This is a genomic window from Paenibacillus kobensis NBRC 15729, from assembly GCF_004000825.1.
GTDB lineage: Bacteria > Bacillota > Bacilli > Paenibacillales > Paenibacillaceae > Paenibacillus_T > Paenibacillus_T kobensis.
In genome coordinates this window covers 1-51,929 of the sequence record NZ_BILZ01000043.1, presented here as the reverse complement: position 1 = coordinate 51,929, position 51,929 = coordinate 1, and the positions used below count along the sequence as shown (strand labels likewise).

At 50.6% G+C, this 51,929-nt stretch carries 42 protein-coding genes and 6 tRNA genes; 36 read left to right on the top strand and 12 right to left on the bottom strand.

Going from position 1 to position 51,929, the window contains the following annotated elements:
- The first annotated feature begins 7 nt into the window (after nt 1-7).
- From PKO01S_RS20900 to PKO01S_RS20875, 6 genes are all read left to right on the top strand, one after another.
- Nucleotides 8-81, top strand: a tRNA-Trp gene (locus tag PKO01S_RS20900).
- A 17-nt stretch (nt 82-98) separates the two neighbouring features.
- Nucleotides 99-174 (top strand) — tRNA-His (locus PKO01S_RS20895).
- A 7-nt stretch (nt 175-181) separates the two neighbouring features.
- A tRNA-Gln gene (locus tag PKO01S_RS20890) sits at nt 182-256 on the top strand.
- A 7-nt stretch (nt 257-263) separates the two neighbouring features.
- Nucleotides 264-338 (top strand) — tRNA-Gly (locus PKO01S_RS20885).
- Nucleotides 339-342: 4 nt separating this feature from the next.
- A tRNA-Cys gene (locus tag PKO01S_RS20880) sits at nt 343-416 on the top strand.
- 44 nt (nt 417-460) lie between these two features.
- Nucleotides 461-542: transfer RNA gene (locus PKO01S_RS20875), tRNA-Leu, on the top strand.
- A gap of 267 nt (nt 543-809) precedes the next feature.
- Here PKO01S_RS20875 and PKO01S_RS20870 read toward each other — a convergent pair.
- The gene (locus tag PKO01S_RS20870; RefSeq protein ID WP_127533382.1) at nt 810-1,937 is read right to left on the bottom strand and encodes a peptidylprolyl isomerase; all 1,128 of its coding nucleotides are present in this window, start codon (nt 1,935-1,937) and stop codon (nt 810-812) included.
- A gap of 169 nt (nt 1,938-2,106) precedes the next feature.
- On the opposite strand from PKO01S_RS20870, the gene PKO01S_RS20865 reads away from it, so the two are divergent.
- The 11 genes from PKO01S_RS20865 to PKO01S_RS20815 all read left to right on the top strand — a co-directional run bounded on the left by PKO01S_RS20865 (nt 2,107) and on the right by PKO01S_RS20815 (nt 13,571).
- The gene (locus PKO01S_RS20865; protein WP_127533381.1) at nt 2,107-3,861 is read left to right on the top strand and encodes a sensor histidine kinase; all 1,755 of its coding nucleotides are present in this window, start codon (nt 2,107-2,109) and stop codon (nt 3,859-3,861) included.
- Between the two features lie 54 nt (nt 3,862-3,915).
- Nucleotides 3,916-5,535 carry a response regulator transcription factor gene (locus PKO01S_RS20860; RefSeq protein ID WP_127533380.1) on the top strand — a complete coding sequence of 540 codons (1,620 nt, stop codon included), beginning with the start codon at nt 3,916-3,918 and terminating at the stop codon, nt 5,533-5,535.
- Nucleotides 5,536-5,670: 135 nt separating this feature from the next.
- On the top strand, nt 5,671-6,600 hold the full coding sequence (locus PKO01S_RS20855) for an ABC transporter permease (protein WP_127533379.1): 930 nt from the start codon (nt 5,671-5,673) through the stop codon (nt 6,598-6,600).
- 44 nt (nt 6,601-6,644) lie between these two features.
- Nucleotides 6,645-7,565 carry a carbohydrate ABC transporter permease gene (locus PKO01S_RS20850; RefSeq protein ID WP_127533378.1) on the top strand — a complete coding sequence of 307 codons (921 nt, stop codon included), beginning with the start codon at nt 6,645-6,647 and terminating at the stop codon, nt 7,563-7,565.
- 124 nt (nt 7,566-7,689) lie between these two features.
- Entirely contained in the window at nt 7,690-9,264 is a 1,575-nt protein-coding gene (locus PKO01S_RS20845; RefSeq protein WP_127533377.1) for an ABC transporter substrate-binding protein, read from the top strand.
- Between the two features lie 339 nt (nt 9,265-9,603).
- Nucleotides 9,604-9,894: a LiaF transmembrane domain-containing protein gene (locus PKO01S_RS20840; RefSeq protein WP_127533376.1), complete on the top strand. Its 291-nt coding sequence runs from the start codon at nt 9,604-9,606 to the stop codon at nt 9,892-9,894.
- Between the two features lie 42 nt (nt 9,895-9,936).
- Entirely contained in the window at nt 9,937-10,617 is a 681-nt protein-coding gene (locus tag PKO01S_RS20835) for a PspA/IM30 family protein (RefSeq protein ID WP_127533375.1), read from the top strand.
- The gene (locus tag PKO01S_RS20830) at nt 10,614-11,111 is read left to right on the top strand and encodes a PspC domain-containing protein (protein ID WP_127533374.1); all 498 of its coding nucleotides are present in this window, start codon (nt 10,614-10,616) and stop codon (nt 11,109-11,111) included. Before PKO01S_RS20835 ends, PKO01S_RS20830 begins: the two co-directional genes overlap by 4 nt.
- 1 nt (nt 11,112) lies before the next feature.
- Nucleotides 11,113-11,799 (top strand): PspA/IM30 family protein, encoded by a 687-nt coding sequence (locus PKO01S_RS20825; protein ID WP_127533373.1) that lies wholly within the window; start codon nt 11,113-11,115, stop codon nt 11,797-11,799.
- Between the two features lie 89 nt (nt 11,800-11,888).
- Nucleotides 11,889-12,875, top strand: a complete 987-nt coding sequence (locus PKO01S_RS20820; RefSeq protein WP_127533372.1) for a sensor histidine kinase — start codon at nt 11,889-11,891, stop codon at nt 12,873-12,875.
- Nucleotides 12,876-12,890: 15 nt separating this feature from the next.
- Nucleotides 12,891-13,571: a response regulator gene (locus PKO01S_RS20815; RefSeq protein ID WP_127533371.1), complete on the top strand. Its 681-nt coding sequence runs from the start codon at nt 12,891-12,893 to the stop codon at nt 13,569-13,571.
- A 31-nt stretch (nt 13,572-13,602) separates the two neighbouring features.
- On the opposite strand, the gene mobB is transcribed toward PKO01S_RS20815, so the two are convergent.
- Nucleotides 13,603-14,166, bottom strand: a complete 564-nt coding sequence (gene mobB, locus PKO01S_RS20810) for a molybdopterin-guanine dinucleotide biosynthesis protein B (RefSeq protein ID WP_127533370.1) — start codon at nt 14,164-14,166, stop codon at nt 13,603-13,605.
- Nucleotides 14,167-14,324: 158 nt separating this feature from the next.
- Between mobB and PKO01S_RS20805 the strand changes: the two genes are divergently transcribed.
- Nucleotides 14,325-15,734, top strand: a complete 1,410-nt coding sequence (locus PKO01S_RS20805; protein ID WP_127533369.1) for a molybdopterin molybdotransferase MoeA — start codon at nt 14,325-14,327, stop codon at nt 15,732-15,734.
- Between the two features lie 21 nt (nt 15,735-15,755).
- Here PKO01S_RS20805 and PKO01S_RS20800 read toward each other — a convergent pair whose 3' ends face one another.
- The gene (locus PKO01S_RS20800; RefSeq protein ID WP_127533368.1) at nt 15,756-16,460 is read right to left on the bottom strand and encodes a hypothetical protein; all 705 of its coding nucleotides are present in this window, start codon (nt 16,458-16,460) and stop codon (nt 15,756-15,758) included.
- A 124-nt stretch (nt 16,461-16,584) separates the two neighbouring features.
- Entirely contained in the window at nt 16,585-16,941 is a 357-nt protein-coding gene (locus PKO01S_RS20795; protein ID WP_127533367.1) for a hypothetical protein, read from the bottom strand.
- Between the two features lie 166 nt (nt 16,942-17,107).
- Between PKO01S_RS20795 and PKO01S_RS20790 the strand changes: the two genes are divergently transcribed.
- From PKO01S_RS20790 to PKO01S_RS20775, 4 genes are all read left to right on the top strand, one after another.
- Entirely contained in the window at nt 17,108-18,010 is a 903-nt protein-coding gene (locus PKO01S_RS20790) for a YwmB family TATA-box binding protein (protein WP_127533366.1), read from the top strand.
- Between the two features lie 136 nt (nt 18,011-18,146).
- A complete protein-coding gene (gene zwf, locus PKO01S_RS20785; protein WP_127533365.1) occupies nt 18,147-19,703 on the top strand; it encodes a glucose-6-phosphate dehydrogenase in 1,557 nt (518 codons plus the stop codon).
- 151 nt (nt 19,704-19,854) lie between these two features.
- Nucleotides 19,855-20,487, top strand: a complete 633-nt coding sequence (locus PKO01S_RS20780; protein ID WP_127533364.1) for a cyclase family protein — start codon at nt 19,855-19,857, stop codon at nt 20,485-20,487.
- A 21-nt stretch (nt 20,488-20,508) separates the two neighbouring features.
- Nucleotides 20,509-22,092 carry a peptide chain release factor 3 gene (locus PKO01S_RS20775; protein WP_127533363.1) on the top strand — a complete coding sequence of 528 codons (1,584 nt, stop codon included), beginning with the start codon at nt 20,509-20,511 and terminating at the stop codon, nt 22,090-22,092.
- A gap of 59 nt (nt 22,093-22,151) precedes the next feature.
- On the opposite strand, the gene PKO01S_RS20770 is transcribed toward PKO01S_RS20775, so the two are convergent.
- Nucleotides 22,152-22,931: a WD40/YVTN/BNR-like repeat-containing protein gene (locus PKO01S_RS20770; RefSeq protein ID WP_127533362.1), complete on the bottom strand. Its 780-nt coding sequence runs from the start codon at nt 22,929-22,931 to the stop codon at nt 22,152-22,154.
- A gap of 268 nt (nt 22,932-23,199) precedes the next feature.
- Here PKO01S_RS20770 and PKO01S_RS20765 point away from each other — a divergent pair, with 268 nt between their 5' ends.
- The 4 genes from PKO01S_RS20765 (at nt 23,200) to PKO01S_RS20750 (ending at nt 27,255) form a co-directional block, all read left to right on the top strand.
- Entirely contained in the window at nt 23,200-24,243 is a 1,044-nt protein-coding gene (locus PKO01S_RS20765) for a LacI family DNA-binding transcriptional regulator (protein ID WP_127533361.1), read from the top strand.
- 95 nt (nt 24,244-24,338) lie between these two features.
- Complete coding sequence (locus PKO01S_RS20760) at nt 24,339-25,505, top strand: Gfo/Idh/MocA family protein (RefSeq protein ID WP_174818601.1); 1,167 nt, start codon at nt 24,339-24,341, stop codon at nt 25,503-25,505.
- A 6-nt stretch (nt 25,506-25,511) separates the two neighbouring features.
- Nucleotides 25,512-26,147 (top strand): ThuA domain-containing protein, encoded by a 636-nt coding sequence (locus PKO01S_RS20755; protein ID WP_127533359.1) that lies wholly within the window; start codon nt 25,512-25,514, stop codon nt 26,145-26,147.
- A 25-nt stretch (nt 26,148-26,172) separates the two neighbouring features.
- Nucleotides 26,173-27,255: a Gfo/Idh/MocA family protein gene (locus PKO01S_RS20750; RefSeq protein WP_127533358.1), complete on the top strand. Its 1,083-nt coding sequence runs from the start codon at nt 26,173-26,175 to the stop codon at nt 27,253-27,255.
- A 143-nt stretch (nt 27,256-27,398) separates the two neighbouring features.
- Here the strand turns inward: PKO01S_RS20750 and PKO01S_RS20745 are convergent, their stop codons facing one another.
- The gene (locus tag PKO01S_RS20745) at nt 27,399-27,602 is read right to left on the bottom strand and encodes a hypothetical protein (protein WP_127533357.1); all 204 of its coding nucleotides are present in this window, start codon (nt 27,600-27,602) and stop codon (nt 27,399-27,401) included.
- A 165-nt stretch (nt 27,603-27,767) separates the two neighbouring features.
- Complete coding sequence (sspI, locus tag PKO01S_RS20740; RefSeq protein WP_307719845.1) at nt 27,768-28,010, bottom strand: small acid-soluble spore protein SspI; 243 nt, start codon at nt 28,008-28,010, stop codon at nt 27,768-27,770.
- Nucleotides 28,011-28,165: 155 nt separating this feature from the next.
- Between sspI and PKO01S_RS20735 the strand changes: the two genes are divergently transcribed.
- The 4 genes from PKO01S_RS20735 (at nt 28,166) to PKO01S_RS20720 (ending at nt 34,009) form a co-directional block, all read left to right on the top strand.
- Nucleotides 28,166-28,840 carry a potassium channel family protein gene (locus tag PKO01S_RS20735; RefSeq protein WP_127533355.1) on the top strand — a complete coding sequence of 225 codons (675 nt, stop codon included), beginning with the start codon at nt 28,166-28,168 and terminating at the stop codon, nt 28,838-28,840.
- A 69-nt stretch (nt 28,841-28,909) separates the two neighbouring features.
- Complete coding sequence (locus tag PKO01S_RS20730) at nt 28,910-29,689, top strand: TrmH family RNA methyltransferase (protein WP_164779696.1); 780 nt, start codon at nt 28,910-28,912, stop codon at nt 29,687-29,689.
- A 576-nt stretch (nt 29,690-30,265) separates the two neighbouring features.
- Complete coding sequence (locus PKO01S_RS20725; RefSeq protein WP_127533353.1) at nt 30,266-32,752, top strand: nSTAND3 domain-containing NTPase; 2,487 nt, start codon at nt 30,266-30,268, stop codon at nt 32,750-32,752.
- Between the two features lie 168 nt (nt 32,753-32,920).
- Nucleotides 32,921-34,009, top strand: coding sequence for a hypothetical protein (locus PKO01S_RS20720; protein ID WP_127533352.1), 1,089 nt, complete (start codon nt 32,921-32,923; stop codon nt 34,007-34,009).
- 661 nt (nt 34,010-34,670) lie between these two features.
- Here the strand turns inward: PKO01S_RS20720 and PKO01S_RS20715 are convergent.
- Both PKO01S_RS20715 and PKO01S_RS20710 read right to left on the bottom strand, forming a co-directional pair.
- Nucleotides 34,671-35,117 carry a DUF3237 domain-containing protein gene (locus PKO01S_RS20715; protein WP_127533351.1) on the bottom strand — a complete coding sequence of 149 codons (447 nt, stop codon included), beginning with the start codon at nt 35,115-35,117 and terminating at the stop codon, nt 34,671-34,673.
- Nucleotides 35,117-36,379, bottom strand: coding sequence for a flavin-dependent oxidoreductase (locus tag PKO01S_RS20710; protein ID WP_127533350.1), 1,263 nt, complete (start codon nt 36,377-36,379; stop codon nt 35,117-35,119). Before PKO01S_RS20710 ends, PKO01S_RS20715 begins: the two co-directional genes overlap by 1 nt.
- Before the next feature lie 177 nt (nt 36,380-36,556).
- Here PKO01S_RS20710 and PKO01S_RS20705 point away from each other — a divergent pair, with 177 nt between their 5' ends.
- Together PKO01S_RS20705 and PKO01S_RS20700 are read left to right on the top strand one after the other, a co-directional pair.
- Nucleotides 36,557-37,171 carry a hypothetical protein gene (locus tag PKO01S_RS20705; protein WP_127533349.1) on the top strand — a complete coding sequence of 205 codons (615 nt, stop codon included), beginning with the start codon at nt 36,557-36,559 and terminating at the stop codon, nt 37,169-37,171.
- Between the two features lie 293 nt (nt 37,172-37,464).
- The gene (locus tag PKO01S_RS20700) at nt 37,465-38,754 is read left to right on the top strand and encodes an ABC transporter substrate-binding protein (RefSeq protein ID WP_127533348.1); all 1,290 of its coding nucleotides are present in this window, start codon (nt 37,465-37,467) and stop codon (nt 38,752-38,754) included.
- Between the two features lie 465 nt (nt 38,755-39,219).
- Here PKO01S_RS20700 and PKO01S_RS20695 read toward each other — a convergent pair whose 3' ends face one another.
- The 3 genes from PKO01S_RS20695 to PKO01S_RS20685 form a co-directional block, all read right to left on the bottom strand.
- Nucleotides 39,220-40,398, bottom strand: coding sequence for a glycoside hydrolase family 130 protein (locus tag PKO01S_RS20695; RefSeq protein ID WP_127533347.1), 1,179 nt, complete (start codon nt 40,396-40,398; stop codon nt 39,220-39,222).
- Between the two features lie 63 nt (nt 40,399-40,461).
- Nucleotides 40,462-41,667, bottom strand: a complete 1,206-nt coding sequence (locus PKO01S_RS20690) for an AGE family epimerase/isomerase (RefSeq protein ID WP_127533346.1) — start codon at nt 41,665-41,667, stop codon at nt 40,462-40,464.
- Complete coding sequence (locus PKO01S_RS20685) at nt 41,664-42,632, bottom strand: glycoside hydrolase family 113 (RefSeq protein WP_127533345.1); 969 nt, start codon at nt 42,630-42,632, stop codon at nt 41,664-41,666. Before PKO01S_RS20685 ends, PKO01S_RS20690 begins: the two co-directional genes overlap by 4 nt.
- A 350-nt stretch (nt 42,633-42,982) precedes the next feature.
- On the opposite strand from PKO01S_RS20685, the gene PKO01S_RS20680 reads away from it, so the two are divergent.
- The 4 genes from PKO01S_RS20680 (at nt 42,983) to PKO01S_RS20665 (ending at nt 51,213) form a co-directional block, all read left to right on the top strand.
- Entirely contained in the window at nt 42,983-44,296 is a 1,314-nt protein-coding gene (locus tag PKO01S_RS20680) for an ABC transporter substrate-binding protein (protein WP_127533344.1), read from the top strand.
- 121 nt (nt 44,297-44,417) lie between these two features.
- Complete coding sequence (locus PKO01S_RS20675) at nt 44,418-45,299, top strand: carbohydrate ABC transporter permease (protein WP_127533343.1); 882 nt, start codon at nt 44,418-44,420, stop codon at nt 45,297-45,299.
- A 2-nt stretch (nt 45,300-45,301) separates the two neighbouring features.
- On the top strand, nt 45,302-46,132 hold the full coding sequence (locus PKO01S_RS20670; protein ID WP_127533342.1) for a carbohydrate ABC transporter permease: 831 nt from the start codon (nt 45,302-45,304) through the stop codon (nt 46,130-46,132).
- 161 nt (nt 46,133-46,293) lie between these two features.
- Nucleotides 46,294-51,213, top strand: coding sequence for a glycosyl hydrolase (locus PKO01S_RS20665; RefSeq protein ID WP_127533341.1), 4,920 nt, complete (start codon nt 46,294-46,296; stop codon nt 51,211-51,213).
- Nucleotides 51,214-51,929: the final 716 nt, after the last annotated feature.

Here is a 51,929-nt window from a genome sequence, read left to right as displayed (position 1 = left end):
TTTACATAGGGGCATAGTTTAAAGGTAGAACAAAGGTCTCCAAAACCTTTGGTGTGGGTTCAATTCCTGCTGCCCCTGCCAATTTCTTTTGTATCATGGCGGTCGTGGCGAAGTGGTTAACGCATCGGATTGTGATTCCGACATTCGGGGGTTCAATTCCCCTCGATCGCCCCATGAATGTTGGGGATTAGCCAAGCGGTAAGGCAACGGACTTTGACTCCGTCATTCCCAGGTTCGATCCCTGGATCCCCAGCCATTTAAATGCGGAAGTGGCTCAGCGGTAGAGCATCGCCTTGCCAAGGCGAGGGTCGCGGGTTCGATTCCCGTCTTCCGCTCCATTACGGCGCCATAGCCAAGCGGTAAGGCAAAGCTCTGCAAAAGCTTTACCCCCAGTTCGAATCTGGGTGGCGCCTCCATCTTTTTCCTTAGATTAATCTAAGGAAGAACAAAATAATGATTAGCCGGTGTGGCGGAATGGCAGACGCGCGCGACTCAAAATCGTGAGGGAAACCGTGGAGGTTCGAGTCCTCTCACCGGCACCATTACTTAGAATGATTGAACTCTTGTGTACCTAGTACATAAGAGTTTTTTGCTATTTATCAGCTGAAATATTGATAGGCGGGTCTGGGTTTGGAAATATACAATGCAGTTGAGATCGTAAAGTGAACCGCGACAATGTATGGTAAACGAATATCTTTGATCGTGTTGCTTTAATGACCTCACGGCATAAATAAGGGCATATACGCTGAGCATCGAATGATGTCAGGTCGTATATGCCCTTATTTATTTTGTAATAAAGAGGTAACGACTTATTGAGTCTTTTCTGTACCTGCTTCACCAGCTGCCGCTTCTTCTGTATCTTTCGTCAGATAGTTCTCGATCTTAGCTTGCGAATGGAGATCCGACAAGAGCGTTTGGGACAACTGATAAATTTGCTGCGTCGTCAACGTATCTTTAATTTCTGCTTGTTTGTCTTCAAACGTAGGTGTAACCGCATCCTTATGATCAGTTACTTTGATGATGTGATAACCATAAGACGTTTGAATCGGTTGGCTTGTTTCGCCGACTTTAAGCTTGAATGCAGCATCTTCGAATGCCGCTTCCATCTGGCCGCGGCCGAAGTAGTTCAAGTCGCCGCCGTTGTCTTTGTTGCTTGTATCGAGCGATTTCTCTTTCGCGATGGTTGCGAAGTCGCCGCCTTCGTTCAGTTGCTTGAGGACGGCTTCTGCTTCTTCTTTCGTGCCTACCAGGATATGCGATGCACGAACTTGCTCAGGCGTTGCGAACGAAGCTTTGTTCTGCTCGTAGTAATTTTTAATGTCTTCGTCCGTTACTTTGACCTTAGGCGCGAGCAATTTGCGGTATTGTGCTTGTTGACGAAGATCTGGCCCCAAATCTTCAACCGTCATGTTGTATTGCTGCAGCGCTTGATTGAACGCGTCTTCGCCGCCCATGTTCTTCTTAAGTCCTTCAAGCTCATGGTCCATATCTTCTTGCGTGATCTTAATGCCGTTCTTCTCGGCTTCTTGATTAATTAGTTCGTAGTTAATCAGGTTGTCGAGCGCTTTCTGGCCATTGCCGCCAGGCAGGAGAGCTTCATACAGCTGGTTCTGTGTGATTTCTACTCCGTTAACATCAGCGACTGCTTCCGTACCGCCTTCGCCGCCCGTCGAGAATGCTTTGATTGCAACAATGATGAATGCAACGAGAAGAATAGCTGCCGCGATCCAGCCGCCGGCACCAGAGCGCTTAGGCGCGTTGTCGCTGCTAGCGATCGATCGGTTCGATCGGTCGGCTGCTGCCTCATCATCAATTGCTTCTTCTTCGTCTTGCCCGGACAGCTCGAAGCTTGTCCCATTCGTATCGTAAATGTCAGTCTGTTCCTGTGCTTGCTCGTCCGGCTGCGACAGATCGCGCCGTTTGTTGTCTTCCGTCATAATTGCTTGTTGCTCCTCTCTAATGTTTAAAAATGGGTGACCCCTTCTTAATACTATACCAGAATCTATAGGCTCTAACCTTAATCACAAATAAAAATCGTAAGAGGAAATGAATCGATTGGGTCGAATACATAAAAATGCAGAAAGTACAAAGAAATGGAGAGCTACTATGGCATTAGTACAGTCGCTAAAGGTTAAGCTTCTGCTCAGCTTCGTTGCTGTCATCGTTCCGTTGGTGTTGTTTATGATCGTTAATACGCTCTATGCCAAAGAGGTTGTCCGTGACAAAGTGTCCGAGACGTACCGGAACACGCTGGACATGTATGTGAAGCAGACGGATATCAACTTGAAACAGGTAAGTGATTATTTGATGAAAATGGCCGTTCTGGATAGTGAAGTCGGTCTGCTCAGCTCTTATGAATACGGTTCAGACAATTATGTACTAACGAAGGTCAGCATCTACAATAAGCTTAACCGGGACGTAGGCTTTTATGATTTGATCGATACGTTCTTCTTATACAGCAACAAAGACGTGATCATCGGAACGAGAAGCAATAATTATGAGATGATGAAAAGCTTGCTTCGCAGACATGTGCCGAGTATTATTGCAAACGATTCCAACAATCCGGCCCAGGTCAAATGGCAGGTCGCCAAGGATGAGAATATTCCAGGCAATTATATTATTATTAAAGCCATTCATGTTACGGACAGCCTATATGTCGGTGCAATCATCCGAGCCAAGGATATAGCCGATAAGCTTGCCGAGCAGCAAGGCGAGAATACGTTCAGCCAGCTGTATACGCTGCAGAACAATCGAATGTCGATACCGCTTAGTGAAGTGCATTTGCCGGTTCAGCTGAACGGGATGGAAGTGAACGTCCGCGATCCCTACATGACGATAAAGGGCGAGGACGATAAATATTTGGTTATGGCGAAAGTGAGCGAAGCGGTTGAACTTGCCTTTTCAGTGATGCTGCCGGAGAAGTCGATTTTGCAGAACCTTCCGTTCTTTCAGATGGCGGTGTTTTTCCTGCCGGTAGGGATTTTCATTATATTGATGCTGTATCTCATATTCGTTCAGAAAATTATGTTCAAGCCTCTAGGCGAGCTGATTCTAGGAATGAAGAAGATCTCGCTCGGGATGCTGGACGTTCGTCTTCAATCGGATAAGACAGTCGAGTTCGTCTTCTTAGCCAATACGTTCAATACGATGGCAGAGCAGATTAAGACGCTAAAGATCGGCATGTATGAGGAGCAGCTTCGAGTAAAGCAGGGGGAATTGAAGCAGCTGCAAGCTCAGATCAATCCGCATTTCTATATGAACACCCTTAATATCATCTATAACTTCGCCGCTTTGAAGGATCATGAATCGGTCAAAAAAATGTCGCTTCATCTGGCCGACTATTTCCGCTTTATTATGCGGGCGAACCGGGACACGATCACCCTTGATGAAGAACTGCGGCATATCGATAATTACATTACGATTCAAGAGCTTCGTTTTCCGAACAAACTGGTCATTACATACGATATCCCTGAGCCGCTTAAGAGTTATCCGATTCCAGCGTTAACGGTACAGCCGTTCGTAGAAAACTCGATTATTCATGGTTTCAAAAACCGCAAGCAGCTGTTCGTCATCCATATTTCGGTCGTACAAGATACGGAACAAGGCGGCGGCGGGTTCCTGCTGTCGATTTCTGACAACGGTGTCGGGTTTCCGGTCGAGGTGCTGGAGAAATTGCGGGACGGCATACCGCTTCCGGAGGGAGAATCCAGCAGGCTTGGCATTATGAATGTGGCGCACCGGCTTAACCTTCATTATGGAGAGGGTGCGACGATCAAGTTCGCTAACCGGGAAGACGGTATGGGATCTGTCATTACGATCAAGTTTCCGAATATGACCGATCGGCAAGCTGCCGCTATATAGAGCCGTATTAAAACGGAATAGACTCTCTGAGTCGATAGAGGGGGCGTGAATCATATGGGATACAATTTGCTTATCGTAGACGATGAGGAAATTGCGATCAAAGGAATCGTGCACGGGCTGGACTGGAGCTCGATGCCGATCGCAAATATTTATACCGCTTGCGATGCGGAGGAAGCGCAAAATTATTTTCGAGAGCATACCATTCATGTCCTGTTATCCGATATCGATATGCCGAATCAAACCGGTATCGAGCTGCTTAGCTGGGTTAATGTACATTCAGCGATGACGAAGACGATCCTATTGACGGGCCATGCCGACTTCAAATACGCGCAGCAGGCGCTGCAGCTCGACGGATTTGATTATTTGCTTAAGCCAGTCGACCACAGTCATCTGCAGAACACGCTGCTGCAAGCTTTTGATAAAGTTCGGATTCAGGAGGAGCACGACGCTTTTCATCGCACTTACGAGCTGTATTACCAGCAGTGGCAGAAGCAGCTTCCTGTCATGGCGGAGCGTTTGTGGCAGGATGTCATTCATTGGCGGCAGTCTGTCGCGCCTCAACAGTTGAACCCGCAGTTGAAGCTGTATGGCATCCCGCTGCAAGCGGACTCTCCGATCATGGTCATCCTAATAAGCATTGAGCAGTGGCAGGAAGAATGGTCGGCGCGTGATGAAGAAATTATGACCTATGGCGTGAAGAATGCAGCGGAAGAAATTATATTGATGAACGCGCGCGGCGAAGTCATTCAAGATGCCAGCGGCGCATTGCTCGTGCTGCTCTATGAGCCGGATGCTGTCGCGAAGGCCGAGCTCGATGCACGGTGCCGTCAATATATCGATCAGTGCAGCGCGTATTTGCACTGCCGATTGTCCTGCTATGTAGGCGTTCCGGCACCGGTCACATCGCTGCGTGAAGTGGTTCAGCATCTGAATGAGCTGGAGAAACGCAATCTGACCGATACATGCACAGTCGTTCATGTTCAGGAGAGAGACCGTTCGAAGCAGCAAGCGATGTCGGCATCGCATCCTCCGCTGGCGGATTGGGCGGTCTTATTGGAATCGGGCAAGCGGACGGAACTGGCCGCGAAGATCGATGAGTTTTTTAATCAGCTGCTGGAGGAACAAGAAGGTATTGATTACGCGCATATCGTGTCGATCTATTTCGGCATCGTGCACACGATTTTCCAGACGTTCCAACGCAAGTCGCTTGCTGTAGACAAAGCGTACCCTCATCGGGAATGGGAGGACGGCGGGCAGGCGCTGAAATCACTTCAAGGACTCAAAGCGTGGGCGTTAACGGTGTGCATGCAGGCAGCTGAATATATGCGGCAGAACGGCAAAGACGTCTCCAATATGGTTCGGAAGGCACAGCAATATATCGAGGAGCATCTCGATGAAGATATAAGCAGAGAGAGGCTGGCCGATTATGTCTATCTCAACCCGGCTTACTTATCCCGCCTGTTCCGGAAGGAAACCGGACAGTCGATTACAGATTACACGACGGACCGCAAAATCGTGAGAGCGAAGGCGGAGCTGGAGAACGGCAACAACCGCATCAGCGATATCGCTGTGTCGGTCGGATACAGCAATTTTTCACACTTCTCCAAACTTTTCAAGAAAGCAACGGGCTTAACGCCTCAGGAATATCGACGAATATTCCAGCATGTCGACTAAAATAATCAAATAAGTCACAACAACGTTAATAAGGTCACGGTGCGAATAGAGCTCCGTGGCTATTTTTTTTACAATGAAATAGACGAAAGAGGAAGACCCGGATAGGGCACTAGGAAAGAAGCAGGAGGAAATTGGATGGCAATCAGGAGTAATTTACGGAAATACGGGATGTTTTACTTAATGATGTTGCCCGGCTTTTTGATTTTGCTTGTGAACAACTACCTCCCGATGGCTGGTATCGTAATCGCCTTCAAGAGTATGACGTACCAGCATTCCAACATACTGTTGAACTTTGTCGACAGTGAGTGGGTCGGGCTCGAGAACTTCAAGTATTTGTTCAAAACAAGCGACGCATGGATCATTACAAGAAATACCTTGCTCTACAACTCATTGTTTATTGTGCTGAACTTAATTATCCCTGTTATCTTCGCGATAATGCTGAATGAGCTTCGGAGTAAGTTTCTGGCACGGTTTCACCAATCGATTATTTTCTTGCCTTACATCTTGTCTTGGATCGTAGTTTCGTACCTGGTATACGGCTTGCTTCATGACAAGAACGGCTTCGTCAATACGACGATATTACCAGCGTTTGGCGTAGATCCGGTTCAATGGTATTTCAAAGTAGAAGCATGGCCGTACATTATGCCTCTGGTCAATACGGTGAAGAATGTCGGTTATTATATGGTTATCTACATGGCAGCGATTATCGGAATTGATGATGAATATTACGAAGCAGCGACGATTGACGGCGCGAACAAATGGCAGCAAATTATGAAGATTACGATACCACTGCTTATCCCGGTCATGATTATTATGACGCTGTTGCAGATCGGCCGTATCTTCTACGCCGATTTCGGATTGTTCTATCAGGTACCGAAAGAATCTGGTCCTTTGTTCCCGGTCACGAACGTCATCGACACTTACGTATATCGAACGTTCATTGCAATGGGCGATTCCGGATTATCATCAGCAGCAGGTTTGTATCAGTCAACTGTCGGATTTATACTCGTCTTCCTATCGAACTGGTTCGTAAGACGAATCGACAAAGACAGCGCTTTGTTCTAAATTAGCTGTTACACAGGCCAATGCAAATTTTTAGGAGGTAGCACATGGAAGCCCCTGTTGAACGCGCTCCCTCTAAACCGGTCAATTCGTTGTCGCCGGTAGGAGATTGGACGATCAAAATCATATTCTTTATATACTCTGCTCTCTGTATATTCCCGATACTTCTGCTAGTGATGGTATCCCTTTCGAACGAGTCAGATGTCATCGTGCACGGCTATAAATTTATTCCCACTAAGATTGATCTAAGTGCCTACAAGTTTGTCTTTTCTGACTGGGAAAGCATAGCGCGCGCATACGGCGTATCCGCGTTCGTCACAGTCGTTGGTACGGCATTAAGCTTGATCGTAATGGCTTTATATGCATATCCGATCAGCCGGCCGGACTTCCCGCAGCGCAAATTCTTCACTTTCTTCGTGTTCTTCACGATGTTGTTCAATGGCGGTCTCGTGCCATGGTACCTCATATATGTAAGATTCCTGCATCTGAAGGACAGCATATGGTCGCTTATATTACCGCTAGTGATGTCGGCATTCTTCGTCTTGATCATCCGTACGTTCTTCAGTACAACGATACCGGCGGCCATTATCGAGTCCGCTAAGATTGACGGTGCTGGCGAAATGCGTATCTTCTTCAGGATTGTACTGCCGCTGTCAACACCGGTGCTCGCTACCGTTGCTCTGTTCAGCACATTGAACTACTGGAACGACTGGTTTCTCAGCTTAGTCTTCATAACGACGGAAAAGAACTACAGCTTGCAGTATGTCATGTATAAGACGCTGACGAACATCCAGTATTTGACGCAGCACAGCGATGCAATCGCACACATTGGCGGAGCAACGAAATTCCCGAGCGAAACCGTTCGGATGGCGATGGCAGTTGTCGGTATCGGTCCGATCATATTCGCCTATCCATTCTTCCAGAAATATTTCGTAAAAGGACTTACGGTAGGCGCTGTCAAAGGATAATGCTGTTAAAATCAAATGAAGAGAAGAGGGCGGCCAAGCCGCCGTCCTCTAACCGCTGGCTGTAACCGGTTACAACAATCCGGTTTAGCATATATATCCATTACCAATGGGAGGTCAATTGAAAATGGTTAAGGCAAAGAAAAGTGCATTGGTACTCCTGATGCTTGCCCTTGCGCTCACGCTGGCATTGTCCGCGTGCGGCAAGAGCGATGACAAAGAGGAGACGAAGAAAGAAGAGACAACAACAGCTTCGACAGACGAGACGAAGGCAGAAGATACAACGAAGACTGAGCCTGCTCCTGCTGAGAACGCTGCAGCGAACCTGAAAGAGTATAAACTCGTATTTACTTACCCAGGTACGCCGCAAAAGGACGAAGCGGTTATTGAAGAAGCAGCTAATAAAATTTTGAAAGAAAAAATTAACGCAACGATCGACCTGCAGCCGATCGACTGGACGGCGTGGGAAGATAAAGTAAACCTGCTGATCGCTTCCCGTGAGAAGGTAGATATTTTCTTCACGGCTCAATGGAGCAAATATGCGGTTAACGTAGGCAAAAATGCCTTCTTGGATCTGAAACCGCTGTTGGAGCAATACGGCAAAGATATCACGAGCACGCTTGATCCGGTATTCCTGGATGGCTCCAAAATCAACGGTATTAACTACGGAGTACCGACGGACAAAGAGCTCGCAGCACAAGGCGGTATCGTGTATCGTAAAGATATCGCAGATGAACTTGGAATCGACATGAGCAAAGTGAAAACGATCGCAGATCTGGACGCAGTATTCGCTACGGTAAAAGCTAAACGTCCTGAGTTGACGCCGCTGTACCTGCTGAAAGGCGAAACGTTCGATTCGCACTACCTCGGTAACTTTGACGCTCTTGGTGATACGGCTGTACCTGGTGTTATTCTTAAAGACTCGACAGATACGACGGTTAAAGCAAGCTACGACCAACAACGTTATGTTGATACGCTGAAACTTACGCGTGACTTCTTCACGAAAGGCTACATCAACAGCGACGCTGCAACGACGACGACGATGAATACGGAGGCACTCAAAGCAGGCAACGTATTCGCAATTACGCAATCCCTCAAACCTGGTAAAGCGAAAGAACTCGAAACGTCCCTCGGTCTTGGCGGCAAATTGGAACAAATCGAATTGAATGAGAAAACGGTTTCGACGGGCGAGACGGCTGGTTCGATGCTTGCGATCTCGACGACGTCCAAAGACCCTGCACGTGCAATGATGTTCATCAACCTGCTGCACTCGGACAAAGAGCTCAACAACTTGTTGAACTTTGGTATCGAAGGCACGCACTATACGCGTGAAGGCGAGATTATTACGCCTGCTGCTAAAGCAGCAGACTATTCCCCAGGCGCAGCTTGGATGTTCGGTAACCAATTCCTGAACTATGTGTTCAATAATGAAGCACCTGACAAATGGGATCAATTCCGTAAGTTCAACGAAGGTCCTAAAGTATCGCCAGGACTCGGCTTCGTCTTCAACAGCGACCCTGTGAAAGCGGAAGTAAGCGCAATCGTTAACATCGACCGTCAATATCAAACGGCTCTGGAAACGGGCTCGGTTGATGTAGACAAAGTGCTTCCGGAGTACAAGGACAAATTGATCAAAGCCGGCGTTGAGAAAATCGTCGCTGAGAAGCAAAAGCAGTTGAACGAATACTTGGCTGCGAAGTAAGCAACTTATTGGTTGTTAACCGTTATGCAGTAAGTAGCTGACGGTAGCAATAGCATGACGCAGTAAATGGCAGCACCTTGGATTTATCGTATTTCGTAATTCCCCCTCACCCAATTGATGCACCCTCCCTGACATGGGAGGGTGCCTTTTCTATAATTAGAGCCTATTCCGCAATGAATTCCATTGGTCTGAGTGTCGCTTAAGCCTATAGTTTGGACGGTCCCCCGACCTAGGTCCAGTCACAAAAACAGCCGTGGGTCTGTTTTGAACCAATGCGTTATCACCTAGAATAAGGACATAAGGTTCACACAAGAACAACGAAAGGCGGTGAAGATAGAAATGAATATGAATTCGACAAAAGGAATCGTATTAATCGTCATCGGCGCAATCATCGCGCTGCCACTTCTGGGTATCGCATTAGGCGGGATTATCAAGTTTTTGTTCCCATTCATTCTACTCGGTCTTGGGGTGGTCGGCTGGCGTAACGGAAACAAAGTAATTGGCGGATTGCTGGTCGGCTTCGGCGGATTGTTGGTACTGAGCAAATTCAGCCACCTGATTATGTTGCTGATTGCAATCGCACTTGTCGTGTACGGTGTGTCGCTCGTGAAAAGCAAACGTAATTACTAAACATAAGCAATATCCATTGTGATAGAAGGAGGGGCGGAGCCGATGAGTATCATGAGAAGGGTACGCGATATAACGGTAGCAACGCTGAACGAACGATTAGAGAGTGCGGAAGATCCGGTTAAGATGATCGATCAGTTTCTATGGTCGACACGAGAAGAGATCATTCAGTGCGAGAAGCTGTATCAGCAATATGCAGGACATAACAACCATTTGAAAGCGCAATGGCTGCAAGCGGAACAAACGAAAGAGAAGCGGGAACAGCAAGCGATGACGGCGCTTAAGGCGGGAGAAGAGAACCTGGCCCGCATCGCATTGCTCGAGAAGCAGTCCGCGGAAGAACGTTCGGTTCAATACCGCGAGCTGTATGAGCAATCGAACCAGAACGTACTGGATCTGGAAGAGCAGCTGCGGGAACTTCGGAATGAGTATCAGAGCGTCTATGACAAACGTGAATACTATGCAGCTCGAATGGAATCGCTGCGGTTGCAGCAACGAATGAACGCACGTTATGGTGCGCAGGGCCAAGAGCCGGTGAGCATGTTCCGGCGGTTGGAAGACCGGATCAACGACATGGAGCTTGAGGCGAAGAGCTTGCGGGATCTCCGCCGGATCGGCACCGAGTTTCTTACGGAAACGGGCCAACGCGTACAATCCGTTGTCGAGCGTGAGCTCGAGCAATTGAAACGGAAACTGGAGAAAGAAGGGTGGTCGTCCTCCTCATGAGTAAGATGTATCGGTCAAGTCGGGATAAGAAGCTGTTCGGACTATGCGGCGGATTAGCAGAATGGATGGGCGTAGACGCTACACTGATCCGAATTCTGATGATCGTGCTGGCCGTGTTCTCCGGAGGAACCATCATTCCGATTTATATATTGGCTGCATTCGTCGTACCGAAAGATCCGTATTACACGAATCCGAATTACGGATACGGCGGCTATGGATACGGTCAAGGCAACCGTCCTTTCGACGGCGGCTATGGCCAAGCAGGCGGATCGCAAGGACACAACGGCTTCAACAACGGACCGCATTATGGCGGACCGGGTCAACAAGCTGGCGGTCCATACACGAATCCCCCGCAGCAACCGCCATTTGGCAGCAGCAAACCGGCGTCGAGCCAGTTGGACTCGATGATGGAAGATTTGGAGCGCAAGGCGCTTCGCAAAGAATTGGATGAATTGAAAGCTAAACTCGCAAAGTATGAGAAGGGAGAGTTTTAAGATGGGTATCTTTAAACGCATGAAAGATTTGACGAAGGCTTCGGTGAATGAGTTATTGGATAAAGTGGAAGATCCGGTTATTATGCTGAATCAATATCTCCGCGACATGGAGGAAGAAATTCGCCAAGCGGAAGTAACGGTAGCGAAACAATTGACGAACGAACGCCGTATGAAACAACGTCTGGAGGAAGCGGTCAGCACTTCGGCAGCTCTTGAGACGAAGGCAGAAGCGGCACTGCGTGCCGGTGCAGAAGAACAAGCGCGCAAGCTGCTGGAAGACAAAATCGCTTACGAACAGAAAATTCCGGAATATACGGAGCTTCACGCTCAAGCGAAAGTGCAAGCTGATGAGCTTATGCAGCAACTGCACGGCATGAAGGAACAATTCTACCAGCTCCGCAACAAACGTAATGAGCTGGCGGCCCGCGCTCAACTGGCGAAGGCAAAGAAACAAATGGCAGAGCTGTCGTCTACGCAGCAATCGATCGGCCACGGCAGCGCGGCGCGCGGCTTTAACCGGATGGAAGAGAAGATTATGCAGCTCGAGGCTGAAGCAGAAGTACTTCGTACGCCGCATGGATTCCATGGCGGAGCTATCGGAACGACGATCGACTTCGAGAAGCGTGTGAAAGTCGACGAGCAGCTTGAAGCGTTGAAGAAGAAATTGAACAGCGGCGCCGAGCAATAACGGCCAGCTGATCGATAAGGGCGGACCGCTATGAGCGGACCGCCTTTCGGCTTGTCTAATTGCTTAGGGTAGAAGGAGTACGGTTGCCCATGTCCGATAAGAAGAAAGAGCCGCAAGCCCAATCGAAGCGCAAAAGCCAGGCCGCAGAGTCCATTATTTGGATGCTGATCGTGATCGGATTGCTGCTGATTGTGCTTCAAGGGATCGGCTACTTGGAAGTGTTCACGCTGCAAGGGCGCGGCGCTATCATCGCGCTTGCAATTATCGCGGTTGCGCTTGCGGCTGCGGCGTTAAACAGCTACTTACAGGGGCTAAGGCTGAAGGAGGCGCTTAGTCGTCTCGCGGACCGTCAGCACCGCCGTCTGCCGCTCGTGACGCTTGACCGGGCAGAAGACGAGGAGTCCCGCAACATCGACGACGTGGAAGCGGACGTGATGTGGGAAGAGAAGGTCAAATTCTCGGCTGTCATCGAGGAGAGACAGAGGCTTGCACGGGAGCTTCATGATGCGGTTAGCCAACAGCTGTTCGCGATTTCGATGACGGCTACGGCTGTCGGACGGACGATCGAGAAGGATTGGGAGCGGGCCAAGCGCCAAGTTGAGCTGATTGAGGAAATGGCTGCGGTGGCGCAATCCGAAATGCGCGCGCTGCTGCTTCATTTGCGTCCGGTGCATCTAGATGGTAAAAATTTAGGTGAGGCGCTGCAGGTGCTTGTTGCGGAGCTTCAACAGAAAACGTCGATGACGATCCATCTGGTGGTGGAAGGCGAGATGATGCTCGACACGCAATCGGAGGACCATCTGTTCCGAATTGCGCAGGAGGCGATCTCCAATACACTCCGCCATTCGAAAGCGCAATCCATGACGATACGGCTGACGGGCTATGGCAGGCAGGTTCAGTTGACGTTCTCGGACGATGGAGTTGGATTCGATGTCGAAGAGAGAAAACATTCTTCGTACGGCTTGCTGACGATGGAGGAGCGGGTGCTCGAAATGGGCGGGTCGCTGGAGATCGAGAGCAAGGTGGGGGCGGGGACGATGATCGATATATGGATTCCGGCGAGAGCGGCGGAATAAGAGGAGACGAGGAAGATGGAAACGGTCGGACATAGAAACGAGACGGAAATCGGGCAATCGATTAAAGTGCTGTTGGTTGACGATCATGAGATGGTGCGGATCGGCCTGGCAGCGGTATTGGATACGGAGGACGGAATCGAGGTCGTTGGGGAAGCTAGCAATGGGTTCGACGGCATCCGATTGGCACAAGCCTATAAACCTGATGTCGTGCTGATGGACCTTGTGATGGACGGAATGGACGGGGTCGAGACAACCCGTAAAATTTTGGAGCTGTATCCGGACTGTAAAGTGATCGTCTTGACCAGTTATTTGGATGACAGCAAGCTGTATCCGGTCATCGAAGCAGGAGCGTTCAGCTACTTGCTCAAGACGTCCCGGGCGAACGAAATCGCGGATGCGATTAGAGCGGCTGCCCGAGGACAATCCGTATTGGAGTCGCAAGTAGCGGCGAAGATGATGAACCGGTTCCGTCAGCCGCAGCAGACGGCTGCCAAAGCGCATGAGCAGCTGACAGAGCGCGAGATGGATGTGCTGAAGCTTGTCGCGCAGGGCAAGTCGAATCAGGAGGTTGCAGACGAGTTGTTCATCGGCATTAAGACGGTGAAGTTCCACGTCACGAACATTTTCTCCAAGCTCGGTGTTGACGACCGTACGCAAGCGGCGATCTACGCTCACAAGCACGGATTGGCGGAATAGGCGATACGTTTGCGTTACATACACCTCAAGCTCATAAGGGACTAGGTTGATTAGAGGCTTCGTCTCGTATGTGTTGAAGGATGCGGAGTATCTGATCCGTATCGTTCAGACCGATGACCGGAAGCTTGTCTGGCCGGTCATGAAGCGAGGCAGTGACCGTTTCGGGCGTGTCCGGCCAGACAATTACGGCGGCGGGGTTGCTTAGGCTGCCCGCCAGACCTGCGTCTTCGATGGACCGGACGATAATTAGCTTCGGATAGTCCGCTGTTTTGAACCCTTCCGCCAATATCCAGTCGACATGGCTGCAGCGTTCGGCCAGCTGTTCAAGCGAGAACGGCTCACGCTGCAGCATGGCCGTCCGATGGGGCGAAGTAATGATCGTCATGTCCGCGCCGGCTAGCGTATGTTTCCATGTGTCGGTTCCTTCGTGATCGATATCGAAATCGTGCGCGTCGTGCTTAATCGTTGCGACTGTATATCCGCTTTGTTTTAGACTCTCCGTTAACCGGCAGACGATCGTCGTCTTGCCGGTATTTTTGTATCCGACGACTTGGACGACGACGGGGCGTTTCCCCGAATGGCTGTTGACCGTCATAGAATGCCTCCTGGACGTGGCTTAGCCCGCGATTAGGCCTGTAATACGTCGATTGTAGCACCTTGCGCTTCCGGCTGAAAGTATGGGGATGAGGTAGAGCCGGCGTCCGTCATTTGATACAATAACAATTAGTGGAATATGAAGGCGGTGACTCGGATATGGGAGCAAACGGAACGGAACTTCAGGACAAGCTTGGCAGCCGGTTTCGCCGGCGGTCGGTTAAAGTGGCAGAAGCCCAGTCGCGGATTATGGAAACGGTTGAGGCATGGATGGAGAGGAAGGCAAGAATGGACATGGTGCCGCTTCATCGAAGCGGAGGCAGACGAGCGGCACGAAGGATGCATGCGACATGCGATTGGCCGCCGTTCGATCGCTCAGGCGTAGACGGCTTCGCCGTCAGAGCCGAGGAAGTGGCCGGCGCGGCGCCTGATTGTCCAGCCGTGCTCCGCATTGCCGGAACGGTTGCGGCAGGCGATGCACCGGAGGCGCTTATGCCTGGCACAGCGATGCGGATTATGACCGGAGCGATGATTCCGGAGCAGGCTGATGCGGTTGTTATGCTGGAGCAGACGGTCGACGCGGAGGCTGGCGCGGCGTCCGGCATCGAATTCAGCAGACGAGCGGGATCTGCAGATGACGGATACGTCCGGATCAAGCAACCGGCGCAGACCGGCCAGCATATTGCTCCCCGCGGTGAAGAGCTGCAGAAGGGTGCACCGCTCATCGAACGGGGCGAGCTTATTCGGCCGGGCCATGTGGCATTGCTTGGCACATTCGGTTATACCGAAGTGCCGGTCTGCGCGCGTCCACGCATCGCAATATTCGCGACGGGGAGCGAATTGCTGCCGGTCGGACAGCCGCTGCGTCCCGGACAAATCCGAGACAGCAACAGCGCGATGCTGGCGGCTATGGTGGAACAGAGCGGCGGAGAAGCGGAGATGTACGGGAGCTTGCCGGACGAGCTGCCGGCTGTTCGGGAAGCGTTGCGCGAGGCGTGGGACACCGCGGATATCATCGTAACGACAGGCGGCGTATCGGTGGGCGATTACGATGTAATGGCCGAGCTGATGCGTTCCGTTCTGAGACGGGACACCGCTCGCGGCCTGCGTGAGAGCGGCGGAGATGAGGAGTTGCACCGCATCGACGCCGCGGATGGTGAGGATGAGCTGCTGTTCAATCGTGTATCGATGCGTCCGGGCAGTCCGACATCGGCCGCCCGGATAGGAGGCAAGCTGCTGTTCGCTTTATCCGGCAACCCCGGTGCTTGCTTCGTCGGCTTCGAACTGTTCGTTAGACCGGCGCTGCTCGCTCTGCAAGGCGAATCGAAGCCTCTTCCCAGAGTTGTCCAGGCGCGGCTGGCCTCCGGCTTTGACAAGGGGAGTCCGCATGACCGGTATGTACGAGTTAGTCTGCGTGATAGCCAAGGTTACAGGATTGCGGAACCTCTTGGCTTCGCGAAGTCCAGCATGATGGTTTCGATTCCGGCAGCGGACGGGCTGGCGCTTATTCCTTCGGGATCGGCAGGCGCGGCAGCAGGGGAGACCGTAGATATATTGCTGATCCCGTAGCAGGGGGGAAGGGGAGGGCGCCTAGCCTTTTACGCTGAGCAGCAAGCTTACTCGTTGCAATGCCTGCATACGCATGAACGGGGAATAGACCGTGCCCACCGTGCTGTGCAATTGCGTAAGGACATCTGAATCTAACAAGGCAGAAGCGGGCGAGCGCTCAAGGCTCTCGATGACGAGCCTCAGTGCCGAGGCAGCGCCATGACGTCCGAAGACAGCATTCATCACTTCTTGCCCGCCTCGTTCGCGTTTCGACAGACGGTTGTCCCGACGGTTGGAATGCGTGTCCGATGATTCATAAACGAGGAAGTGCTCGTCGAGGACAATCCCGCACTGTTGAATGTGCGGGGGAGTGAACGGCTCGATTAACGCTTGCCGCCAGCTCCGGCGAAGAGCAGGATGTTCATCGAATACGAGCAAACAATCATTCAGCTTATCGATGAGCGGATGGATGCAGCGGTGTTCGGCTTCAGAGCTGGATAGCTCATTACGTCTAAATGCAATGGCGCCTCGTTCTAAAGCTCCTTTCAATCCAGCGATCCGCAGCATGAGTACCGCAACGGATTGGGCCGCATCAACAGCGGCAGAATGCCGCCGCTGCTCATCCGCACCGGAATGAACGAGCGGGTCATGCTCGTCCAGAAGACGGTAATCGGCGTAAGGCCTGGAACGCTGTACGCGAGTGATGGCCGGTGTAGGGGTTGAACGGGCAGACGGGTAGATTCTCATCTTCAATCACCTCCTCCTCCTACAATAGCGGACCTTCGCTGCAGAAGGTGGCGGTTGGTGTCGGAAGGCGCGGAGCTTTCGGCTGCGCGCCTGTCCGACTGACTGCAGGCTGCTCCTGCTTGAATTATAATAGGAGGAACAGGAAGGCTATAAGCGCAAGATCAACGGCGAATGCAGCTCCCCATGGATTGTAGCCGTAGCCGTCGTAATAGGACTGAGTCTGAGCCTTCGGCAACTCATCTTGGAGAGGCTGTTCTTTTTCTTTCTTCTTCGACTTCGTTTTCTTGTTCTTGCTGGCTGAATCCGATGTATGTTGATCGATGTACGCTTGGCCGGAAGACTGGCCGTTCAGCATGACGCGTCCATTGCGGCAGTGCGTCAATATGCCGACATGACGGCGGCCGTCATGAGTAACGATACATACCGGAAGCCCGCAGAAACGAGATATATATTCTTCATTTAATGGATAGATCGGTTCCATTTCGTTATGCACCTCCTAGTTCTAAGCCCATCTTATGCAGGCGCAGGCTTCTGCGCATAGTCAAGTACCTAGACGGCTTCGTCTATTGAACGCCCATTTATTCCCCTCTGCCTATGCATGGTTATCCGGTTATTCGCCCGAATCGGACAAAAGGAGCTGATCTTCGGTGAAACGCCAGTCGGCGGCTCGCAAGCCGAGCCAGAGTCTTATCCCCGTTCTAATCGCGGCAGCAGTCTTAGTCGCAGGCGCAATCTTCGCGACGAATCTTCGAACGGACAAACCGGAAGGATCCGCGGCAAGCGATCTTTCGTTCATATGGAAGCTGTCTTCACAGCTTGTCCCGCAGGGGGCGGCAGACGACCGCAGTTGGCTTGTTCGATTCGATGCTGAAGAGATGAGGGACGGTGATGTGCTGCGTGCCGCCGGTCTGCTTGGTTTGCACCGCAGCGAAGGAGAAAGCACAGGAGATCAGGAGACGGAGCCCGACAATGCACAATCTAAGCCGGAACAGGGGCAGGAACCGGAGCAGAGGCTGGCTTACGAGGGCGAGCTCGTTCTGAAGCGTGCTGCGCAGGAAGGTGGGGCGCACTCGAAAGTTCCCTCCGTACAAGCCGACTCGGTTACCGTACCGGTTGCCATGTATAGGAGCGGCGGCGCAAGCGATGCGGTCGTTATCTTACAACCGTCCGCACCGCTTGCGGCGGATGAACTGGAAGATGCAGCCCGTCTAGTGGAAGAAGCGCTGCAGAGGGTTGGAGGCAAGTACAGCTGCAGCTTTCGAGTAACCGGATCCGCAACTATTCAGGATATTCATGATACGTCAGCAATGACTCGCTTGATGTCCGGCGTAATCGAAGAAGCAGATGCTAAGCTCGTGGAGCGGTACGAAGACGATGAGGGCGCCTCCATTAGCGAAACGTATATGTCGCCTCATATCCATGCTTCGATTGAGACGAAAGGGAAGCGGGCAAACTTGCAGTTGTCCGTTCATCGCGACAGCGAGTCGGATGCGGCGGACTGGGTCATCGGGGTGCCAGTCATTACGGGGGATTATACGCTTGCGAAGTAAGTCCATCGATTATCTTTATTTAGGGGTACCATCAGTTTTTTTTATGATACCCTGAATGGCGCAATATGGCTGAATATGCTACACTAGATTTTACATGATAGGAGTATGAGAGTAGAGAAAGGGAAGAAAAAGGACCATGACGAGCAATGTAAAATTGGAGCAACAGGCCGCTGAGGGCGCGGTTTATTATCTGTTCGGTGCAACAGGAGACCTTGCGAAGCGCAAGCTGTTCCCGGCGCTGTTCAGCCTATATAAAGAAGGCAAGCTGGCTGACAATTTTGCCGTTGTCGGTCTTGCCCGCCGTCCGCGTACGAACGATCAATTCCGTACGGACGTCTACGAGTCGATCGTTGAATTTTGCCGCTATAAAGCGGATGATGCAGCATTGTGGAACAAATTCGCTGAGCATTTCGTCTACATGTCCCTTGATATTAACAACGTAGACGGTTTCCGCGAGCTCGACAAGCTGTCGTCTGAGCTGGATAAGAAGTTTGATATTCCAGGCAACCGCTTGTTCTATCTTGCACTGGCGCCGGAACTGTTCGGTCCGGTATCGTTCAACCTGCGCGACGGAGGACTTCTGGATACGCATGGCTGGAAGCGTCTCGTTATCGAGAAGCCGTTCGGCTACGATCTGGAATCGGCCCGCAAGCTGAACGCTCAATTGAGCCAAGTGTTCAAGGAAGAGGAAATTTACCGCATCGACCACTATCTCGGCAAAGAGATGGTACAGAACATCGAAGTAATCCGGTTCGCGAACGCGTTCTTCGAACCGCTCTGGAACAACAAACATATCGCCAACGTACAGATTACGCTGTCCGAGACGGTCGGCGTCGAAGACCGCGGCGGCTATTACGATAAATCCGGCGCTTTGCGCGACATGATGCAGAACCATATGCTTCAAATGCTGACGATGATCGCGATGGAGCCGCCAAGCCGTCTGCAGCCCGAAGATATCCGCGACGAGAAGGTGAAGGTGCTTCGTTCCCTTCGTCCTTATAAGTCCGGCGACGACGTTCGTGCGAACGTCATCCGCGGGCAATACTCGGAAGGCTCGTTGAACAACAAGCCGCTTGTCGGTTACCGCCAGGAAGATTCCGTTAATCCGGAATCGGTCACGGAAACCTACTTCGGAGCGCGTGTATTCGTGGACAACTTCCGCTGGGCTGGCGTTCCGTTCTATATCCGTACGGGCAAACGCATGCCGGTGAAGACGACTGAAGTCGTCGTTGAGTTCAAGAATGTACCGGAGAACGTACTGTTCGGTTCGCGCGAGGACGTAGGTCCGAACCTGCTCGTCATCCGCGTTAACCCAATGGAAGGCATCTACATTAAGATCAACGCGAAGCGTCCGGGCTCGGACAACGACGTGCAGCCGGTAGCGATGGAATTCTGCCAATCGTGCCAAGTCGGCATCAACACGCCGGAAGCTTACGAGCGCCTGATCTTCGATGCAGCGCGCGGCGAATCGACGCGCTTCACTCGTTGGGACGAAGTTGCACAAGCATGGACGTTCGTCGATCCGATTGCCAAGGCATGGAGCGAGAGCAAATCCGACCTCGCATTCTACTCGGCAGGCTCGTGGGGACCGAAAGAGATGACGGACATTCTGGAGCAAGACGGCTTCCGTTGGTGGCCGGTCAGTGGCCAGGAAGAAGACAATGTCATCTGGATTTCGGGCAGCCGCAAGTAATTCAATTACACGGTAACGGGTATCATTAAACATAAGCAACGGTCGCAATCCGGCCGGTCGACGAGACTTGTTTCGTCGGCCGGCCTTCGGACTGTTTCAGAACATCATGCGTTAGCCGGGTACGCACCGGCGGCGGAGAGGACGGCACATCGTGTTCAAAATATACGATATTTCGATGACGGTTCATGAAGGCATGCAAGTATGGGGCAATTCTCCCGGTAAACAACCAATCGTTCAGAACGTATCGAGCTTCGACGATGGCGGAGTGTATGAATCGCAATTGACGTTGAACGTACATACCGGCACGCATGTCGATGCGCCTCTGCATATGCTGGAGGACGGCGCTACCATCGAATCGATCGGGTTAGAAGAGCTGGTCGGGCAAGCTCGCGTGCTTGATCTTACGCATGTAGAGGATTCGGTCTCGAAGGCTGATCTGGAAAAGTACGGCATTCAGAAGGGTGAATGGATTCTGCTGAAGACGCGGAACTCGTTAAACGAGAGCATGACGTTCGACGACCATTTTGTCTATGTGAATGAGGAAGCAGCCCGTTATTTGATCGAATGCGGCGTACGAGGAATCGGAGTCGACGGGCTTGGAATCGAGCGGTCCCAGGAAGGCTATCCGACGCACCGCCAGCTGTTTCGCAACAACATTGTAATCGTCGAAGGATTGCGGCTTAAAGCGGTTCAGCCGGGCAACTACTTTCTCGTCGTAGCCCCGCTCAAGCTGACTGGAGTCGAAGCGGCACCAGCAAGGGCCGTGCTGATCGGCGGCATTTAGTATAATCGAAAGGACGTCATTATGAGCGTATCGTTGAAGGAAGAAATATCGCAGGAAGTGGAGAAAAGGCGCACGTTCGCCATCATCTCTCACCCGGACGCCGGCAAGACGACGCTGACGGAGAAGCTGCTGCTGTTCGGCGGCGCGATCCGTGAAGCGGGATCGGTCAAGGCGCGCAAAGCAAGCCGCCACGCAACGTCCGACTGGATGGAGATCGAGAAGCAGCGGGGGATCTCCGTTACGTCTTCGGTCATGCAGTTCGACTATAATGGGCACCGGATTAACATACTGGACACGCCTGGCCACCAAGACTTCAGTGAGGACACGTACCGGACGCTGACGGCAGCGGACAGCGCAGTTATGCTTATCGACGTCGCGAAAGGTGTCGAGCCGCAGACGATTAAGCTGTTCCAGGTGTGCAGCAAGCGCGGCATTCCAATCTTCACGTTCATCAACAAGCTGGACCGTGAAGGGCAAAGTCCGTTCGATCTGATGGAAGAGATCGAGCGCGTACTGGGCATCCGTTCGGTGCCAATGAACTGGCCGATCGGGATGGGACGCGATCTGTGCGGCGTATATGACCGGATGAAGAATCAGGTCGAGCTGTTCAACGGCAAAGACCATTCGACGATCGAGGTTCGCAAAGTCGATGACTATAACGATCCGATCATCCGCGAGATGGCCGGAGATTTCATGACGGATCAGCTGATCGCTGATCTGGAGCTGCTCGACGTTGCAGGTGACCAGTTCGACTTCGAGAAAGTAAGCAAAGGCGAGCTGACGCCAGTCTTCTTCGGCAGTGCGGTTAACAACTTCGGCGTGCAGACGTTCCTGGAGAACTTCCTGCAGCTGGCGCCGAAGCCGGCTTCACGTCAGACGACAGATGGTATCATCGAACCGACGAACGAGAAGTTTACAGGCTACGTCTTCAAAATCCAAGCGAACATGAACCCGGCTCACCGCGACCGGATCGCGTTCCTCCGGATCTGCTCTGGCCGGTTCGACCGCGGCATGAGCGTCAAGCATGTGCGTGCAGGCAAGGATATTAAGCTGTCCCAGCCGCAGCAGTTCTTGGCGCAGGACCGGGATATTGTTGAATCGGCATATCCTGGCGACATTATCGGTCTGTTCGATCCGGGCATTTTCCGGATTGGCGATTCGCTGGCACAAGGCGGCAACGTCGAGTTCAACGAACTGCCGACGTTCTCGCCGGAAATTTTCGCTAAGGTGACCGTTAAGAACGCGCTGAAGCATAAACAGTACCAGAAGGGCATCGACCAGCTGACGGAGGAAGGCACGATTCAAGTGTTCCGTACGACGAGCTTCGAGGATACGATTCTCGGCGTTGTCGGCCAGCTGCAGTTCGAGGTGTTCGAATACCGGATGCGCGCGGAGTATGGTGTTGAAATTCAGCTGCACCGGATGACTTATCAATTCGCACGCTGGATTATCGACGACAAGATCGATCCTTCGAAATTCCGTATCAACTCAACGCTCGTGAAGGACAAGAAGGACAATTATGTCGTTCTGTTCGAGAACGAGTACGCAATGCGGACCGCAATGGAGAAAAATCCGACGGCGAAGTTCTTGGAGACAGCGCCTTAAATACAAAAAGGGTGGAGCTAGACGTTGACCGTCTGCCCCACCCTTTTACTATGACCGCATTAAATCTGCCCCCACGTTCCGTCCCCGGAAGTATGAAGAATCCACTTCTCATGATTCATAACAATCGTGTACAGGCCATCGTCGGACAGCGCCCATGAAATCTCGTTATGGCTGCCTTGCTGCTCGTCAATAATCGGTGTCCAATGAGCCCCTCCGTCATCCGTTATGTAGAGCAATGAAGATGCCGCTACCGGGCGAATGATGAGAATGCCTTCATCGGCGGATGCGAACTTAGGCGGGTAGACATACAATTGAGTCGATTGCAGCGTCTCGGGCACGGTTACCGCTTCCTCCTGCCAGGTGCTCCCGCCGTCATGGGTTGTGTATAGGCCGACTCTTCCGTCCCATGGAGCATTCGTCGTCATCCAGCCATCCGATTCGCTCGTAAATACGATGCCAGATTTCATTCCTCCGGGCAAGGTGCTGTCTTCTTTGTTAGAGCTAGCGATCTCGGTCCAAGTCTGTCCGCCATCGGTTGTTCGGTACAATACCGTATCTTCACGGAACATCCCGTATGCGCTATAAGACGCTTTCCAGCCGACTTGATCGTTAAGGAAATAGGATTCTTCCCGTACTTTGACCACACCGGTTTCCTGCGAATCGGATTCAGAAGATGCCGAACCTGCATTTTCTTGCTGCTCGATCTTGCTGCTGCTGGCTGTAATAGTGGACTTGCTTACAGGGGCTTGTTCAGCAGCCTCCTTATGATTTAACGAGCAGCCTGATAGCAGAGCTGCGGTAAGCGTGCAGAGAACGATAAAAGGTAATGTTCGCCTCAATGAAGGAGCCCTCCATCTTATCCGTGATCTTCCAGCGTAATATTGGACGCGGCGAACCGCTATTTTGTTTCACATAAAAACCGCCGCGTTTGGGACTTGGAAATGCTCTATAATGGCTCGATTGGTACGGATTAGTCAGGAACAACGGTGTTATCTGAAAAGACGCATGTTCTCGCATGTTCTCACTTGACATGGAACCGTTAACATGACAAAATGTACGCGTGTACATTAATCATAATCATGATATTCAGCAAGGGGCGTAATACATGTGAGACAACAAGTAGCGAAGCTGGCCGGCGTGTCGGAGGCCACGGTATCCCGTGTACTGAACGGCGTCGGTCCGGTAAAAGAAGAGACGAAGCAGCGGGTGTTGGCGGCTGCGGCGGAACTTGGCTACGTACCGAGTGCGCTGGCGCAGCGATTCGCTCGTAAGAAGAGCGGCAATCTCGGCGTCGTGCTGCCTTATATGGCGAAGGTATCGTTGTTCTCGACGTATTACTTCTCGGAGATGCTAGGCGGCATAGGCTCGGAAGCGCAAGCGAGGGGCAACGATCTGCTGCTGCTGTTCCGGGAGACGGATCAGCCGAGAGATTATACGGCATTGTTCCAATCCCAGAAGGTCGACGCACTTATCATTCTGGGAGCCCGAGACATGCCGCTCGACCGGCAATCGTTCGAAGAGCTGGCCCGGGAAGGTTATCCGTTCTGCGTATTGAACCAGCGCTACGGTGAACGCGGAGAGGTTCCTCCGTTCCCGACGATCGATGCCGACCATTGGTCGGGCAGCCGGGAGGCTGTCCGGCATCTGATCGATATCGGCTGCAAGCAGATTGCGTTCATCAACGGACCGGCTGACTATTCGAACAGTACGGACCGGCGGGACGGATACTTGAGCATCATGGAGCAATCGGGACTGCCGGTGCAGGAGCGGCTTATGCTTACGGGCAATTACAGCCGGAAGAGCGGGTATGAACTGGCGCCGCACTTGGCGGATCTGATCGCTTCGGGTCAAGCCGATGCGATCTTCGCGGCGAACGACCGTATGGCGATCGGCGCGATGCAAGGGCTGCGTGAACGCGGGCTTGAAGCGGGCCGGGATTACGCGCTGTGCGGGTATGACGATGCGGATGCCGCACGCATGGCTTGTCCGCAGCTGACGAGCGTCGCGGTTCCTTTTCACGAGATGGGACGGGCTGCTGCCGAGCAACTGCTCGCCGGAGAAGGCGAAGAGCGCGCAGCCGCATTGTCGTCGGAGCTTCCGGTGCGGCTCATTGTCCGGGAGTCGACGGGACAGTACAAGCCTCAATCTTAAGCAGGCATGAATGGCATGGATCAATAAAACAACGCAGAGTGGCATCGAATCGGGCTGCGGCCACGATCATTCGGATAGGAGCGGTATTCATGGCATTGGATCAAGTACGGGTAGGAATGGTTGGTTACAAATTTATGGGTAAGGCGCATAGCAACGCATATCGTGCGGCGCCGATGTTTTTCCCGGATGCGCCGAAGCCGGTTATGCAAGCGATTTGCGGCCGTGATCCGCAAGGCGTCGAGCAAGCGAGAAGCCAATTCGGCTGGCAGTCGGTAGAGACCGATTGGCGCAAGCTCGTGGCGCGCGACGATATCGATCTGATCGACATCAATGCACCAAGTGACGCTCACAAAGAAATTGCACTTGCTGCCGCAGCGGCAGGCAAGCATCTGTTCTGCGAGAAGCCGCTTGCGCTGACGTTGGCGGATTCTCGCGAAATGCTGGCGGCGGCGGAGAAAGCCGGCGTTACGCATATGGTCGGCTTTAACTACCGCTTCGCGCCTGCGGTGCAGCTGGCGAAGAAGCTGATTGAAGAAGGCCGTCTCGGCAAAATCTATCACTTCCGCGCCTGGTTCTTGCAGGACTGGATCATCGATCCGTCGTTCCCGCTCGTATGGCGGCTGCAGAAGGAAATCGCGGGCTCGGGTTCGCACGGCGACCTCGGCGCTCATCTGATCGATATGGCGCGTTTCCTGGTCGGCGAATTCAGCGAAGTGGTCGGTATGAGCGAGACGTTCATCAAGCAGCGTCCGCTGCCGACGGCAATGACGGGACTGAGCGCGAAGGGCTCGGCAGACGCACCGCTCGGCGATGTAACGGTCGACGATGCGACGCTGTTCATGACGCGGTTCGCGAACGGTGCGCTGGGCAGCTTCGAGGCGACTCGCTTCGCGGCCGGCCACCGCTGCACGAATTCATTCGAAATTAACGGCAGCAAGGGCAGCGTGAAGTTCGACTTCGAGAGGCTCAACGAGCTGCAGGTTTATTTTACAGACGATGCTGAGGATGTACAGGGCTTCCGCCGGGTGCTGGCGACGGATGCGGCGCACGCTTATATGGACGCTTGGTGGCCTGCAGGTCATACGATCGGCTATGAGCATACGTTCACGCATGAGGTTGTCGAACTGATGCGCGCGATGGAAGAGGGCCGTCAGCCGGTTCCGAACTTCGTGGACGGCGTGAAGTGCCAAGAGGTGCTGGAAGCGGTCGAGCGTTCAGTTGCAGAGCGCCGGTGGGTATCGATAGACGAAATGAAGGAGTAGAGACAAATGAGAAAAGCACTGATCGTATGGGGCGGCTGGGACGGACACCAGCCGAAGGAAGTGGCGGAAATTTTCGCGGACGTATTGCGTAAGGAAGATTTCGAAGTTGTCGTATCGGATACGCTGGAAAGCTATGCCGATGAGGAACTGATGAACTCGCTCGATCTGATCGTACCGGTATGGACGATGGGAACGATTGAGAAGCATCAGCTCGAGCCGCTCCTTCGCGCTGTCGAGCGCGGCGTCGGCATTGCTGGCTGCCACGGCGGCATGGCGGATTCGTTCCGCAACGAAGTCGAGTATCAATACATGGTCGGCGGCCAATGGGTAGCGCATCCGGGCAATGACGGAGTGACGTACACGGTGCGGATGACGGGTTCGAACGATCCGCTTACGGAAGGCATCGGCGACTTCGAAGTATGCTCGGAGAAATATTATATGCACGTCGATCCAGCAGTCAAAGTGCATGCGACAACGGACTTCGGCGACGTGCTGATGCCGGTCGTATGGACGAAGAAGTGGGGAGAAGGCAACGTGTACTACTGTACGCTTGGACACCAGGCGAACATTGTCGCGATGCCGGAGACGACAGAACTGATGCGCCGCGGCTTCTTGTGGGCTGCGCGTCCGGCTCAAGGCTAAGCAGACGAGAGGAGAACGAAACCTCATGACAAAAGCACGCATTGGTATTATCGGCTGTGGCAACATCAGCAATATTTACTTGAAAAACTTGACCAGCTATGAGCAAGTGGAAGTCATCGCCTGCGCGGATGCCGACCTGTCCCGTGCGAAAGAGCGGGCAGAGCAATACGGCTTGCCGCATGCTTATTCCGTTGACGAGCTGCTCGCGGATCCCAATATCGATATCGTCGTTAACTTGACCATTCCAAAGGCTCACGCCGAGATCAGCATTCGTGCGCTGGAGGCCGGCAAGCATGTATATGGCGAGAAGCCGCTGGCTGTTACGATGGAAGAAGGCGCACGCGTGTTGGAGTTGGCCGAAGCCAAAGGGCTGCGCGTCGCTTGCGCGCCGGAAACGTTCCTCGGCGGCGGCATTCAGACATGCCGCAAGCTGATCGACGAAGGCGCAATCGGAACGCCGGTAGCAGCATCAGGCTTCATGCTGAGCGGGGGGCATGAAAGCTGGCATCCGGATCCAGGCTTCTATTACGAAGCTGGCGGCGGACCGATGTTCGATATGGGACCGTACTATTTGACGGCTCTCGTTACGCTGCTCGGACCGATTCGCCGCGTAACGGGCTCGGCTGTTATCACGCACCCAGAGCGTACGATTACGAGCGAGCCGAAACGCGGCCAGAAGATTAAAGTCGAGACGCCTACGCATATCGCGGGCGTGATGGACTTCGCTTCGGGCGCGGTCGGAACGCTTATTACGAGCTTCGACACGGCAGGCGGATCGAATCTGCCGAATATCGAAATTTACGGAAGCGCTGGAACGCTGCGCGTTCCGGATCCGAACCATTTTGGCGGCGAGGTGCTGTTGCGAAGAGCGGGTTCGCACGAGTGGGAGAGCATTCCGCTTACACATGGCAATACGGACAACAACCGCGGTATCGGTGTCGTCGATATGGCTGAGGCGATTGCCGAAGGACGTCCGCACCGTGCAAACGGCGCGATGGCCTATCATGTGCTGGAAGCGATGCACGGCTTCCATATCGCTTCGAGCGAGAGCGTCCATTACCAAATGACGAGCTCCTGTGAACGTCCGGCGCCGATGAAGGCGGAATAACCGACTCGACTCGAGCCATGTTGAAGCAAGCAAGAAGAAGTCCATTTCCTTCGGGAAATTGGACTTCTTTTATATTTAAGGGAAATGGTTACTGAAAAGGTGGAAGAAGAGCCGGAGGGCGGCAAAAAGCTAGCCTGGCCTCTTTACGAGGGCTTGGTTCGCTTAATTCGATGACGGCGGGAATTCGTTGCTGGCTCGGCGGGAAGCGTCGTATTTTTCTCATTACGGGCCTTTAATAAAGCAATTAAAGCTAATACGTCGGCAGCAACGACAAGAACGGCAGCCCAAACTGCGATATCCTCCGACGAAGGCTCGGAGTCGATTACCACATCTTCGGTAAGTGCCATGGATATTACCCCTTCCCGGTCCTCATTATCTTATGATAATAGCCTATGCTTGAAGAAGCTGATACGCATGGGCGGACGCTCAAATGAAACATCATTCGAACGGGAAGGGGAGACTGGCTTATACCGTATACCGTGTTGTATTAGACTGTCGTTGTCGCAGGGCCTCTAAGAATGGCCGACTCCCGCATCCGGCGAATCGTTCGCATGCAGATGGGAGTGAAGCGAACCGACCATCTTCGATTGATCATCTAACGTACTGTGCTGCCAGATCATCTCGAACAGGACGCCGAGTCCAGGAAGCGCCCGTTCATCTGCACCGATAGAATCCTGAATGATGTCGGAAAGTTCCGAGTCCGATTTGTCCTTGACTCTCATAATGATCGCTTGCCGCAGATCGATCGTATTCAAACCGCATACCTCCATTCGGTTAGACGCGTATTCATTATGTCCCAGAACGGTACACTACACACAAGGAGACATCTGGCAGCCGAGAGGAAAGGGCCGCGCGGGTATGTTATAATGAACTTTAGACGCAATTGGATTTTGGATTGGGGGAAATTGTCATGGCTAAGAAGCAGTATGCCGTTATCGGAATGGGCCGGTTCGGATCGAGCGTTGCCCAGACGTTATCCAATCTCGGATTCGATGTGCTTGCAATCGATGCAAGCGAGCAGCGGATTCAAGAAGCTTCGAACTATGTAACGCATGCGGTGTCCGCAGACAGTACGGACGAGGAAGCGATTCGCGCGCTCGGCATCCGCAACTTCGACGTCGTCGTTGTGGCGATCGGACAAGACATTCAAGCGAGCATTCTGACGACGCTTATTCTGAAAGATCTTGGCGTGCCGAATCTGATCGTCAAAGCGCAGAGCGAATTGCATGGCAAAGTGCTCAGCAAGATCGGCGCGGACAAAGTTATATTCCCGGAGAGGGACATGGGGATGCGTGTCGCTCATCATTTAATATCGCCTAATATAATCGATTTCATCGAGTTGTCGAACGATTACAGCATACTGGAGTTTAAGGCGCCTGCCTCGATGATCGGTAAAAATTTAAAGCAGCTCGACATTCGGGCTAAGTATTATTGCAATGTTATGGCGATCAAAAGCGGCGGCAATATGAATATTGCTCCGCATGCCGATGATACGATTCAGTCGGACGATGTGCTTGTTATCGTAGGGAAGAATGACGATCTCGGCGGCTTGGAGCTCGCTTATTCGGAAGGCCGTCAGCGGTAAAGCTTGGCGTTGGCGTTTGATTTCTATTATGAGCATGGCTGAGAAGGAAGGATTCATTTGTACGATGTAATGTCGGTCCAGAATGCAAGGGCGAAGGCATGGGCTTCCCTGCTGGACAAAAAATACCGCGACCGCAGCGGCCGCTTTCTTGTCGAAGGGATTCATCTCGTTCAAGAAGCTGTGAGCAGCGGGGCGGAGATCGAAGCCGTCGTATACGACGGCGAGCGCGGCTTGCCGAGAGAGCTGTCAGCGCTTCAAGCGGATCATGCGGAGCTGCTCGTAAGCGCTTCGGCATCCGTCATGGCCAAGTGTACGGGTACAGATTCGCCGCCTCCGGTGTTCGCGGTCGTCATTAAGCCGCCGGTCGATGAATCGGCCTTATTCCGGGAGCAGTCGCTCGTTGTCGTTCTCGACGGCGTGCGGGATCCTGGTAATGCGGGCACGATTATCCGCAGTGCGGATGCGGTTGGCGCTGATGCGGTCATTTTGGGACGAGGCTGCGTTGATCTGTACAATCCGAAGACCGTACGGTCGACGATGGGATCGATTTTTCATCTTCCGATCGTTGAAGGGGATCTTGGGGAGCTGCTCCCAAAGGCGAAGGAGCAGGGCATTCGGCTCGCGGCGACGAGCCTGCAATCAGCTGTCAGTTGCTACGATTGCGATTGGACAGGCCCAACCTGGCTGCTGCTAGGCAGCGAGTCGGACGGCATCTCGGAGGATGTGTTGGCGCACGCGGATCAGTCCGTCATCATCCCGATCCGCGGCCGCGCGGAATCGCTGAACGTGGCGATGGCCGCGACCGTTATTTTGTATGAGGCGCTTAGGCAGCGGGAATTTAACAAATAAAAAAATTTCCATCCAATTTTATTCTTACCGTCACTGACTAAAAACAACTGTCCCCAAACCACCAAAGAATGGAACAATGGTTGACGATTGCCCCAACCATTGTTCCATTCTTTTTCTGCTTTTAAGCCTTCCCCAATCCATTTCCTAAGCAAAATTCCAGTCTCATCAAGGATTTCAGAGGTTCTTTACTCAAGCCTTCCTCGATCTGTTCTCCAGTCCGAATCCCTTTCCCCGGATCTATTCCTGTCTTTAACTCTGCTTTCGGGATTTCCAGGTATCCACTCCTGATTATCGATCGGCTTTTGCGTGTTATGCAAACTCTGTGTTTCTCTTTAGTTTGGTGTTTTCTTTTCACTATGTAGGAGTCTAAATCGTTATTTATGAAAAAAAATACTTTTTCATAATAAACACAAAAAGATAGGGTACATAATGCTATTTTTCCAAATGAAGGACTGTGTTCCTTTTTGTCGAATATTAACATTTTCAATAAAACCAGAAGCTATTGAATAACGCTTTTCTGGTTTAAAACTCTGTAATGTAAATGTGTAATTTGTTTTATAACATTGGAGGAGAATTATGAGGACTTACAATTTAAGTGAACTCGACTGGAAGGCTTTTGAGAGGCTTTGTATAGCTACTTTACAATTAACAAGGAATAAAAAAGTACAGTCATTTTCAGGAGCAGTTGACGGAGGGCGTGATGGTTATTATGAGGAATTAAAGGGAAATTATGATAGGGGTAATTTGCACAAAGAGAAATTTGTTTTTCAATTCAAACATACTTCAGACGAAAGAAAAAGTATTACATACTCGCTTGTAGAAAAAGAAATTGCTAAGATTAAAGAAATGGTAATAAACCATCAGATTAATAATTATACCTTAATAACAAACTACAATTTAACAGACGATAATGAAAAGAAAATCAAAAGAAATATTGAGAAAGAAGTAGGAATGATAACGGTCGAAATTTACGGGAAAAAATGGTTGGATGATATGATAAATTTACACACAGAATTAAGAAGGTATGTGCCAAGATTATATTTTCACAGTGCATTCTCAATAATTCTTGATGAAAAAATTATCGAACAATCTAAAGCTATATTACAAAGTAAGAGTTGGAGATCCAACATTATTAACTTTGTTGAGACACCTGCTTTTTTTGAAGCACTCAACAAAATTGAAAAGGATAGATTTATATTTTTAAAAGGAGAATCAATGTCAGGCAAATCTGCAATGGCTCAATATCTATGCTATGAATTGTTAATGAGGCATCCTAAGTATCAATTGATTAAAAAGAATTTAAAAGAGTTTGAACAGCAGTTTGATCCGAACGATTGTGAACGAATTTATTTCATTGATGATGTATTTGGAGTTCACTCTACTGATACAAATTTTATTCATTCATTAAGTGAAGATACCTTCTTGTTTGTACAGATGGCAATAGAGCAGGGAGCATTTTTTATTTTTACAAGTAGAGATTATATATTAAATGAAGCAAAAAAAATATCTTCCATTGTTCGTTATAAACGACTTTACCCTGAAATATTTGATGAATCGAATTTTCTACAGGTAACTAAATTTAACGATAAACAACGTAAAGAAATATTATATAACCATATTAAATACGGTGATTTGCCTAAAGTTGCAAAAAGTCAAATGAAACCCTTCTTGAATGAAATATCGATGCATCCCGATTTTAATCCAGAATTGGCGAGGAGGTTAGGAAATTATAGTTTTAATAAGAATGTAGATACCTCTAAAAGTACTTTGGAACATTTTTTTAAACACCATAATAAATACTTGCAAGACCTATTCTCAGAACTCCATAAAGAGTATAAAGCGGCAATTGTTTTTGCTTTATTGCATGAAAGTTATATTACCTCCCGAATAAATACTGAAGAGATTAGTGGAATAGTATTAAAAGAGTATAAAATTGAGGATGAAAATATATTAATAGAAGCTTTAAAAAAGATAGATGGAAGTTTTGTTAGGCAAGAAGTGATTAATGATAGGATAGTCTGGCTTCCTCACCATCCAAGTATGAGAGAAGCATTATTGCCTCTCTTAAAAGATAGTACCGAGATATTTATAACATTAGCGGACTTTGATGTTTTATCAAGAGAAGCTTCTTGTTTAACACCAGAAGGTGTCTATATTTCAGGTGATTACTGGGAGAAATTCACTGAAAAATTATTCGGATCATTTTGGGAGACACAAAAAGAAATAAAATCGATTGATGACTATTATATTTTAAAAAAAGATGAACTCAGTCACTTTTTTGCTTATAAAGTTAGTGAGAGCTATTTGGTTTGGCTCCATAGAGAAAAAACAGACATCAATTGGAGTGAATATACAAATAGCTTTTTTGATCAGCTCTCGGATGTCCCTTCATTTGATTTAGCTTATAAATTAGAACGTCTGGGGTTACTTTCGGATGAATTAAAAGCAAATGTGATTGCTCGCATATTTGATATTGCTACTCGAAAATTTGATATAACATTTTTGAAAGAAGGCAGTGTTAAAAATTTATTAGGAGAAGTTAATTTTGAAGTTTTACTGAAAGAGTACAGTGATAATGGTTTGGAGAAAGCGGAGGATTTGATCATTCAAATTATAGAAGACGCTGAGAATTCAACTAATTATGAAAATAATTTAAACACTGATATAGAGCAGGTTTTTGAAAATATCAAAATGTTAGAAAATTATTTAGTTGAGAAAGGGTTGCTTGATGATAATTGGGAAATTGAACTTGATAATTTAATAGAGGAGACAGAATCGAAAAAATACGATTTAGAAGAAGAAAATCAAAATAAATGCGATGAAATTATAGATGTTTTCGATGATGCTTTTTATGAAATGAAAGGTGAAGCTGATCCTAAAAAGTCCCTTGTAATTTTCATGAATGCACTAAATGAAGTTGAAGATATGTACAACCTTGAATATACGCAAATCATTAGTCTGTTAATTGAACAATATAAAGAAAGGGGAAGTTCAGAATTGCCTTATTTACTAAAAGTCTTAAACCTAAATAGTGAAGATTTCTTTAATGATGTAGATGAATAGAGCTTTATTTGGGAGAAGTTGAGCAAAGAAGGTGAAACAGTTTTAAATCTGAACGAATAAGTAATCTTTATTCTGCATGCGAGAGTACGAGAGTGCTTCTTTGTAGTAGAGGCATTTTAATAATTTCTCTTAAATTTAAGTTTTAAATTGCATAAGGAGAAGAGTTATTTGGAGAATAATCAAGCTTCATTAGACATACTATTTAATAATGCCATTAATATAATTCATATTATATATGAGCAAGAAAAAATAAATGATGAAGATATAAATGATTTATTACAACTCATCGATAACATTGCATTTTTATTAAAAGAAGATATCGAGGTAAGTTGTTCAGATCTCTCTCACATTAAAGATAGCATTAACAAGATAGATAATAGCAAGGACGATGAAAGCAGACATTTATATCAAAGAGAGTATATAACACATTTTTTAATGCATTTATACAAGAATCAAGAAAGGATAAGTGATGAAGAAAAGTATGTAGATAGATTAAGTGATATTAGAAATGAAATAACTGAAAACACACATCAAATGTATAGTTCCAAAATTGATTTATTCTATAAAAATATTATGTCTGTGGAAAAGCAAAAAGAGTTCGAAAGAATGACTGACTTAATCAGAGATGAATTGCATGTTTTTGGAGTGAATTTATTTTACTGTAGAAAAATAATGAATTTCATTGATGGAGAGTTTTCGCAAAAGGGTGTTTTCCCAACAGATCTCTTTTTTATAAAGCAATTTGTGCATAATTCTTTTTTTGTATTGATTCTTACTTCTGAAAAGTTGTTTGCAGAAGCAAACCTCAGTAAAAAGAAAAACTTTGGTTTTGATTATTTAAAGAACCAGATAAGTAACTCATGTAGTTCTAATGAAATTAGAAGTTCTATACAAGGGCTTTTTGGAGGGGAATTTAGGGAGCGTATGAAACAAGGAAGGAGGTTACGTGCGGAAATTAAGGACCTAAGAGATAGTTACATAGCACATTATGATATATATGAAATTGAACATATTAAGAAAGTGGCTTTAGAATTATTTGAGAAGATATATGAAATATCTGTTGAAATATTTGAATCAATATCTCTATATAGATTCGAAAGACTCAATATCACTTATAAAAACTTGATAAAAATACATGGTTTCAAAAAAACCGTATGTGAAAATGCGTTAATACATGAAAAAAAACATACAGATATTGATTCTTTTTTAGATGTGTTAAGAAAAAAATTTAAGGAAAATTTACAAACGAGGAGATGAGCATAACGCTCAGTGTAATTGTTTTATATGTTGAACAAAACATTTTTACCCCAAATGCAGTCAATGATTGCTTCCTTTTAATTAATAAACAATTCCTGTCCAACACCATAAATAACTGTCTTCTACTGAAATAACTGTCCTTAAATCACCAAAGACTGGAACTGGTCGGCGTTATCTCCAACCAAAGCTCCAGTCTTTCCTTTTATGACTTTCTCAAGTCTTTCCCCAATCATTCACCCAACCATAAACTCAGTCGTATCAAGGCTTTACAGGCTTGTCTCAGGCTCTTTCCCAGGTATTATCTCTTATTCCCTAACCCTGTACTCCTACGCCTCTCCCTGCTCTTCCAGGACACCAATTATTATCTTAGAAATAGGGGAGAGGGCAGGTGGGAGTAAGGGAGTGAGCGCTTGGGGCATTATGTTTCTACAGGAAGCTGTCGATGGCCAGAAGTGAACATGTGACATTGTGTAGGTAGTGAGAAAAGTATTTGAAGTTAGCCGACCATCAGAGGTCGGCTTCTTGTTTACACACACTCTCTATGCCGAGTTTAGCGTCATTCCGGCGTCCAAGTCGAAACTGACGTTCCTAATGATTGTTTCGGAAAATGAAAAAACGCCCGAGAGAGGCAGCGTGCCTGTTTCCCGGACGTTGAGTTATTTTATAGAATTTCGTAAAACCGAAATACAACCGAATCTCTCCGCTCGCCTTTGCCGATCATCAGCGTGCGGTTCAGCCAACCGTATCGGCCGTCCTCTACTTCGAAGAAAGGCGCGGTGCGGAAATAATAATCATCCGGCGACACCGCTTCTCCCGCAGCCAGCTTGGCCATCACTTCCTTCGGAGCGTGGCGATATCCTTTGTTGATGACGTAGATCATCGTTCCATCCGTTGTCTTGATCGTGAACCTGGCTTCGATTTCCGCAACGCCATCGTTGCGGATCAGCTGCCAATCCGCTCCGCCGGGAAGGATGATACCTTCGACTCGCGGTCCCGAAATTCGTCCGCCCAGAATCGGAATCATTCGTCTTACGCCTCCAGGCGTTGCCCCTACTTCTTGGATGGGGCCGACTTCGGTGATAGCTTCGAATGCAAATTCAGCATTCATCACGACTTCACTTCTTTTCCGGCGTTCATTGTTTCTTTATCGAAGCCCGCAATCTTCTTATAGCGAGTGGAGATGTCCTCCAGCTCCTGTCTGCTGACTACATCATACAGATTGGCGAACCCGTGAGGCGCCCTGTCCTCCACAATCTGCATGACGATTTCCGGACCGTTCTCACGGTTGCTGAGTACGATCGAAGTCGTCTTATCCAACCGGAGGGCTTCATATTGTTGCAAAGCGGCTTCCATGGATACATTCTCTTGCAGGGAGCGGGATAAGGCCTCTGAATCCAGTATGGCTTGGGAAGCGCCGTTCGATCCGATCGGATACATCGGATGCGCGGCGTCGCCCAGCAAAGCGATCCGGCCGAACGCCCATTGCTTGACAGGATCTTTATCCACGAGCGGAAACTCGTAGACGGATTCCGATTTCTCGATTAACTGAGGAACGTCGATCCAATCGAACTTCCAATTAGCGAACGCCGCCGCAAAGTCTTCCTTATTGGCTCTCCTGTTCCAGTCGGTACGATCCAGCATTCCGTCCGGGACGGTCAATTCGGCGATCCAGTTGATGGTGGATTGCCCTTGAGGATTCGGGGCAGAGATCGGGTACGCCACGAACTTGATGTCCACATGTCCCATCATGATCATCGACTTGCCGGTCATGAAGGGAGAGGCATCTGTCGTGCCGCGCCATAAAATTCGTCCGCCATACTTGGGAGCGCCTTCATCGGGGTAGAAGGCTTTTCTCACGATGGAGTGAATGCCGTCGGCGCCGATCATCATGTCGGCTTGGTGGCTGCCGACGGTCTGTCCGGTCTTGCGATTGACGAAGTGTGCGGTTACGCCGTCCGCATTCTCTTCGAACTCAGCTAAGTGATGGCCAGTCTTGATAGCATGTTCACCCAGCCGGCGTTGGACTTCCTTCATCAGAAGCATCTGGAGCTTGCCGCGATGAATGGAGTATTGCGGCCATTGATAGCCGGCATCCATTCCTCTTGGTTCCTTCCAGATGAGCTGCCCGAATTTGTTGTAGTAGGCGAGCTCCGCAGTTCGTACGCCTTCACGGTCCAGCTCTTCCGCCAATCCTAATTCGGTTAATACCTTGACGGAATGCGGGAGCAGGTTGATACCCACCCCCAGCGCGCGAATCTCTTCCACGCTTTCGAACACTTGCACCTTTATTCCAAGCCGGTCCAACTGCAGGGCTGTTACCAGGCCACCGATTCCGGCTCCGATAATCATTGCACTTTTCTGGTTGGTCATCGTTACGCTCCCCATTGTTTATAAATATTAATAATGGCTGTTATTTCAATATTATAAATCAATTTCGAACGGTTAGGCTTGTTTTTTATGAGAACGGATACAGGAAATATCGAGGATGCGAAGAATTTCATTCAGAGTGCTGAAGCCGTTTTCTACGAATGGAATTGAGGTGTCGTTGTGATACAAGGATTAATCATTGAAGGCATGTCCACAGCAGGCAAAACATCCGTATTGTCCGCATTGAAGAAAGCGCATGGTCAGGCTGCGAATGTTCCGAGAACGATGATCGCATTAAGCGAGCACTACTCCCAGGTCCTTCATGATGACCATGGCGAGCCAAGACGATTGCAGCAGGAGGAACATTTGAACCTTATGCAACCTCATATTAATTATTTGGAGCACCTGTTTCTATGGAGTGGTTCACTTGGCCATTCCAAATTAAGCAACGGGGCCTTCTACATCCTAGAGAGATTTCACTTGAATCATCGGGCGGCTTTTGGAGACAGTGCAGAAATTAAGGCGCTGGAGCGGCGATTATCCGGTCTGAATGCACAATGCGTCCTTTTAACCTTGTCACCAGAAACGGTGGAGTCCAGGTACATCGAGAGCCGCGGCGAAGGTTGGAAGTCATACGTTATGCAAGGCCATTCTTCTGTTTCGAAAGCGGTTCAACATTTTTTGGAGGCTCAGGAGAACTTGCGGAAGTGTGCGGGACAATCCCTGATCCCTACGGTGGAGATCCAAACGGATGATGCGGAATGGGACAAATATGCACAGCAATTATTAATGTGAATAAGCTGATCGGAACATGAGAAGAGTCGGATATCCGGCTCTTTTTTCTGTTTGTTCAAATGGGAGTTGTGATTCGTTCGTTAGTATTGTTATCTAATTAATGATATTTTATTGCTAATTAATTTGTTCTTCTTCCTAACTCCATATGTTATTCTTATAATGCAATTCAGACGCAGTCCATCAGGTGAATATATCGTTGTTAGCCGATGAGAATGGTTCTGCCGCAATCGCGACAAGCTTACAGTATAATGCGGCAAGCTTTCCATTCATTGCGCGTCGAAGGAGGATCGTTAATGCGAAAGACGATAGCAGGCATGATCAGCGTATTTGCCGTTACTTGGCTGCTGGCTGGATGTTCGGGCGAAGGGGCGGGGGGCGGCAACGAGCGGACAAGCCATTCCGATGACCCCAATACGACGGCTCAAACACTATCCGTTCTGACCAACCGGGTCGATCTGATCGAGAACGGCACGATGGACCGTTATGCGGAACGGTTCGAGAGCGAGCATCCCGGCGTTACGGTCGAGTTTCAAGGGTTCAGCAATTATACGTCGGATATTATGGCTCGTCTGTCCACTCTTAATATGGGGGATGTGCTGCTGCTGCCCGCGAATATGCTGGCGGAGGATTTGCCCCGCTATTTCGAGCCGCTTCCGGACGAGATGTTCGATTCCATTCGTTTCGACAACTACAAAGCGGTGAACGGGATCCGTTATGGCATTGCTACGGGAGTGGCGACGGTTGGCGTTGTTTATAACAAAAAGGCGTTCGAGAGGGCTGGTATACTGGAACTGCCGACGACTCTCGCCTCGTTCTATGAAGCATGCGAGAAGCTGAAGAAAGCGGGCATTACGCCGGTATTCCTCAACTATGGAGCACAGTGGCCGATGAAAATTTGGGGAGAAGAGCTTGTCAGCTACATGGCTGGCGATGCGGATTATTTGAACAAAATGGCCTCGACGGACGAGCCTTGGGCAGTAAACAATCCGTGGGGCCATTCGATGCAAATCGTCAAAACGTTAATAGACCGCGGATACACCGAGCAGGAGCTCGTGAAGAATCAGTGGGAAATTTCGAAGCGTAAAATAGCAGACGGCGAAGCGGCCATGTATTTGAACGGCAGTTGGGTCATTAAGCAGGTCATCGAAGCGGGGGCCTTGCCTGACGATATCGGGTTCTTCCCGTTTCCTTACGATGACGGGCCGAAGCGGTTCGCGCCATTGGCGCCCGACTGGTTCGCAGGTGTGAGCAAATACAGCGGAAGCAAGGAGCTGGCGAAGGAGTGGGTCGAATATTTCGTTACCCAGTCCGGGTATGTGGAGGACGAAGGCTTCTTGCCGGTCAAAATCAACTCCAAGTCCGCCGTATTGCCGCAGTTGGAACAGTTCTTGTCGTTCCTGCCTACGTTCGTGGAGAGCGTGCCGCCAAGCGACCGGCTTCTCAAGATTGCGGAGAAGGCGAATGTATCGTTATGGTCGGGCGAATATATTCAGGAATGGATTGCTTCAACCGACTTGAAGGGGACCTTCAAGCAATATAACGAGAGATGGCGGCAAGCGCGGCAGCAGGTCGAGGGATCCTAATCGGCAAGGCAACTCGGCTCAAATGGCGAGTTTCGCAGGCTAACGAATCCAGGTGACGTTATTTGCATCAAAATCGGCCGTTTCAGAATCTAACGAATCGAGGAAGCGCTATTTGGGCTCAACTTGCTCGAAATTCCCTTTTACGACTCAAATAACGTCTCTAGGATTCGTTACATTTGCGAAAGCGCAAATAGGGGCCAAATAACGCTTCTCAGGTTCGTTAGCACACTGGTTCGAACAGCTATGGGTCGTTAGTGTTCGAACGAAGAATGACGGCCGACGCGAGACTATTGGATGTACAAAGAAACTGCTCCCTTTCATAGTTCAAGGAAACCTGGATAGGATACAAGAGGGATAGGAAGAACATTCGTCTGCGCAGGTGCATCTAACAGTAGAATAAAACCAATAGAAAAGCCCTCCTGAAAGTCCATTTCTAACGACTTTTGGGAGGGCTATTTATTTTGATTACTTCGTGAGCTCCAAGTTGCGCTCGATCAGCTCCAGACGCTGCTGGACGCAAGCGTACGAACGAAGCGGATCCTCAGGTGTATTCATCGCATAATCGAGCAGTTGGCCGACCGTCGTCGTCGCGACATGGCAGCGCGTATCCGAGGATGCGTAATAAATGAACACGTCGCCGTTCTCGCGGGCGATCACGCCGTTGCAGAATACGACGTTCGATACATCGCCTACGCGCTCGATGCCCTCCGGTGCGATGAAGTGGCCGCCCGGCCGATGGGTGACGACGTTCGGACGCTCCAGTTCGGACAAGAATACGTACAGCACGTAACGAAGGCCTGCGGCCGTGTTCCGAACGCCGTGCGCAATATGGAGCCAGCCCTTGTCCGTCTTGATCGGAGCGGGGCCTTGCCCGTTCTTGACTTCCTTGATCGTATGATAGTGGCGCTGATCGACGATCGTTTCCTGCTCGATAACGGCATTCTCAATCGACCGCGACAGTCCCCAGCCGATGCCGCCGCCGGAACCGGCGTCGATGAATCCGTCCTGCGGACGCGTATAGAAAGCGTATTGGCCGTCGATAAACTCCGGATGCAGCACAACGTTGCGCTGTTGGTTGGAGCCGGTCTTCAAGTCGGCGAGACGTTCCCATTGCACGAGATCTTTCGTCCGGACGATGCCGCACTGCGCTACTGCGCTGGACAGATCGCCAGGCGCCGCGCTTGGATCTTTGCGTTCCGTGCAGAACAGGCCATAGATCCAGCCGTCCTCATGCTTGACCAGGCGCATGTCGTATACGTTCACGTCGGGCTCTGCCGTCTCCGGCAGAACGACGGGGCGGTCCCAGAAGCGAAAACCATCGATACCCGTGTCGCTCTCTGCGACGGCGAAGAACGATTTGCGGTCGTTGCCTTCGACGCGCGCGACAAGGTAGAACTTGCCGTTCAGCTCGATCGCGCCGGGATTGAAGACGCAGTTGACGCCGATGCGCTCCATGAAGTAAGGGTTCGTCTCCGGGTTGAAGTCGTATTTCCACACGAGAGGGGCATGCTCGGCTGTCAGCACCGGATGGTCGTAGCGGTCAAAGATGCCGTTGCCGAGTGCGGCCTTGCGGTTAGGGCGGGCAATCAATTCTTCGTAGCGGGCCGTATGCTCCGCTTGGCGTTGTGCGAACAATTGGTTCATGGTTGTATTCCTCCATTGGCATTAGTGGATTAGGATGAATGCGATAGTACTGCTAATGCGATATTAATGGGCAAGCCGTTCAATCATTTCGAAGCAGGCTCTGCCGTTATGATAAGGACATTTCCATGCGCCCAGCTTCGGATGGCCTTCGGTCGGAACGCCTTCTCGCGAGACGCTCCAGAACCATTCGCCGTTCGTTCGGTCGATCATGTACGTCTGGATAAAATGCCAAGATGCGCGTGCGGCTTCGGCATAACGCTCGTCACCGCTTAATTGGTACGCATTGTAGAAGCCGACAACGGCCTCGGCTTGCGGCCACCAATCTTTGTCGGTATCGATCAGACCGCTGCCGTCTGCTTCGTTCGGAATGCCGCCATCGGGATCGACGCCTTCTTGCAGCGTTGCTTCGGCCATCTGCAGGGCAACAGCGACCACTTCCTTCGTCAGTTGCTCATCGCCGAGCACTTCAGCTGCTTCATGAAGCAGCCAGCTGCCCTCGATATCATGGCCATATGAGACGTGATCGGATTTATTGCCCCACTCTTCGTCGAAGAACAGCTTGAAGTGGCCCGTACTTCGGTCGACGATATGGTCCAGCGTAATCCGGATGAGCTCTCGAAGCGAACGCTGTAGTTCCTCGCTCGGCCATACCCGGTACAAGTTCGTATAGCCCTCCAGCACGTGAAGATGAGTATTCATCGACTTCTTCTCGTTCAAGTCTTTGTTGCTTAAGCTAAGCTCGTCCGTGGCGGTCCAATCCGCAGCCAGCGCTTCGATGTAACCGAGATGGACGGCATCCCGCCCGTGATGCTCGATGAGCCGGAACGTCTCGATCGCCATGCCAAGCGCTTCCCGGTTGCCTGTCGCGCGGTAATACTCCGACCATGCGTAGATAGCGAAGGCTTGGCCATATACTTGTTTCTTGTCGGAGGACGGTTTTCCCTGCGCGTTGAGCATCCAATAGAGGCCGCCGTTACGCACGTCGACAAAGTGTTTCTTGATGTAGAGATAAGCGCGGTCTGCGACGTCCAGATAGGCTTGTTTCTTAAAAATCCGGTACGCGGAGGCGAATGTCCACAGCATGCGGGTGTTCAGCACGAGGCTTTTGTCCGCATCCGGCACCCGCGTCATATTCTGCGTAATCTCACCGATGAAGCCGCCGTCGCGTTCGTCAGGCGAGTGCTTCATCCAGAAAGCGAGGATATTGTCGTCCAGCTCTTGCCGGATTTCGGAAGCCCACTGCGATTTTATGTTAGCTGTTATGGTCATACGCGCGCGTTCTCCTGTTCTGCCGTTTTGAGCTTGTAGTAGTCCCGCACAGTCGCTTCGCCTGATTTGGCGTACATGCAGTAATCATCATTGGCAGACGCCTGTTGTTCGGTATAGAGCGTCGCCGGCCAATCCCACAGCATGAAACCGCCTACCCATTCGCGCTTGTCGCACCGGTCGAACATCGTGGCCAAATAACGCTGCTGCACCGATTCGTCCGGATCCCCCTGCAATCCCCAATCGTTCGGCAGATGCTCCGATCCTTGTCGGCTAGGGCAACCCGCCTCCATGAAGAAGAACGGCTTGCCGTAACGCTTGACGACCGCTTCAATCCGGTCCAATTGGTTGTCCCAATCGTTAATCGGGTAGTAGCCGCTGGAAGATATGACGTCGACGGCGTCCCACCATGCGACGCGGTCCTCCTGATATTTGTCGCAATTATAAGTAACGATTCCGGAATAGACCTCTCTAACCTTGCCGATTAGCTCGCGCCATTCCTGCTCTCTGCGGTCTGTTTGAACCATTTCGCAGCCGATGCACAGCATCTCGCAGCCCGTTTCTTCCGCTATAGCAGCGTAATGCAGGATGAAAGCCGTATAGGAGGCGAACCATTCCGACCATTTCGGCTCGCATGGCACATCGTGATCGAAGAAGTTGATATGCGCCCGCCATGTCCCGTCTGCACAGTTGACCACAGGCTTCAAACACACATTCAGTCCCAGGCGCTTGGCTTCGCCAATGGCGCGGCGAACTTCCGTGTCCGTTACCGTAGGTGCATCTTGATAATGGATGGTCGTCGCTTGCGGATGCGATTGATAGGCCGCAAAGGTGACCGCCGTCCAGTTCACATTCAGACGTTCGGTCATTAGCTGCATGGAACGGTCTGCTTCGCTGGTTGCCCAAGTGCCTCTAACGCCTGTCCAGCCCCATGTCATTCCGCCTACAAAAGAATTAAGTTTGCTCATGTACACCTCTCCAATCTTCCAATCAAACATGAAGTTAGTTGTATTTATTTAAAAGTTAGCATAACAAAAATAGATTTGTTATCACAAGTAAACCGCATCATCGTTCGTTTGGCAATAGGGCAGAGGGAAAAAATAAATTGGAAGCGTTTCAATGCAATTGGATGTCTTCAATATATATAAAATAGATGGGTTTTGGCATAATATAGCGCTCTCAACCTATTTTTAAATTGTCGGTTAAAGAAGTAATTTGAAGACTATAAAAGATAATTCAGACCATTTCATTGAGAGCAGTAAGGCGATATACTCAATTTGCAAGCGGTACCAAACACGAATAGAGGGGGAAGAGAAGAATGAAAAAAGCAGTATCGTTATTACTTGTAAGTATTCTTATGCTAACAATGTTAGCGGCTTGTGGCAAAGACAGCAAAGACGATCCGAAGCCTGCTGACACCGGCAAGGAGACGACGGAGAAAACGACGACACCGGAAGAAACAACGGCCGGCGGGGAAGAACTCAAAGGCAAAGTCGTATTCTTGACGAACCGTACGGATATGGTCGGCAAGGAATACAAGGAGTACAAAGAGCGGTTCGAAGAGAAATATCCAGGCGTGACGATCGAATTCGAAGGCATTCTCGATTATGAGAAAAACTCTAAAATTCGGATCGCGACGGGCAAATTCCCTGACGTCATGCTGATCGGTCCTGGTATCCCGAATTCGGACTTCCCGAAATATTTTGCTCCGCTTGACGATATCCAGTTCACTGGCGACATCAGCTTCAAAACGTTGAAAGCGTTCGAAAATAAAATGTACGGCGTTTCGTCCGGCAGCAGCACGGTCGGCATCGTCTACAACAAGAAGGCGTTCGAGAAAGCCGGCATTACGGCAGTTCCGAAAACGCTGGACGAGTTCTATGCGGCTGCCCAAAAGCTGAAAGACGCCGGCATCGTTCCGCTCGCTTCCAACTTCAAAGACAAATGGCCGCTTGACGCGTGGATCTACGACGTACCGACGATGATCGGCGGCGTATCGGATCACCAGAACAAACGTGCCGATAGCGACGCGCCATATACGCTGGACGGCGTGTACGGTCAATCGTGGTCCATTCTTCGCACGCTGTACGAAAAAGGACTTCTTGAGAAAGACGTTAACTCGACGAACTGGGAAAATTCGAAGAAAGACGTTGCGCAAGGCAAGTTCGGCATGTATCTGCTCGGCAACTGGGTCATCAACCAAGTTATCGAGAATGGCGCAGCATCCGAAGACGTAGGCTTCTTCCCGTTCCCGTCCGACAACTCGGGTACGGTGAAAGCTCCGCTTAACCCGGACTGGTTCTATGCGGTTAACAAAGACGGCAACGTTGCAGCAGCTAAAGCGTTCGTCAAATGGATGATCGAGGAGTCCGGCTTTGAAGATTTTGCAGGTCTCATCCCGACGCTGAAGGACAAAGAATCGAAGCTGGCTCAACTTGCTGAATTCAACGGCTACAACCCGCAGTACATCGAAGCAGGTCCTCCGAACGATACGGCAACGGCGATTGCCAACCAAGCGCAAATCGATCAAGGCCGCGTCGTTCAAGAATTCGTCCTGAGCAAGGATCCTCAATCGATTCTTGATAAGTACAACAAGCTGTGGGCGAACGCAAAGAAAAATGTCGTGAAATAAGAAACGCTAAAGCGATGGAACGGATGTCGGCATGACATCCGTTCCTGCGGCGTGCATCATGAGCAGTTCTAGCACTAGCACTGCATGATGCGAAATAAGAAACGGGAGAGGAAGGGGTCCCATGCTTAGCAGACTTCCTTTTGGAACTCAAAAGAAAATAATCATCATATCGTTCGTCGCGCTGCCTCTTCTTCTGCTTTTGACATTTTCCTATTATCCCGCGCTCGAGCTTATTCGGCTCAGCTTCACGAATTGGGATGGCATGAGTCCGGATAAGGACTGGATCGGGTTCCGCAATTATGAGGAAGTGTTCTCGAATCCGGAAATTTTCGGCGTATTCAAACATAATGTCGCGTATTTCGTCGTCGGCATCGTGCAAAATATCGTCGCGATCTACTTCGCTATCGTATTGAACGGCAAGCTCAAAGGGCGTTACTTCTTTAGATTGCTGCTGTTTCTTCCGTACATCCTCAATGGCGTAGCGGTTGCGTATACGTTCGGTTATGTATTCGATACGACGAACGGCTCGCTTAATTTCTTGCTCGGCAAGCTGGGTCTTGGTTCGGAGACGAGTTGGCTGGGGACGGAAAGCTTCGTGAACTACACGCTCGCTTCCATCGGCTTCTGGCGGTTTATGGGCTTCAACATGGTCATATACTTGGCTGCGCTGCAATCCATTCCTTCTGATTTGTATGAAGCGGCGTCCATCGACGGCGCGAACAATTGGCAGAAATTCCGTTTCATTACGCTTCCGAACATTTACAAAATTATTGAGCTGAACTTGTTCCTGACCGTAACGGGCGCGCTGGAAGTATTCGACCTTCCATTTGTATTGACGAACGGCGGACCTGCGGGGGCGAGCGAAACCTTTGTTATGAAAATTATCGAGACTGCCTTCCAGTTTAACAACTATGGGCTTGCATCCGCTATGAGCGTAGTCTTGTTGATATCTGTCGTCCTCGTGTTGTCGATTCAAAGATACTTCTTGAAAGGGAGGGGTTAACGGTGACGAAAGAAAAACCGCTATGGACCGTGACGAAATATTTATCCTTGCTGATCGCGGCGTTCGTCATCTTGTTCCCGCCCTACATTATTGTAACGAATGCGTTTAAGACGCCTGACGAATATTTGACCAAGTCGACGATGTCGCTGCCTTCGAATTTCTTGAACTTCAGCAATTTCAGCGAAGCGTTCACTTCAGCTGATATGGGACGCGCGTTCGGTAATACAGTCGTCATACTGGGCGTCTCACTGGTGCTGAACGTCTTGCTCGGATCGGCATTCTGTTATGCGGTATCCCGGTTTCAATTCAAGCTTCAGGGACCGCTCGTCGGCTTGTTCCTGTTCGCGACGATTATTCCGCAAATCACGACGCAGGTCATTAACTACAAAACGATTCAAAGCCTTGATCTGACGAATCACTTGATGGGGCCGGTACTGCTTTACGTCGGCGCCGACATTTTGCAAATTTATATTTATCTGCAGTTCATTCGCAACATTCCTTACGATCTGGACGAGGCAGCGATGATGGAGGGGGCTTCCTTGTTCAAAATTTTCTACTCCATCATTCTTCCGCTGCTGGGACCGGCAACGGCGACGATCGTCATCCTGAAGACGATTGCGATCTACAACGATATGTACACGCCGTTTCTGTATCTGTCGGATCCCGACAAGGTCGTCGTGTCGACGTCGCTTATGCGGTTCTTCGGCGTTAACAGCGGGGATTGGCAAATGGTTTCATCCGCGATTCTCATTATTATGATTCCGACGGCGATTATGTATTTGCTGATGCAGCGGTACATTTTCGCGGGCGTGACGAACGGCGCGGTCAAATAGCGTCATTCGCTGTGCGGCAATATTCAGAGGGAAGCAGGCAGCAGGCGGCTTTCCTCTGAGATTGTGTCATTGGAAGACGGGGAATCGTTTTATTTTATCTATTATGTAAGCGCTTTATTAGGTGGGTGGATTCGAATTTATTAGGCGGGAGAGTGGGTAAGTTGAACAAAGGGAAAAAGTTGAACCAATCGAAGACAATGAGGAAACGATCGGCGTCCGTTATGGCTGCGGCGCTGTCGGCATCGCTGCTTATTACGGGTTCCGTTCAGGGGGTGGCAGTCACGGCTGCGGCGTCTCAGAAAGTTGAACAGCAGTTGACGGCTGCTGCAGTGGATGGCGGTTGGGCTGCGGCAAGCTTGAACAAGTGGGCGGGTTATGGCGTCATTCAAGGATTCGCGGACGGTTCGCTCCGTCCTGGCGGTAAGGTGACGCGGGCAGAGTTGGTCACGATTATGAACCGTCTGTTCGGCTATTATGCAAAGTCCAGCGAGTTGTTCGCCGACATCCCAGCAGGAGCTTGGTATGAAGAGGCGCTGAGCATTGCCCGTCAAGCCGGCTATTATGAAGGGTATCCCGGCAATAAATCCAATGCGGCGTCTGCCGTAAAGCGCCAGGATGCTGCCGTACTGTTGGCAAAAGCGCTTAAGTTGAGCGGCGGAGGAGCAGACCTCTCGTTCACGGATGCGGGTCAAATCAGCTCTTATGCGCGTGAGGCGGTAGCAGCTCTGAAGGATGTTCTTACAGGGTATGTGGACGGCACGTTCCGCCCGCAAGGAGAGATTACCCGAGCAGAGCTGGTGACGGTCATTGACCGGTTGATTGCGAAATATTACTACGAAGCGGGCGCTGTAGTCGGTGGAACGATCGACGGGAATGTGGTTATGAATCACAGCGGCGCCAAGCTGCAGGATGCTTCGGTTTCCGGCAATCTGTATTTGGCTCCTGGTATTGCCGATGGCGAGGTTACTCTGCAAGGCGTAACGGTCAAAGGGACGACGTATGTGTTAGGCGGCGGCGATCACTCCATACATATTGAATCTTCCGAGCTGTCGAATGTCGTTGTAGACCGTGCCGAGGGCGAAGTGCGAATCGTGGTTTCGGGCGGATCGAAACTGAAGGAATTTATACTGCATTCTATCGGGGAGTTGATTGTGGAAGCGGGCTCATCCATTCAAACGCTAATCGTTAGCGGGGAAGCGTCAGGCTCGACGGTCGATATTGGTACCATGACAGGTGAGTTTGCGATTACGCTTCCGAGCGGCGGCAGCATTGTCGTGAATGGACAGACGATTACGAGCAGCGGCGTGTACGCTTGGAAGGAAGGCAAGCCTCAATCGGGCGGACAGAATGAGTCGGGCGGGACTTCGAACGGAGGCAATGCGGGCACAGGTACTGGCACGGGCAACGGCTCCGGTACGGGAAGCGGTAATGGCGAAGGTACCGGGAATGGCAACGGCAACGGCAATGGGAATGGAAATGGAAATGGCGAAGTTCCTGACGATCAGAAGGTGAATCTCGTCGACGAACAAGCGACGGATGAGACGAAGTCGCTGTTCGCGTACTTGCAAGAGGCGCGCGGCGAAGAAGTGTTGTTCGGCCATCAGCATGATACGACCGTTTCCTTTGCGGGCAAGGATGCCCAAGGCGACGTCATCTCCGATGTGAAGAACGGCGTGGGTGACTACCCGGCAGTGTTCGGCTGGGATACGCTCAGTCTGGACGGCCGGGAGAACCCGCCGGGTGTTGCTGGCGATTACGAGGAGAGCCGCAAAGGGCTTAGCGCAGCGATGAAGAAGGCTCATTCGCTCGGCGGCATCGTGACGCTTAGCACGCATCCGTACAATTTTGTTACGGGCGGCAGCTTCAATGATACGAGTAACACGGCAGACGCGACGCAGTCAGTCGTCACCCGTATTTTGCCTGGCGGCGATAAGAACGATGCGTTCAATCAATATCTCGATCGGATCGCTCATTTTGCCAACGGGTTGAAGGATGACAATGGTGATTTAATTCCGGTATTGTTCCGCCCATTTCATGAGCAGAACGGCAGCTGGTTCTGGTGGGGAGCGGCGACGACGACCAAAGCGGAATATGTGGAGCTGTACCGTTATACGGTGGAATATTTGCGGGATGTGAAGCAAGTTCGCAACTTTTTGTACGTATTTTCGCCAAATGGACCGTTCAACGGCAACGAGAACGAATATTTGACCACGTACCCAGGAGACGATTACGTCGATATTCTAGGCATGGACCAGTATGACAGCAAAGACAACGCGGGAAGCGACGCGTTCCTCGGCGGCTTGGTGAAAGATTTGAAGATGATTGCCCAGACCGCCGACCGCAAAGGGAAGATCGCCACGCTGTCGGAGTACGGTTTTAGTGCACAGGGCATGAAGACGACAGGGAACAGCGACCTGCATTGGTTCACGAAAGTGATGAACGCGATCAAGAACGACCCGGACGCGAAGCGGATTGCTTATATGCTGACGTGGGCGAATTTCGATGACGAGCGCAACCTGTTCGTTCCGTATAAGGATGTCGCAGGTAAGGGCAGCCATGAGCTGCTGCCGGACTTCGTCGACTACTATGAAGATCCGTACACGTCCTTCGCGGCTGAAGTTCAAGCGGCCAATGTGTATGACCGTACGGTGGAGTCGGCGGCGGAACAACCGTTCCTCCATATCGTGTCGCCGACTAACGTCGGTACAGCTAGCGAGGCATCTACTATTATTCGTGCCCGGGTTCTCCATACGGCACCGGTCAAGGTCACGTACAGCATAGGAGCGGATGGCGCTGAGACAGAGATGGCTTTGGATGCGGGCGGTTATTATACGGGAACATGGAAACCGTCGGCGGAACTGAACGGCAAATCGGCAACAGTGACGGTGCGCGCTTATTTGCCTGACGGCGGGAAGCTGGAGCAGACGATTTCGGTGTTCGTGAAAGTGCGGGAGCTGGAAGTGAAGAGGTTTACCTTTGATGCGGCAGACAGTCTCTCATTCGTTCAAAATAACGGCACTTATCCTTCCAACATTCAAATGGCGCTTGCGCACGCGGAAGCAGATGGCGATGGCAAGCTTGATATGCAGTTGTCCGGCTTGAATGCAGCGGATACTTGGCAGGAATTCAAGATTCAGCTGACGCAGGACGCTCTGAACGGCGTTAATCTGGGTCAGGTTCAGCGGCTGAAGCTGTCGGCTCTTATCCCGGTATCGGCGGGCGGAACGGGTGCAGCGGTTCAAGCGGTTGCTATGTATCCGGAGGATTGGGGCTTCAAGTACGGCGAGAATGCAACGAAGAAGACGCTTGCTGATCTCGATCAAGTGACGGTTGGAGGCACGGCTTACTACAAGTACGACGCGGTCATTGAACTGAACAACGCTGCGGCTGCGGCGCAAGCGTCCGGACTTGCGGTTTCACTCGTGGGAAGCGGACTGGGGGCGACCGTACCGGTTTCCATTTTGGTCGATGATTTGGGTCTGTATAATGCTTATACTGCTCCAATTCTGGATACGGGAATTGTCGATGATTATGAAGGATACGGCGGCTCCAGCGATGCGCTTGCCGCGAAATATCCGAAAGCGGGCGGCGATGACGTTAATGTCTCGCTCAGTTCGGATGGGAAGACGTCCGGTGACTACGGCATGAAATTGCAGTTCGCCGTCAATACAGCTGGTTACACAGGCGTAGGCAAAAGCTTGGGCACAGCCGATTGGTCGGGCAATAACGCGCTGAAGTTATGGTTGAAGACGGATAGTGCGGGCTCGTTCGCCAAGGAGGGCAAGCCGCTGAAGCTCGTTGTGCAGATTATGATGAACGGAACCGCCTACGAGGCGTATCCGGTGCTGGATCCGTCACAAGCGTACAGCTTAACGATTCCGTTCAGCGATTTTGCCGTTGCGCCATGGAGTTCCGGCGGTCCGGTGACGAAAGAGACGCTCAAGAAGGTAACGAACTTCAATCTTTACATTAATGCGATGGATGGCGGCGGCCATAGCGGCGTTCTGTATTTCGATGACATCCGTGCCGTGCATGCGGATGGAATAGCGGAGCTGCCGGAGGCGGGCGAGCAGCCGGGTATGCAGGCGGGCGTGCTGTATGGATTCGATTCTGCTGCCGACATCACGGGCTGGAAGCTGGAGAACAATACGGCGGGTGCGCACGATATTGGCCACGACGCAGCCGAGGGTGCGCTAACGGTGAATTTCCCGCTCATCAATACGGGGAATAATTCTTCCAGCGGCGCGTGGAACGAGGAATTTGAACTGACCGTTTCGCCGGCGGGGCTGAACGTGTCGAAGCTCGATACATTGAACGCCACGGTCAAGCTTAGTGAAGGTACGGCGAAGGCGCGTTTGTTCTTTAAGAGCGGCAGCGGATGGACGTGGGTAGACAGCGGTACGCCGGTTGCGATCGGTTCTATGGGAGAGGCGACGCTGACAATCTCGTTGAAAGATGCCGCGGCTATTGCGGGCGTAGATCTGAAAGATATTAAGCTTATCGGCATCAAATTGGAGGAACTTAGCAACAGCGGTGCGGAGGCGAAGCTGATGGTGAAGGATGTGACACTGCCAGCGGCGCTGCCGGACGTTGTGTTCGGCTTCGCTGCCGACACGGAAGGCTGGAGCGGGAACTCCGCCAGCAATTTGACGGTGACGAAAGCTGTATATGCAGATAACGGCCAGAACTATGATGTACTGAAGACGGACGTGAACTGGCAGTCGGGCGGCGAGTATTTGGCTGTCAGCAAGGCGGGCGCTGTCGATCTGAGCGGCTTTAATGGGTTGGAAGCGAAGGTGAAAATCGACTCCGCCGTTGCCGGCGTACAAGCGAAGCTGTTCATTCAACTGCGCGGCTACAAGGTGTGGATCGATTCCGGCGCATTGTCGGCAGACAGCGCGGGGTTCGCGACGCTGCGGATCGACTTCTCGAACATGAATCCGTGGGTCGATTCAGGCGTTCCGGCTTATACGCCGGACGATCTGAAGTCGGTCAATTCGATCGGCGTACAAATCGTAACGCCGGGCGGAACGTCCGGCACTGCGACGGTATACGTGGATGAAGTAAAAGCATACCGGTAAGGAAGGTGTTGGCTCCCAAGGTCATTGGTTGATGACCTTGGGAGTTTTTTTAGTTCGTGCGGCCGCCAGGGCGAATAGAGCAGAAAAATCTGCTCTATCCGGGGCTGGGCGTGCCGCCGGGGCGAATAGAGCAGAAAAATCTGCTCTATCAGGGGCTGGGCGTGCCGCAGGGAGGCTGAAATAAGCGTCCCGCAAGGACGCTTATTTCACACCATGCACACGTTCGAGTAATTTAAGTGTCTCCCAAAGTCTCTTAAATCCGCTGCCGCCGTGCATTTATACGACATTAGAGGAATTAAGCGACGTTGAGAGACTCTTACAGCGGTTCAGCGGTCTGATGAACGGAAATAAGCGTCCCGCAAGGACGCTTATTTCACACCATGCACACGTTCGTGTAATTTAAGTGACTCCCAAAGTCTCTTAAACCCGCCGCTGTCGTGCGTTCATGCGACTTAAGAGTAATTAAGTGACGTTGAGAGACTCTTATAGTGGTTCAGCAGTCGGATGAACGGAAATAAGTGTCCCGCAAGGACTCTTATTTCACACCGCGCGTTCGCTCGAGCAAATTAAGTGTCTCCCAAAGCCTCTTAAATCCGCCACCGCCGTGCATTTATGCGACATTAGAGTAATTAAGCGACGTTGAGAGACTCTTACAGCGGTTGAGCGGCCTGATGAACGGAAATAAGTGTTCCGCAAGGACTCTTATTTCTCACAGC

Excerpts from the sequence above, each read along its gene's own strand:
- PKO01S_RS20870 (WP_127533382.1), bottom strand. The coding sequence starts at position 1,937 with ATGACGGAAGACAACAAACGGCGCGATCTGTCGCAGCCGGACGAGCAA.
- PKO01S_RS20865 (WP_127533381.1), top strand. The coding sequence starts at position 2,107 with ATGGCATTAGTACAGTCGCTAAAGGTTAAGCTTCTGCTCAGCTTCGTT.
- PKO01S_RS20860 (WP_127533380.1), top strand. The coding sequence starts at position 3,916 with ATGGGATACAATTTGCTTATCGTAGACGATGAGGAAATTGCGATCAAA.
- PKO01S_RS20855 (WP_127533379.1), top strand. The coding sequence starts at position 5,671 with ATGGCAATCAGGAGTAATTTACGGAAATACGGGATGTTTTACTTAATG.
- PKO01S_RS20850 (WP_127533378.1), top strand. The coding sequence starts at position 6,645 with ATGGAAGCCCCTGTTGAACGCGCTCCCTCTAAACCGGTCAATTCGTTG.
- PKO01S_RS20845 (WP_127533377.1), top strand. The coding sequence starts at position 7,690 with ATGGTTAAGGCAAAGAAAAGTGCATTGGTACTCCTGATGCTTGCCCTT.
- PKO01S_RS20840 (WP_127533376.1), top strand. The coding sequence starts at position 9,604 with ATGAATATGAATTCGACAAAAGGAATCGTATTAATCGTCATCGGCGCA.
- PKO01S_RS20835 (WP_127533375.1), top strand. The coding sequence starts at position 9,937 with ATGAGTATCATGAGAAGGGTACGCGATATAACGGTAGCAACGCTGAAC.
- PKO01S_RS20830 (WP_127533374.1), top strand. The coding sequence starts at position 10,614 with ATGAGTAAGATGTATCGGTCAAGTCGGGATAAGAAGCTGTTCGGACTA.
- PKO01S_RS20825 (WP_127533373.1), top strand. The coding sequence starts at position 11,113 with ATGGGTATCTTTAAACGCATGAAAGATTTGACGAAGGCTTCGGTGAAT.
- PKO01S_RS20820 (WP_127533372.1), top strand. The coding sequence starts at position 11,889 with ATGTCCGATAAGAAGAAAGAGCCGCAAGCCCAATCGAAGCGCAAAAGC.
- PKO01S_RS20815 (WP_127533371.1), top strand. The coding sequence starts at position 12,891 with ATGGAAACGGTCGGACATAGAAACGAGACGGAAATCGGGCAATCGATT.
- mobB (WP_127533370.1), bottom strand. The coding sequence starts at position 14,166 with ATGACGGTCAACAGCCATTCGGGGAAACGCCCCGTCGTCGTCCAAGTC.
- PKO01S_RS20805 (WP_127533369.1), top strand. The coding sequence starts at position 14,325 with ATGGGAGCAAACGGAACGGAACTTCAGGACAAGCTTGGCAGCCGGTTT.
- PKO01S_RS20800 (WP_127533368.1), bottom strand. The coding sequence starts at position 16,460 with ATGAGAATCTACCCGTCTGCCCGTTCAACCCCTACACCGGCCATCACT.
- PKO01S_RS20795 (WP_127533367.1), bottom strand. The coding sequence starts at position 16,941 with ATGGAACCGATCTATCCATTAAATGAAGAATATATATCTCGTTTCTGC.
- zwf (WP_127533365.1), top strand. The coding sequence starts at position 18,147 with ATGACGAGCAATGTAAAATTGGAGCAACAGGCCGCTGAGGGCGCGGTT.
- PKO01S_RS20775 (WP_127533363.1), top strand. The coding sequence starts at position 20,509 with ATGAGCGTATCGTTGAAGGAAGAAATATCGCAGGAAGTGGAGAAAAGG.
- PKO01S_RS20755 (WP_127533359.1), top strand. The coding sequence starts at position 25,512 with ATGAGAAAAGCACTGATCGTATGGGGCGGCTGGGACGGACACCAGCCG.
- PKO01S_RS20750 (WP_127533358.1), top strand. The coding sequence starts at position 26,173 with ATGACAAAAGCACGCATTGGTATTATCGGCTGTGGCAACATCAGCAAT.
- PKO01S_RS20745 (WP_127533357.1), bottom strand. The coding sequence starts at position 27,602 with ATGGCACTTACCGAAGATGTGGTAATCGACTCCGAGCCTTCGTCGGAG.
- PKO01S_RS20735 (WP_127533355.1), top strand. The coding sequence starts at position 28,166 with ATGGCTAAGAAGCAGTATGCCGTTATCGGAATGGGCCGGTTCGGATCG.
- PKO01S_RS20730 (WP_164779696.1), top strand. The coding sequence starts at position 28,910 with ATGTCGGTCCAGAATGCAAGGGCGAAGGCATGGGCTTCCCTGCTGGAC.
- PKO01S_RS20725 (WP_127533353.1), top strand. The coding sequence starts at position 30,266 with ATGAGGACTTACAATTTAAGTGAACTCGACTGGAAGGCTTTTGAGAGG.
- PKO01S_RS20715 (WP_127533351.1), bottom strand. The coding sequence starts at position 35,117 with ATGAATGCTGAATTTGCATTCGAAGCTATCACCGAAGTCGGCCCCATC.
- PKO01S_RS20710 (WP_127533350.1), bottom strand. The coding sequence starts at position 36,379 with ATGACCAACCAGAAAAGTGCAATGATTATCGGAGCCGGAATCGGTGGC.
- PKO01S_RS20700 (WP_127533348.1), top strand. The coding sequence starts at position 37,465 with ATGCGAAAGACGATAGCAGGCATGATCAGCGTATTTGCCGTTACTTGG.
- PKO01S_RS20695 (WP_127533347.1), bottom strand. The coding sequence starts at position 40,398 with ATGAACCAATTGTTCGCACAACGCCAAGCGGAGCATACGGCCCGCTAC.
- PKO01S_RS20690 (WP_127533346.1), bottom strand. The coding sequence starts at position 41,667 with ATGACCATAACAGCTAACATAAAATCGCAGTGGGCTTCCGAAATCCGG.
- PKO01S_RS20685 (WP_127533345.1), bottom strand. The coding sequence starts at position 42,632 with ATGAGCAAACTTAATTCTTTTGTAGGCGGAATGACATGGGGCTGGACA.
- PKO01S_RS20680 (WP_127533344.1), top strand. The coding sequence starts at position 42,983 with ATGAAAAAAGCAGTATCGTTATTACTTGTAAGTATTCTTATGCTAACA.
- PKO01S_RS20675 (WP_127533343.1), top strand. The coding sequence starts at position 44,418 with ATGCTTAGCAGACTTCCTTTTGGAACTCAAAAGAAAATAATCATCATA.